We start from the raw sequence: 57,671 nt of genomic DNA on the forward strand, positions 1-57,671 counted from the left end.
TATTGATCGTCATCATGTTGGAATAAAATATTGTACATCCGGAGCAGTCACCCGACAGATCGAAGTGGTTAATGCTCAGGAACAGTGCAAGTTGCAAAATGAGCAAATAGTGCAAACTGTTTTTCAACGCAATATTCGATCTGAAATTAACCATGCAAAAATCCATACTATGGTAACTGAATTGTACGGAAACAATGGTGTATTGACCTATAAGCTACAAAATGCATTTAGCATACCGCTTGATGAGTTGCGTACTTTTGCGCAACAGTTTACTGATACTGATTTGGATGTTGATTTTGAACTTCTTAACCTTCGTGCTCATGATGTAAGGTTAGAAGCTTTCCTTGATCAGTATTGGCAAGATATGAGTTTTAAGTCTGTTACTATGAAAAATGATACATTGACTGGTCGGCTAAGAAATCGCATGCGAAGCCGCCTTCGCGAAGCGGTAGAGCCTTTACTGCAAAGCTATATTTGTCGTTGTCAATCAGAAGTAAAGCAGGCAGCAACTAATATATCACCAGAAATAGTCAATAAAACATGTGATAAAGTAATGGAACTATTAAATAATGCACTTGATAAGCTTGAAGATCCAACAAGTTTAGAGGAGCGAGCGGGAACAAGCTGTCTTCAGATGCTTATTTGTCAGCTTCGAGATTTTTTTAGTGATGGAACGGAAGAACAAGCAAGTCCTTTTTATGAATCATTATTGCTTACTGGTTTGATTGAACTGGATATGAAATATTTACCTGTATTGCACGAACCTTGGCTTAAAGACTTGCCTCCAATTGAAGGTTATCGAATGTGGGAACGTATACTTTGTCATTGCTCACAAGAGCGAAATAATTGGGAAAGTGCAGCTGAGCGCTATTTACGTTTTTATAATATAGGGATGTACGATCTAGTTGTAAAGCGTCACGCTGATCAATTGCCATTGCATTTGCACAGTAACGATTCGAAGGTTGAAGAAACACGTAAGAAAAAAAATATGCAGTTTACTAAATATAAAGAAGAATTTATGACTGCGGTAGAAAGCGCACAAAATTATGGTCAGATGGCAAGCAAAGATGAATTGTATGCTTATATCCGGCTGTCAGAAGCGGCAGAAAAGCATGCACAGACAACGGAAAATGCTGGTTTCTATAAATTGTTATTAGATGAATGCATGCATCAAATTCATAGAGATGCTAATAGTCGTATGGAGGCAATGCAAAATCGGTTGGAGAAACTTAGGCAAGATATTTTATCAGATCCAGACCGTGACGAAGCTGATAGTGACGATGATGTTTTACGACAGTGGCCAATTATCGGAAAAATTGAACGTATGTTGCAAAAGCGTAATATGACTGTAGCAGAGGATTATGTTCAGTTGGCTACTAATGGGCAAAAAGATACTCCATCAATTGATTACTATGATCGGGACATTCATGCTCTATTTTTGGAAAAATATCAAACGTTGTACAACATGTGTAACATTCATAAACGAGATGATTTATATCGAATTTATGAACAGTCTGTACGCAAATGGTTGTTTCCGAATCAAACCAATCGCAATACAATAAGTGCTGATAAATTTATCCGCTCATGGTACAAAACTCAACAGCAGAAGCTGGAAGATTTTATGGAACAACTTTTATTCGTTAAGATCAATAAAATTGAAAAGCAGCTTGGACGAGATAATAATGAATATTATGTATTTCCAGCAGCTAGAGATGCGAAGCTTGGGCAATACCCTCATCCATTTGAAGCGTTCGGTACTCGAGCGGTGAAAAAGGGATTACGTGTACTTATGATGGCAGGTACGCGAACAGCCAAGAATATTTTGGACGAAATCGCACAAAAGGGCGCCAATGATGGTTCGGCAACCATTGTTATTTTAGATTATGCTTTGGCGCTGGCACAACGACAAGCTTTTGCTAAGGAAATTAAACTTCGTGCAATTCCGGACATAATTGTGGTTATCGATCGTGTTATGGCATTATTTTTGGCAGCCTACAATCAGATTGAACGTGGACATGCCTTTTTGATGACAGCATTGCCTTCTAGCAAAATCCAGCCATATATCCCAGAAGGTGTTATCCCTTCAGAGATGTTTATTGGACGGACAGAAGAACTTGCGAAAATCCAAAATCCAAATGGTCCAGTATTTGTTTACGGTGGGCGGCAATTGGGGAAGACCGCTTTGTTGAGAGAGATAAAGCACAGGGATCATGATCCGGATAATGGGAAGTATGCAATTTTTATCGATCTGAAAAAGAGAAGTGTTGAGCAGACACTTCAAAGAATTAACGAAGAACTTAGTGGGAATATGCTTTTGGATCAGTACTATGAGACATGGGAAGAATTGATCTCAGCCTTGCGAAAGCGACTCGCCAACCAAGAACGACCTATTCGTAAGTTGATGTTACTGCTTGATGAAGCAGATTCTTTTATTTCCGATTGTGAAACTGTTGATTATCGACCTCTTGAAATGCTTAAAGAGTTAAAAGATGCCTATAATGATCAGTTTAAATTCGTGCTAGCTGGACTTCGCGACGTCGTGCGGTTTAATAAGCAACGGTTGAGTGAAAATAGTGTGCTCGCTCATTTGGGGCATATTACAATTAGGCCTTTAAAATATCTTGATGCCCGTGATTTGTTGTTGCGTCCTTTACAGTATCTTGGATTCCGTATTGCTGCAAATGGAGAAGATATAGTTAGTTTGATATTAGCTAAGACGAACTATTATCCAGGACTTATTCATTTTTATTGTCAGAAATTGATTGAAGCGATTGCTGAAAGTTATCGAAACAGTAATTATAATGAGGCACATTGTCCGCCGTATGTTTTGGACGAGAAGCATATCAAGACATTGCTAGGACAATCGGAATTTTTGGCTGAAATTGATGAAAAATTCCAGATTACTTTGCAATTGGACAGCGACAATTTATACGATATTTTGGCTAATGTACTAGCGGTTCATTATTATGAAAATGGAATCGGAAAAGGTGCTGCTGTTATTGAATTTATGAATATTTGTAAAGAATTTAGTATTGAGAAAATCAATCAGATGTCTATTCAAAACGTAACGGCTTTGCTTGATGAAATGGAGGAATTAAACATTTTTAGCAAAGAGACTCCTGATACTGACCAGTATGTATTTAATCGATTCAGTTTCTTCCAAATGCTCGGTAATGAAGAACAAGTGTGGAATCATTTGTTTGAATATGGTGAAGTGGGAGCGGATTGACTATGGACATTGCCTCTCTATGGTGGCATTATATTTCCGGTGCTGCTCGCTACTTGCATAATACGATCGCTGCTCATACGAGTCATCGTGTTTTGCTTGTAGAGGAGCCACCCTACACGGAATCTTACTTCCAAATGTATGAGGAAGCATTGATGCAATCCGATAGTAGCTTATTGGTCGAAAAAAGTTTTGCAAATGATTGGATCACACAACATGAGATGAGCGCTGCCGTCATAGAACGATACGCACCGCATGTAGATTATCATCCAATGGATAGTTCAGAAGCTATGTTCATTGCCAAGAATAAGCTTTTGACAGGTAGAGTGCTTATTATACGCCAAATCGAAAAGAAAAAAGATTGGTTGGATTTTGCGGTTGAATACGCCAGACATTCTCCATTGTCTGGCGGCTTGATCATTTTGACATATCGAGGAGACGTTCCATTGAACTCTACTCGTAAAGGCATAGCTATATTCAAGTGGAAAGAATACATTTCCACTTACGATATGCAATTATTTGCTTCAAATTGTGTAGCTAATCAATCCACATTATCTGATGCAGAACGCCATTATATTACGCAAATTGCTTCGCGTCTTACAGGAGATGATCCAGAATTTTGCGAAGCACTCGCAACACGTGAGTTATTTGTTTATCCTCATGCTTTATGCCAGCGTTTGTCCGCCAGCAATGAAACTGCACAGAAATGGGTTGAAGCACCTGATCTTCTCGACTCTATTATTTGGGAGGCTCAAATCCAAGTTGTTTTTCCAATTATTGAAAGAATGAGAAAAAAATATATTGATATTTATTATAATAATTTGATTGCCATTCTTCCACAGATAGACGAATTTAGCAAAAAAATAAACGAACCAAAAGATATGGAATTACGTCATATGCATTATTATTTTTTTAAAACACAAGGTTTTCGAAATAAGGAAGATCAACAAACATTTGATCTATTATATAGGGCTCGAAATAGATTGGCACATTTAGATCGGCTCAGCTACGAAGATGTTTTGAGCATTTTAAAATTGGGTTCATAATATTTATTGTATATTATTACATTAAATGTAATAATGGCGTTCATTAGTAAGTTTATAAAATGAAGTTATCGTAAATATTCTCTTAGATATGGTAATTAAGTGGTTTTACAAATTTTATGAACGAAAAAGAATAACAATTGTTTGGAATGGGGGTTTAACTAACGTCGCTAGTAAAAGAGAAAGCGATGACGCGATATAGAAAGACATTATAAAAAGTTGGGTTCATGATTAGTTTGATAGGTAAGAGCGTTTTTATTGTAAAAGCTGTTTTTGATATAACGAACCGTACGCAACAAGGAGGGCTAGCATATGGCTGGTGTAATGATGCATGCCTTAGTGCTAGCGTTAGGGCTGATCCTGCCGCTCGGTGTGCAAAATGTGTTTATTTTTCAGCAAGGAATCGTTCAACGCAGGTGGCGAGCGGTATTGCCTGTTGTCATTACGGCTGGATTATGCGATACATTGCTCATTAGCGTTGCAGTTGGTGGGGTGTCGGTGCTTGTGCTGGGGCTGCCCGCTGTAAAGCTGGTGTTGATGGGAGCGGGAGTCGTATTTTTGTTATATATGGGCACTGTGACGTGGAAAAGTGCGACTGTACGAGCGTCTGCTGAAGCGGTAATTGAGCATAAGCAAAATGATGGAGCAGAACATGCAGCCACCGCCCGCATGCCGATGAATGCTAAACGGCAAATTGGCTTTACTTTGTCGGTGTCACTGCTTAATCCACATGCTTTGCTTGATACGATTGGGGTGATCGGTACGAGTTCATTGCGTTATGAAGCGGCAGAGCGATGGGCATTTACTTGTACGTGTATCGTCGTCTCCTGGTTATGGTTCACCATGTTGGCTGCTGCGGGGATGACGATCGGTCGCTTGGACACGACAGGGCGCTGGCTCCGCTGGTTGAATCGCAGCTCTGCGGTGTTGATTTGGGGCATTGCCTTGTATTTATTAGTCGGGTTGTATGGTGAAATTCGGCTTTGGCTGTAAGAGTGGTCGAGAGTAGGAACAGTAGGACATTTTCAACCGCTTATAGTTATACTCGCCATTTTATCGGTCGAAACAATTACGTTTTAAATGAAATGAGCTGTATGTATAGCGTAGTCTGATGTAAACAAACGGTATCAAGCAGTCTATTAAGCAGTTCATTATCGTTTATTTGCTTAGACAATGCTGTACGTCGTGCTCATTTTACGTCAAATGTCACAGATTCGACCGCTGAAATGACACGATAATATTTTATTCATTGTTTTGGATTCGCCAATTTGGAATTCGTCAATGTTGAACTGCAATATAGCTATTGACCAGCGCTTTTAAAATGACGAATAAACTCTACCGCTTGCCGAATATCGTGTTCAGGCTGCTTGCCAACTTCGCGCTCAATCGTTAAATAGCCGGTGTAGCCAATCTGCTGTAATGCGGCAAAATAAGCGGGGAAATCGACCGATCCTTCACCGAGTGCAACTTCGCGAAAGCCGATACTGCCGTCTTCAAAGGCGGCAATTTGCGCATGGCTCAGATCGCCGTACACATCATACGGATTCACTGCGGCTGTACGAATACCGTCTTTGACATGGGTATGCACGATATAGTCGCGCAGTGTGTGCACACCTTGCACTGGATCATCACCGGTGACCATGACCATATTGGCGGGATCAAAATTAACAGCAACCCCTTTGTTATCGAGCGAATCGAGAAAAATTTTTAGCCGTTCCGCCGGTTCGGGCCCAGTCTCGATTGCAAAATAACCGCCCAGGTTGGAGGCAAAAGAGGCGAGTTCATTGCATGCTTTTTGCATAATCGCATATTCAGGATCACTCGGCTGCTCCGGTATGATGCCGATATGAGTCGTCACAATCGGGCTGCCCAGTTCTAGCGCTAGCGTCATAATTTGTTTGGACTGTTCGATTTTGCGAGCATTATCCATTTCTTGGCGAAAACCGTGCCCGCCAAAATCCGCACACAGTGCAGACACTTCCAAACCAAGTTCCTGTATAAACGTTTTCAATGTACGCCGCTGTTCGCGGTTGAGATTGTCGGGCTGCATCATCCCTTCGGTTGCCCAAATTTGCACACCGTCTGCGCCAACGTCGCGCGCTTTGCGCAAATTTCCCCAAATATCGAGCTTGAATGCATCGGCAATCACGCCGATTTTGCCAAGTGTTGTCATGATGTCGCATCCTTTCGGGAGTGTAGTGATGATGGATTGCTAGTAGGCTGACCGTTTTAAATATATCGTTTAAAAAGGTGTAGATTACTGCTACAAATAAGGACATATAGTGGATTCAAAGCCAATATTGAAAGCAGTCAAGGTGCTAGTAGCTTGTATCAAATGAAAATTGCGTTTAAACTTCCCTAAATCGATTCAGCACCAAGCGATTGTTGGATCGACAAACTGTAAATGTATTTAAGACAAGCTACTAGTTTGTGTCGACATGTACAGTACGGATGTGCTCCGCTTTTTTGATGAGCCAAAGCTGCCCGTACATCGACAGGTTTACATGAACACTGGTACGCCAAGCATTGTGATTGGATCGTTACAGCCGCTGCAAACCTTTTGGATCGATGGATATCATCAAGCTAGCGCAGACCGTATTTGAAGCTGCAACGGTATGAGCAAAGATCGTATTGTAATTTAACTATTATAATTTCATTGGCATCATTCGAACTGCCGTGTACATGACCAATTACACCGCATCCCAGATGCGCCGCACATTGTCCAATCCGATCGCTGCTCCGCTTAGGCAATCTTCCATGCCTTCAAACTCCACTGAAATATAACCATCATAGCCGGACGATTTGATCAGGCGTAATATTTCCCATATGTCCAGATCGCCATGACCGATAACCGCGCCGCGCAAATACATACCGCTTGTGCTCGTAAACCAGCCTGTACCCGGATTGCGATGGGCAGGACGGATATAAAAATCCTTAATATGCACCATAGAGGCGAACGGCAGATTTTTGGATACCGCTGCCAGTGGTTGCTCATCTGCGCAGACGAAGTTGCCCACATCGAGTGTCGTTTTGTAATTGGGACGATTCACCGCCTCGATTAGCATCTGTACCCGATCGGCATGCTGAATGAAATAGCCGTGATTTTCCACACTAGTTGTGATGCCATAGCTTGCCGCATAATCGGCAATACGCCGACAAGCGGTCGCTAGTACGTCCAAGTGACGGTTAAAATTCGCAATCGACACATCTGGGCACGAAGCGACATCATGCCGCATCAGCTTTACGCCTAGCTTGGCGGCAATGTCGACTTCGCCCAGTACGCGCTGAATTTCCTGCTCAATCTGTTGCGGATTATGCTGTAGAAAATCGGCTCCGATCGCATAATTGGACAGTTCGATCCCGCGCTGTTTGGCATGCTCCACCAGTTGCTCCAGCAGCTCCGGTTGTTCGGTCAAACTGTAGCTGAGCGGTACGATCTCCACATGCTCGGCGCCATGTTCTACCGCATAGTCGATCACATCCAGCACGGTCATTGCGCCGGAAACAAGCTTGCTGTGCAGGCTATAAGTGCTTAGTCCAAGCTTCACAAAATTACCTCCCGGCGCAATCGTGCCGATTCATAAATGCCGGTTAACATGCGCATCATTTGCACACCGTCTTCAACCGGGCTAATCGGCTGGCTACCTGTACGTACACATTCGATAAAATGACCGATCTCGTTTGCAAATGCGGTCGCAAACTGAAAGTTTGGTTGATCGACCTGTGGTTGGATGTTAAGTACAGTGTTATATTTTTCGGTTGTGATCGATAGCGTCGGATCGATTTCAAAACCGCCTTTGCTGCCGTATAGTTTGATCATGCCTTCATTTTCACGGGCATGCAGGCTAAAGCTAACATCGACGAGTAAGGAGGCACCGTTTTTGAAGCGGATCATGACGTTTGCCATGTCTTCGACGTCATTTTTGGTCGCATCGTAATCGGCTGCTTTGTAATGGGATAAATGTTGGATATGTGCGCGGTTGCCCAGTTCATAATACGTATTGCCGCTGACGGACAACGGGTCCGGTCTGCCCATCAAATACCAGCATAGATCGATCACATGTACACCGATATCGATTAGCGGCCCACCGCCAGAGCGCTCGATATCACTAAACCAGCCGCCTGGATTGCCAAAACGGCGAATATAGGACGCTTTGGCATAATAAATATCGCCAAAATCGCCCTGATCGCTAAAATGTTTGAGTAATTGCGCATTGTTATCATAACGGCGCACAAAGCCGACCATCAGCAACTTGCCTGTTTCGCGCACAGCGGCGGCAATTTGCTCCGCTTCCGCCATCGTGCGGCACAGCGGCTTTTCGACCAGTACATGTTTGCCGGCGCGCAGTGCGGCGATGCTAATCTCGGCATGTGTATTGTTCCATGTACAAATGCTGACCGCATCGATCTCCGGGTCAGCCAGCAACTCGTGATAGTCGCTATAGGCGCGTGCATGTCCATAGCTAGCGGCTACCGTCTGGGCGCGCTCCACATTTTGATCGCATACACCGCGAATCGTTACGCCTTCATGTCTTGCATACGGACCAAGATGAAATTCCGAAATGCTGCCAGTGCCGATTACACCAATGCCAATCGTTTTGTTCATCGTATATCCTCTCCTGTTCTGGTGGGCTGAATATGTAACTGGGTGATTACCCGGATTATATAATCGTTTACCCGCAATAGGCATGAATGGACGTGCGGTTTATTTGTACAATTGTGCTATTTTGGCAGTGATTTTTGACGATGAGAGTGTATCGTATTCGTAAATCCGGTATAGTAAAAGAAAGCTGGCGTTTCTGCTGCACAGTAGTGATTTGGCATAATGTTGGAGGGCACAAGCTATTGGTTAGTATCGCTGTCCACTCGATAGCTTAGTCGGCTAGCACTCTGACCGTTTTAAATATATAGTTTAAAACGGTATAGATTACTGCTACAAATAAGGACATATAGTGGATTCAAAGCCAATATTGAAAGCAGTCAAGCTACTAGTAGGCTGTCTCAAATGAAAATTTTGTTTAAACGTCCCTAAATCGATTCAGTACCAAGCCATTGTTAGATCGACAAACTGTAAATGTATTTGATACAAACTACTAGTTTCAATCAGAATTGGGTTTGAATGTAGTTAAGAGGCAAGCTACTAGGTCAGCTATGTGCACGTACACTGAACTATTCGTGCAGACATGATTGTGGTACAGGATAAATGAAAACGGGACGGATTTTCATCTCGCACCGAAAGGTATGGAATAGGAGGAATAGCGATGAATTGGCCGGTTGATTTGCAGGAAGCGATGAGTATGCCTGACCCTTCGTTTCCGATCAAAGTTAACTTTTGCAGTTCGCGTGAGTATGGGCAGGTGTTGTTTCCGCATCATTGGCATCGGCATATAGAGTTTCTGTATGTGGAGAGTGGGGAGGCGATTATCGAATGCAATGCTAAGCCGATTCATGTGCGCAGCGGCGATCTGATCGTGCTGAACAGCAATGATCTGCATCAAGGCATCAGCCTATCGAATCAGCTCGTCTATTATGCGCTGATCGCTGATTTGCAGTCATTGCAAAGCCCGTTACAGGATGCGGTAGAGAAGCGCTTTATTACGCCGATGACGCAAAATCGATTGTTGTTTTGTAGCCATATTGAAGGCGATGCTGAGCTGCAACACTGTATGGAAAATATTATCACTGAGTTTCGAGATCGCCGGATCGGACATGAATTGGCGGTGAAATCGCTAATGTATCGGCTGCTCGCTTTGCTTGTGCGCGGTTATGTGGCAGATTTGTCGGATTGGCGGCATACGGAAAATCGGATGCGTAATGTGGAGCGATTTACGCCGATTTTGCAATATATTGAGCAGCATTATGCCGAGGAGATGACGATCGAACAACTTGCCGAGTTGGCAGGATTGAGCCGGTTTCATTTTAGTCGTCTGTTTCGGGAGCTGACCGGACGCACGGTAACGGAATATGTAAATCAGGTACGTATTAATCGCGCGGAATATTTGCTGTTAAATACAAGTATGACCGTGTCGGAAGTGGCGATGGCAGCAGGGTATAACGATATTTCGTATTTTAGCCGTACTTTTAAAAAGTATCGGAATATTGCTCCTTCGGAGGCGAGGGTGGAGCGTAGCTGAGTTGGCGCTAAGATCGATTTGTCCATATTCATCATACATACAATACGTCTACCAGCGACTTAATAGCGGGTAATGTTGCTGCTTAATAGCAGGATGAGTTAGGAATTGGTTACGTATAGCAAGCAGGCGAAATGATAATAAGAAGCGAATGAGCGCCTTGTATGTATTTGTATAGCATTTGTATAATTGTGCTCTGAGCAGGTCGCTAGCTAGAGTTGAAATGCGGCGTTAGCCGACGATAAGCGCAGCTACGGCAGTGTTTTACAGAGCGCTAGCATACCGGTGTTAAAAATGACGATAAACAGGCATATAGTTGAATAGCTGAAAGGAATGGAACGATATGTTAAATGGATTAATCTGGGTCGGATTGGCAGCGCTGGCGGGAGCTGTGCTGTTGAGCAGTTCGTGGCTAGGTGGCGGTTATGTGAGTGAGGCAGATGAAGCGGTTGCGCAAGAGCGGCTTACCCGCAAAAAACAGCGTATGCGCTGGGCGATGCGTTGTCTAATGCTGTCGCTCGTTATGTTTGCATTTGCCTTGATTGTGTATAATTTGCGATAGAAGCAGAAGCAGAAGCAGAAGCAGAAGCAGAAGCAGAAGCAGAAGCAGAAGCAGAAGCAGAAGCAGAAGCAGAAGCAGAAGCAGAAGCAGAAGCAGAAGCAGAAGCAGAAGCAGAAGCAGAAGCAGAAGTTGCCCAATATGGCTCAGATTAGACTGCATTAGCCCATATATATTGTAGTTGACAGTGCTTGGAAAGCCAGTATATGATGTCATGTTTACTGATTCCCGTTTCTGTCCGTATCGTAGCATGCTGTAAGCACGGCTGCGTAAGTTCGCCCATAGAGTAAAAAGCTCGGCAATCAATTAATACTAACAGAAGGAGGAACAAGGCGATGGCTTTTCAAGTAATTGAAGGTGTAAAAGTGTGGGGGGAGCCGGACGCTGGTGCCGTCAGTCAGGCGATCACTTGTTCACAGCATGGCAATGTGGTGCAGGCGCTGTTGATGGCAGATCATCACAAAGGGTACAGCCAACCGATCGGTGGTGTGGTCGCTTACAGCGGGCAAATTTCGCCATCCGGTGTCGGTTATGATATCGGTTGTGGCAATAAGGCGGTACGTACGAATTTGCTCGCGTCAGATGTAATGCCGCATATTGCCGATATGATGGATCAGATTGCGAGTACGATCGCATTTGGTGTAGGACGTGGCAATCGGTATAGGGTCGATCATGAGCTGTTTGATGACCCGGACTGGAACGTATACAAGCAGGTAGCCGGGGAAAAAGGGCATAATGAGCTGAAGCAGCTTGCCCGCCAACAGCTTGGTACGGTGGGCAGTGGCAACCATTATGTCGATCTGTTTGTCGAGCCTACTACAGATCGGCTCTGGATTGGAAATCATTTTGGCAGTCGTGGTTTTGGACATAAGACGGCGAGCGGCTTTCTGAATTTGGCAGCAGGTCGTGAATTTGGTGGCAAAGCACCAGGCGAGCATATGGATCAGCCGCCGGTGCTGCTGAATTTGGACGATGAGCTAGGCGAACTGTACTACCGCGCGATGAAGCTGGCAGGGCGTTACGCTTATGCCGGACGGGATACGGTCATTGACGAAGTGCTGAAAATGATCGGTGGCGAGGCGGATTTGGCGGTGCATAATCATCATAATTTTGCCTGGAAGGAGCAGCATAACGGGCAGGAGACGATCGTTGTACGCAAAGGGGCAACACCGTCTGCACCTGGACAGCTTGGCTTTATCGGCGGCAGTATGGCGGATATTTCGGTCATTGTACGCGGTAAAGACAGTGCGGAAAATACTGAATCCTTTTACAGCACTGTACATGGAGCCGGGCGGGTGATGAGCCGTACCCAAGCAGCAGGCAAAATGAACTGGAAAACGCGTACCCGTGCTGGCGGACAAATTACGCGCGAACAGATGCGGCAGGCAATCGCTGAATTTGGCGTTGAGCTGCGCGGTGCGGATACGGATGAAAGCCCATTTGTGTATCGCCATCTGCAAACGGTGCTGGATGCGCATCATGACACATTGGATGTGCTGCATGTGCTGCGTCCGATCGGCGTCTGCATGGCAGGGGCGGATGAGTTTGATCCGTATAAAGATTGAGTGGGCAGATAGCTCGCATGCGATAAATACAGTTTACCGCTTTCCTAACAGATCACAATGAATCAAATTGGAACGGCATACATTTGCGTCCAGATCGTTGGCAAATGCCTTAACGAAAAGACGAATAAAGCAAAAGACCGCGCGGATATCCGGCGGTCTTTTGGTGCTACCGGTATCGTCGATAGCGGATAGCTGATCCGTATATCCATCCATCTCCCCCTCTGTATAGCCACAATATAGCATGCGTTTCGTCCGCTAAACATACCAAAAAACTATCGCTCCACTATGATCGATAATCAATATGGCAAATACAGCAACATGATTGAATATGAAAACAAATGCAATAAAAGGAATAATAGGGATTTTTGTGCGTTTTGTTATGATATCGATATTATCTATTAGACGTTATTGGATAATTTCGCTAATCTAATCTATACATTCATTAATTTAATAAACCCGATAGGAATTATAAGTTTTAGAGAAAGGGAATGTGTATGTTCAATTATGTGATAAAACGATTGCTGATCGCCTGTTGCACATTGCTCGTCATTTTGTTTATGTTGTTCGCCATGATGGAATGGATGCCAGGTACACCGTTTAATGACGATAAATTAACTGCCCAGCAGTTGGCACAATTGAATAGTGCCTACGGATTGGATCAACCGGTACCGCTTAAATTTGCGCATTATGTTGCGCATGTGCTGCAAGGCGATCTTGGTGTATCGTATGTCATTCAGAAAAATATGCCGATCGTCAGCCTCATTCAAGAACGATTGCTGATCTCCGTTCAAATTGGATTGCAGGCGATTGTGCTCGGTGTGATCGTCGGCTTTGGACTAGGGATGCTCTCGGCGCTGCGCCATTCGACGATGTGGGATACGATTTGTTCGCTTATCTCCATGTTAGGCGCGAGTATTCCATCGTATGTGTTTGCACTTGGCATGATGTACTTTTTTGCCTTTAAATTAGGCTGGTTCCCGGTATTGTTCTCGCAGCGGATGCAGGATGCGTCCACGATTTTGCCGAGTATCGCCTTGGCGCTACTGCCGATCGCCAAAGTAGCACGATTTACGCGTAACGAAATGATCGAAGCGCTGCAATCGGATTATGTCCAGCTTGCACAAGCGAAAGGGATCAATAGCTTTGGCATTATCGTATTCCATGTGCTGCGCAATACACTTATTCCATTATTGACTGTAATCGCGCCGATGGTAGTGGGCATGATGATGGGCAGTATGGTCATTGAAAATATTTTCGCCATACCAGGCATCGGTAATCTGTTTATTACTTCTATTCAAGTCAATGACTATAATGTTGCGATTTCGATTGCCTTAATCTACAGTGTGCTGTTTATCGGGATGATGCTGCTGGTCGATGTGTTATATGGCTGGATTGATCCACGTATCCGGCTGGTGGGAGGAGAAAAAGGATGAAAAAAGGCATTGAAATGTACGCCCATTATGCTGAGCTGGAAAATAGCAAAGCGCGCTTTTCCGATCATGCCGTCAACGATGATTCCACTGTACATACGGATCAAAAAGCGCTGGCAGCGAGCATAGGTGAAGCGGAACAGGCAGCGGGACAGATTGCTGCTGCCGACCCGTTTGCGCTGGCGCATCGTCCAGTTGCAGTCGATACGGTCAACGAACAAGACGATCACATTCGTTATGAAAGCATCCGCCGTGTCGTGCACAGCACAAGCGGACTGCTCGGCACAATCATCTTAACGCTAATCGTTCTGTTTGCGCTGCTCGGCCCGCTTGTGAGCGATTATGCACCGAATACGGTAAATATGAATATGCAAAATTTGCCGCCACGCTTGCCGATGGTAGAGCGACTCGGCTTTTGGAACGGGGAAACGCGCGGTGAGCATGTTTATGTGGAACGGGGGGTACAGCAGGTATATCACTATTTTGGCACCGATACGTTAGGACGGGATTTGTGGACACGAGTAGCTACCGGCACGCGCATTTCGCTGTTTGTCGCTATGGTGGCGGTTTGTATCGATATTGTGATCGGCATTACATATGGGATGATCTCCGGTTATTTTGGTGGGCGAGTCGATCTGATTATGCAGCGAATGATCGAAGTGATCGCTAGTATTCCGAGTCTGGTCGTAATTACGCTATTTATGATTATTTTGAAGCCAGGGTTAATGACGATCATTATCGCATTGATGATCACCAACTGGATCGGCATGAGCCGGATTGTACGTGCACAAGTGCTGCGGTTGAAACGACAGGATTATGTGCTGGCGGCACGCACGCTGGGCGCTTCGGATATCGGCATTTTGCTGCGTGAGATTTTGCCAAATCTATACGGTACGATCATCATGATGGCGATGATGTCGATTCCGGAAGCGATCTTTATCGAATCGTTTCTGTCTTTTATCGGGTTAGGCATTCCTGAACCGACCGCTTCGCTTGGTACGCTGATTAGTACCGGTTTTAAATCGATGATGATTCATCCGTATATGGTGGCGATTCCGGTCGTTGTGTTTGCATCGTTGATGATCAGTTTTAATCTGCTGTCTGACAGTTTGCGTGATGCGCTGGATTCCAAATTGAAACTATAAAGCAATGGAGGCGAGCAGCATGATGATTACAGATTCGGATCGACTATCGATTCGGCAACCAGACATCATCGTAGCAGACGATGTACCGCCCCTGTTATCGGTCAGCGGGTTAAAGCATTCCTTTCGTTCAGGCGGACATCATGTGCAGGCGATTAATGGTATTCATCTGCATATTCATCAAGGCGAAACATACAGTCTGGTCGGTGAATCCGGCAGTGGAAAGTCAACGATCGGGCGTTGTTTGATGCGCATTTACGATCCGGACGAAGGGGACATTATACTGGACGGTAACGAGATTAGCGGCAAACTGACCCGTGAACGCAAGCGATATATTGCCAGTCGGATGCAGATGATTTTCCAGGACCCGCTTGCCAGCTTGAATCCGAAAAAAAGGGTGCTGGACATTATCGCACAAGGTTTGGATATTCACCGTACGTATCGTTCGGCGGCGGAGCGGCAGCAGCGCGTATATGAAATGATGGAGCAGGTCGGTCTGGCACGCAGTGCTGCCGATCGCTATCCACATCAGTTTTCCGGTGGTCAGCGGCAACGGATCGGTATTGCGCGTGCGCTCATTATGAACCCGAAGCTGCTCATTGCAGATGAAGCGATTAGCGCACTGGATGTGTCGATTCAAGCGCAGATCGTCAATCTGTTACAACAATTGCAACAGGAGCTACATACGGCATATTTGTTTATCGCTCATGATTTGGCGATGGTCAAACATGTATCCAATCGGATCGGTGTGCTGCATCACGGTTATCTAGTTGAAACGGGAACGGTCGATGATATTTTCGAGCATGCCGTACATCCGTATACACGCTCCCTGCTATCCGCTATTCCATTGCCCGATCCGGTGCTGGGAAAAAATCGGCACAGTTTTCACTATGAAGCACCGGCGCAACGGTATGCGGATGCCGTGGAGCATCATCTGGGCGGACAGCATACCGTGCTGGCAACACCGGCTCAGTTAAAACAGTGGCTGGCTACGATGACTGTAACAGCAGCAGCAAACGAGCGGAATCGATATGGTGGAGACAGCGTTACATAAGGAGGGGACAGCAATGGATCAGCAGATGTCTGTTCAACCGCAACTAGCGTTAGTGGTCGATCAGCTTGCGGTCAGTTTCCACACTTCACGCGGTTTGTTACGCGCGGTGCGTGGGGTGAGTTTTGAGCTACATCGCGGTAGTACGCTGGCGATTGTCGGTGAATCCGGCAGTGGCAAGTCGGCAACGGTCAGAACGATTATGGGACTGATCGATGCGCAGCAGCAAATCGACAGTGGGCATATTTATTTTCACGATCACGAGGGCGATGCTGGACAAGCGCTTGATTTACTTACATTAAGCAAGAAACAACGCATTTCCGACATTAATGGGCAAAAGATTGCGATGATTTTTCAGGACCCGATGAGTGCGCTCAATCCGACGATGAGCATCGGACGCCAAATTGTGGAGGCGATTCGCCAACATCAGCGCTTAGGGCGCAAACAAAGCCGTGAACAGGCGATCGTTTTGCTGGAAGAAGTGGGCATTCGGGAAGCACGTCATTGTTATAAGCAGTATCCGCATCAGCTGTCCGGCGGCATGCGGCAACGGGTCGTCATTGCGATTGCACTTGCCTGCAAGCCGCAAATTCTAATTTGCGATGAACCGACGACTGCGCTTGATGTGACGATGCAAGCACGCATTTTGGAATTGATCACCGCTATTCAGCGTAAGCACAAATTGTCTATTCTTTATATTACGCATGATTTTGGCGTGGTGGCACGGGTGGCGGATCACGTGGCGGTAATGTATGCCGGACAACTGGTGGAAAAGGGGACAGTGGAAGATATATTTTATCGCCCATTGCATCCGTATACATGTGCGCTGTTATCGTGCGTACCGGATGCCAGCGTATCGTCACAACAATTGTATTCGATACCTGGCATACCGCCTGATTTGGTGCAGCCGATTCAGGGCGATGCGTTTGCTCCGCGCAATGAATATGCGTTACAGATCGATTTTGCGCAGCAACCGCCGGAATATCGGATTAGCGCTACGCATACGGTATGTTCATGGCTATTGCACGAGCAAGCACCGACGCTCGCTATGAACCCAATCCTAAGCGAACGGTTACGACAAATTGAAGCGCGTACTGCTGACCAGTTGGCGTAAGTTTGATAAGCACGACTATACTTTACAAGAACGGGAGACGGAATAATGAGCAAACAACGAACCGCATTGCTGTTCATACTAATTTTATTGACAGGTGTGCTAAGCGCTTGTGGCAGCGGCTCGCCACGTTCGGATGCTGCAACTTCCGCTGACGTTGGTAATCAGGATTTAATTATCGCCAATACCGCCGACGTATCCACACTCGATTCCAGTCTAGCCACATCGGCAGAAGATTTAGCAATTATCGATAAGCTGGGTGAAGGATTATACCGTCCGAGTGAGACAGGCGTGGAATTGGCTGCTGCTAGCGCTGTAAAAGTTAGCGCTGATCAGAAGACGTACACATTTACGATTCGCGATGAAAAGTGGTCAGATGGTTCACCGGTAACGGCACATGATTTTGAATATGCGTGGAAACGACTGGCGAATCCGGCAACAAAGGCGGAATATTCCTACATGTTGTTCGTAGCAGGGGTCAAAAATGCCGAAAATGTACTTTATCACGGTGCAGCTCTAGATACGCTCGGCGTGAAAGCAACGGATGATAAAACGCTAGTTGTGCAGTTGGATCGGGTAGTGCCGTATTTTGACTCTTTGATCGCCGGTACTTATTTTGCGCCGATTAACGAGCAGTTTGCTGTTGCGCAAGGGGATCAATATGGTCTGTCCAAACAAAATGTGCTGTCTAATGGCCCTTTTGTAATCTCCAACTGGACGGTCGGCGGCGACTCAGTCGTATTAACCAAAAACAGTCATTATTGGGATCAAGAGCATATTAATGTGCATTCATTGACCTACAAAACGGTCAAAGATTCCCAATCTGGCATACTTGCCTATCAATCGCAGCAACTGGATTATGTGGAGATTAACGGTGATGAAGGGGCAGCGTATAAAGATGCTCAAGATTATCATACCCGTTCGGCACGTATGCTGTATTATTTTCAGCCTAATTTAAAAGTGAAAGCATTGAACAATGTAAATTTGCGACTGGCGCTCGCACTTGCGTATGATAAAAATGCGATCGTTAACCGTATTTTGAAAGACGGCTCGGTGCCTGCGAATTTCTTGATCGTTAATTCACTCGCTTCCGGTGTAAAAGGGGAAACGTTCCGTGATGCTGCCAAAGCGACGTATTTGGAGCCGGACAAAGCCAAAGCGGTCGCCTATTTCAACAAAGCGAAAAGCGAGCTAAAACAAGACAAATTCACGTTTGAGCTGCTGTATGATGATAATGATACAACGAAGCAGATCGCTCAATTTTACCAATCTGAAATTCAAACTACATTGCCTGGGATTACGATCAATCTGAAATCCCAACCGAAGAAAAATCGAGTAGCCCTGGCAAGTAAAGGGGATTTCCAAATTATGATTACCCGCTGGGGCGCGGACTATGATGATCCTTCGACTTATTTCGATCTGTTCACCGAGCGTTCCGGCTATAATTACGGACATTGGGTCAATCCGCAATACAATCAGCTTGTCAAAGGCGCGTCCGAACAATGGATCGCTTCGCCGCAAAAACGGCTGGATGCTTACATTAAAGCAGAGCAAGTATTGCTCGATGACGCCGCTATTTTCCCTATTTATCAGGCTGGACGTTCGTATTTGCTGCAGCCGCGCGTCCATGTGGCGTTTAGCCCGGAAGGGTGGGCATTGTGGAGAACGGCAACGATTAGCAATTGACGCATCGGTAAGTGCAAACAAGTAGCAATCGTGATGTTTTGTCGGTACATTGGTTGTAGTCAACCAGGGGCGTTCGGTCGCTTGGTGGATCAAGTGGCGCGATTTGGCGGCATATTGGGTTATGACTAAGCTTCATAAACATATAAAAAGCATCTGTCTATAGGGCGGATGCTTTTATATGTTGTATGCAGAATTATACGTATAAAAGTAATTAAATTCGCAATAAAGTTATTTTTGTATAGCTAAATATTGTTTGGCAAGCTAGAATAAATTAGTAGGTTATTCTATTTTTTGTTGGGAAAGGGTATACAAGATTTAAATATCGTGTGATACTTAAAATCATTAAGTGAAAGAAAGAAATCACGGCGTGTTGAGCAGATTACAACACCATAGACTTGCCTAATCGACTGGACGGGTTTCGTTTATTTTAAATCGCGGAAAGGGATGAACATTTTGATCAAAAAATCGTTTTACATGTTATGGGGAACGCAAACGGTGTCCAATATCGCGGATATTGTCTACCAGCTTAGCTTGATCACACTCGTGTTTACAACGAGCGGCTCGCTGGTGACGACGATCTTTATTCCGCTGCTGCGTTTGTTGTCCAAAACGGTCAGCGGGCTAGTCGCGCCTGTAGTGATGGCGCGTTATCCGCTCACTGCTATTTTGTTCGGTTCACAGCTTGGGCAATTTGTGCTGTTTACCGGGTTGATCGGTTATTTATGGATGACGCCATCGCCATCGTTTCCGCTCATATTTGTGATCGTGTTTGGGATGTCGTTTTTGGATGGCTGGACTGATCCGGCGCGCAATGCGCTCATTCCGCGACTGGCGAACGATAAAGGACTCATTAAAGCAAACGGTCTGATGTCGGTGAGCGATCAGGTGGTGCGCTGCTCTGGCTGGGCGCTCGGTGGTATTATCGTGGCGGTTATCGGTGCGTTGCCGACGATGTGGATCGCTTCGGCGAGTTATTTTGTGGCGATGTTTTTTACCGCTTTTATTCGTGATCCGTATGCACGTGCCGGGCTTGCTGTAGCGACTGAAGCGGAAGCTGCTGTTGACACTACGAATGAGTCAGCTGCCAAATCGTCTTATCGTGCGCAATTGTCCAGCGGCTGGAAGGCATTGCTGTCCAATCGTCGTGTGCGTTTGCTGGCGATTGTCGATAATATCGATACATTGGGTGGGGCGGCATGGATTGGAGCTTTTGTGCTCGCGTTTGTTATTCAGGTGCTGCATCAAGATGTGCGCTGGCTTGGTTTTATGAATGCCGGCTTTTTTATCGGTTCGATTGTTGGCGGTTTGCTGATGGTTACGATCGGTCAAAAATTATGGAAAAACGCGTACGGCTATATGCTGATGAGCTTGATGGTGTATGTGGCGATCGTCATTGTATTTGCGCTGAACGTCCAGCCGCTGCCAGCGCTAATTTTGCTTATGTTGACCGGTTTGCCTGTACAGGTAGCAGGCGTCATTCGTTCGACTTTAATTCAGCAAAATTTAACCCCGGCTGAAGCGCCGAGCGTCATGTCAGCACTAAGTGCGCTAAGCAATCTGACATTTGCGGTAGCGATGCTGTTCCTAAGCTGGTTTGCCGACCGCTTCGGGATGCGGGATATGTATTTGCTGGCAGGACTGTTGACGACGGTAGCGGTAGTGGTAGGGATTGTGTATCGCTCGGTGTTCCGCCAAGAGCTGGCAGTGGAGTATGAAGCGGAGGAGCTGACGGTAGCGAACAAAGCGTAAACGGATGACGATTTGAATGGAAATCGTAAACGCAATCGCTGTATGGAACCGGATCAACCGCATACTTGGAAATGATACGGTATAGTTCGGTTGCCATAACCAATTACAGGCAGGCACGTCTATGCGCATTTGTTTTAAATTTTAGAGTACGATAGGTTTCGTTATTAGTATGTTGTAAAAGAGGTAGATTTGGAGAAGCTTTGCTAAAGTAGAGCTGTATGTTTGGCAAAAATCTGCGCTTATTTTAGTTTATGTAAAACGACAGATCGCTCTATGATTCATCTGACTATCTGAAAATCGACTTTATAAAAAAGCCTTCCAGCACGCATCGGAAACGGTTTTCCCGCACAGACGATCAAGGTTGTGCGCTTACAGACAATTGTATTGCCTGTATCAGGGAAAGACGATTCAGTAGCTGGAAGGCTGTTTACGTTTACTGGCATTGAGCATGTACGTTAACTCGTATGCAGGGAAATACTGCTCTTTGCTGCGCAAAGATCGTAAAGGCAATAAAGACAAAGCTTGCCCTCTGCGCAGCATGTACACTCGCTTAATGCACGGTATTTTTATACGCCTGAATACGCCATAAATCCGCCATCAACCGGTACGGTAATGCCGGTTACAAATCCCGACGTATCCGCATCACATAGCCATAACAATGTGCCGAGCAGGTCGTTTGGCACACCGAAACGGCGCATGGGGGTGTGGGCGATAATTTTTTGTGAACGTTCGGTCAATGAGCCGTCTTCATGTTTGAGCAGCCGTCGATTTTGCTCGGTTAGGAAAAAGCCCGGTGCGATCGCATTCACGCGAATGCCGGTCTCGGCAAAATGCACAGCCAGCCACTGCGTGAAATTGTTAATCGCCGCTTTGGCTGCCGAGTAGGCGGGCACTTTGGTCATCGGATTATACGCGCTCATCGACGAGATGTTAATCACATTGACGCCAGGACGACCGATCATATGGCGGGTGAACACCTGTGTCGGAATGAGCGTGCCGATCATATTCAGATCAAGCACCTGACGAAAGCCATCGATCCCGATATCGTAAAACGTTTGCATATGCTCTACATTCAAATCTTGCTCACTAAATGTCTCGCCTGTCGTATTGGCATCCGGGCGATTGCCGCCTGCGCCATTAATCAAAATGTCGCACCGCCCAAGCTGCTCGGTGACCGCTGTCTCGGCAACGATCACGCTGTCTTCTTTTGTCACATCACAGGCGAAAGCGATCGCTTCGCCACCTTGTGCCCGAATATCCGCGACGACGGCTTCGCCTTTTTCCAGCGTCCGGTTCAAAATGGCAACCCGGCAGCCTTGCCGCGCCAGCTCTAGCGCCATCGCACGACATAACACACCAGCACCGCCGGTAATGACGACGACTTTGCCGCGCAATGAATCATGCAGCGGCAGTGGCGTAGCCTCCGTCTCGGCAGGCGGTTGTTCGCCTTCCACATGACGGATCACCTCACGCAGCGTCTGGTCAACGAGCTTGTTGCCGGTCGTTGGCTCTGCTGGGGAAGAAGGAGGGGCGGCATCGGAAGCTGTCGTTTGCGCTTGTGCAGTCGTTTGCTTCTGTTCGCTCATCGCGTTTCCTCCTCACCTGCACGCTGTGCGGATGGCAGCGGCTTCGTGTTAGCGAGTGCATGAGCGTCCCATAACCCCCATAAATACATAATGCCGAGCGCGCGGTCGTACAGCCCGTAACCCGGACGGCATTGCTCATCCCACAGATGACGTCCATGATCCGGACGACAGTAGCCAGTAAAGCCTTGTTCGTAATACGCTTCCACAATGCCGGCGATATCGACGCTGCCATCTTCTGTGCGGTGCGATGTTTCCTGAAAGTCGCCGTTTGGCTCTACTTTGACATTACGAATATGTGTAAATGGAATCCGATCCGCAAACTCATGAATCATGCCGACAATATCGTTGTCCGGGTTAGCGCCAAGCGAGCCGCTGCATAGCGTAATACCATGCGCCGGGCTATCCGACAAACTAAGGAAACGACGAATATTGTCCTGACTGCGAATAATACGTGGCAAGCCAAAAATCGACCACGGCGGATCATCCGGGTGAATCGCCATTTGAATGCCATGCGCTTCAGCGACCGGGATAATCTCAGCGAGGAAATAGTGCACATTACGCCATAAATCTTCCTCGGTAAAGCCTTGATATGCTTCAAACAGCTCGGTCAAATGCGCCAATCGCTCCGGCTCCCAGCCCGGCATCGTTAACGCCGAATTGGACTGAATTTGCATCACCAGTTCGAACGGGTCGATATTGTCGATCCGGCTATTTTCATAAAATAACGAGTTGGAACCGTCAGGCAGTGGATGATGCAAATCGGTGCGCAGCCAATCAAAGATCGGCATAAAATTATAGCAGATCACCTTGACTCCAGCTTCACCTAGATGTTCAATCGTCTGCTTGTAGTTGGCGATATAACGGTCGCGCGACGGCAGACCGAGCTTAATGTCTTCGTGAATGTTGACGCTTTCGACCACTTCGATATGTAATCCGTGACGCTGGGCGAGCGTTTGCAGCTCCCGTATGCGTTCGCGCGGCCATACTTCACCTGCCGGAATATCATGTAATGCCCATACGATGCCTTCCACACCTGGAATCTGCCGAATCTGATCCAGAGTGACCGTATCATTTTGCTCACCAAACCAGCGAAATACCATACGCATAAAGCGATCATCCTCCATGTTGGAATCGGTAATGGTGCCTAGATTGCCATGACAATAAACCGTTATCCGAAACAAAAAAACCGGGCAATTATGCCATGTCTGCCCGGCTGCATGCGATATAAGATGTAACCGTTAGCCAATATCGGACAGCCGCTCAGACGATAGTGCATATGACGTTTTCGGTTGCGCTGCTCCTGCTCCCAAAACCGGTCTGCCGTATAGGCTGCTCACCTTCATTACACACCTGTTTCAAGCGGCTGACTCATATGCAACTGTGTTTTGCGGTAATGACTTGGGGAAATGCCTGACCAACGTTTAAATTGACGGCTGAAATGTGCAATATCCCGGTAGCCGAGCGTCGTCGCAATATCCTGAATCGACATATGCGGGTCAGCAAGCAATAGCTTGGATTTGTGCAAAACGAGATTGGATAAATAGCTGCGCGGTGAAATCGCAAATACCTGATGAAAAATCCGGTTGCAATGCGATGGGCTAATGCCTAGCTCAGCGGCGATATCATCGATGCCATAATGCGATTCCGGGCGATCTTCTTCGGTCAAATTGCGACTGACGATCGCTTGCAGTCTGGCGGCAATCTGGTGCGCCAGCTCCATATGCGCATATGTCGACGGAGACGCTTGCGCCGCTTCGTTCAGCAAAATTTCCCACAACACGCTAAACAGCTCAAACGATGCTGCCTGCAAACGAATACGGCGGGTAATCATATGTTGTCCGCCATGTTCTGCCGCCTGCACGAGCTTCATAATGCACGGTTCGATCTGCCGGGCAGCAAGGCTATTTTTACGGAAAATCAATTGATTCGTCCGCTCTAGCAAGGACAGAAATACGCGATCATTCATTTCAAAATGAATGCACACATAGACCAGTGTTTGCTCGCTAATGCTGCGACTCATGTGATTGACCCCTGGAGGCAAAATGACAAGATCGCCAGCTTGTTGCACATAGCTGTAATCACCGATCTTCATTTGCTGTGTCCCCTGAAGCACATAATTGATCTCATACTGATGATGCGCATGGCTCGGACATTCCCAGTCGCGGCTTACCTCGCGCATATGAATCCCTAACAGATTGACCGATGTCTGTACATCCGGGCATACGGTTTCCGATACACTGAGACCCCATTCCGGAGAAATAAAGGAAGTGGACATAGATAACCTCCAATCTCACATTTATAGTTGCGTGAAATTCGACTGCAACATACTGGATCAGTCCAAACAGCGTGACGAAGATGAATGAAGATGGATAAGGGTAATTTTGCTGGCACCATTAACTTCAGCATACATGGATACGAGCAAAAATGAAAGGGTTTTCACAGAGGTGGAAAAAAATAAAAAAATAACGCTAAAAAAGTTTGGGATTTTTCCGATTAATAGTAGTAAGGATTAACATATACTTATAATCCAATTATATAGAAGCTATTTTTTGAAATGATTAGAGAGGGAGGCTGCGATGAAAGAGTGGACGAATGAGCACATAATAAAAACGAACTTTCCGCATTTACAAAGCTTGCTGGAAGGGAGAAGAACGAAGCAAGCAGACATGATTTCTATACAACATGTCCAGATCGAGCAATCTAGCAATTTGTATGTCCATTATGGCAACCTGGAAGCCACCATACATAATGAAGTACCGCTGCAAGAAGCATCTGAGCTATTTATGCAATTGAATAATGCATCGATCGATCATATGATCTTTTTCGGCATTGGATTGGGGCATCATATTTTGCAATTTCAGCGGCAATTTCCGCATATCCCCTTTTCGGTGTATGAGCCGAATGTAGTTGTTTTTGAGCATTTTGTGGAGCTGGCTGTACTGGATGAATGGCATATGGATCATTGGCGCAATTTGTTTGTAGGCGGTACGGAGCAGGAATTGTCCGCACAGTTGAAAGGATTTGTTGATCGTACACCAGGTACGGTTTCCAGTTGTGCGTTACCGGCGTATACGTATTTGTTTGAGCAAGAGTATCAACTATTTAACGCTATCCTTTCCAATACGCTAAAAGGTAAGCAGGGCAATTTGCAAATTAGTAATAAATTCAGCGTGTACTGGCTTAGCAATAGCCTGCGTAATTTTCAGCATGTATTAAATACGCCGAATATTTTGCAAAAACAGCCGCATTTCCACAATCAACCTGTTATTATCGTGTCAGCAGGACCTTCGTTGAACGAAGAAATTGAGCAGCTAAAATTGATTAAGCAGGAACGGTCGGCATATATTTTGGCTGTAGGCTCTGCGTTATCAACAATGATTCATCACGGTGTATATCCGGATGCGATATGCAGTTATGATCCTAATCCAGGCAACGGCGTTGTCGTTAAGCAGGTGATGGAGCAACAAATCAAACATATTCCACTTATTTTTGGTTCATCGGTAGGTGGGATTGATTTGGAGAATTATCCGGGACCAAAGTGGCATATGATCACGAGTCAGGACACGATCGCATCGTACTTTTTGCCAGCCTCGCAAACCGGATTACCTGTCGTTCATGACGCATCTTCAATTGCGATTGTTACGTTGCAGCTGCTTTGTATGATGGGAGCAGGCTCGATCATTCTAGTCGGTCAAAACTTTGCTTATAAAGGTGCGCTGCGGTATGCGAGTGGAATCGATCATATCGATCCGGTTCGTTATTTTGAAGGAGCGCCGGTTGTGCAGACGCTTGGTGTGCATGGAGAGATGGTAGAGAGCAATCCCGCTTTTCTTAATATGAAAAAAGAAATGGAAGTTTACATTCGTTTGTTCGGCAAAGCCCGGATTTTTAACACTACACAGGGCGGCGCTCATATTGAAGGAACTATATTCAAAGCATTACAAGATATACGAGCCAATGATCTACAACCGAATACGATTGATGCTGAGTGGCTGTTGCAAACTGAAACGAATGTGTCTATGACTATTTTGCCGGAGCGAATGCAAGAGCTGCAAGTCGAGCGTCAAAAGCTAAATAAGTCGGTTGAGGAATTACAGCATATTTTTAAGGATATGCACTGGTATGCGAGCCATGAGCAGCAGGAGCCGTTACAGCAATTGTTTGTTATTTTTGATCGTGCATTTGATCGCTGGCTCGGTAACCTGTATTCCAAGTTATTACTCATTCCCGCCAGTCGAGCACAATATGAACTTTTATATAGCCAGGTTGAAAATGTGTTAAAAGAGCGTAATCCGGTGCGCAAAGCTGGATTGATCATGCATTATTATGCACATTTTCTAAACCATGCGGGACAGGTCGAGCAACAAATACAACCGATATATAACGAGATGATAACAACGCTACATAGCTAAACCATAATGAGCCAAAATATAAAATATAAAGGGGTAAAACAATGGCTAAGAGGAAGAAAGTACGGTTGGCAAAATGGGAAAAGGCGACCAAAGCGATCAGCGTTAGCTTGACGATTATGCAGCTAGGTAATATGTCGATTCCAACGGTGATGAACTATGCACATGCGGCAGAAGTATTGATGGATGAACAGCAAAATGAGGAACGCCGCGATTTGAATACCGTTAGCGATAGTGTATATGCGATGGCAGTTCAGGATACGACTGCACCTACAGCTACATTTGAAAAATTCCAAGTGATGGATACCCGTCTCCCAAGCATCGTGGATCATGCCCCATCGATGTGGGGCGCGTCGACCCGTCCAACTCTAGCACTAAGCTTCAACAAAAAGATGAAGCTAGGGGAGCAGGGAGAAGTGCGGATTTATCAGTTTGGAAATTGGGAGCCGGAGGAACGCCTAGTCATTCATAACGGACAATTGTCGGGAGCGAGTTATGTGTGGAGCAGCGGGCTGCTGACCGGAGCGATGAGCGGTGCATCAACGATTCAGATGATGCCGACGTCTACATTGGATGAAAATAAGGGCTATTATGTGACCGTCACGTCCGGCGCCTTTGTAGATAGTGAAGGTAGAGGTGTGGATGATTTCATCTATCCATCGAAGTGGAACTTCCGCACACAAGACCGGACTGCGCCAACGATGAGGTTTGCTTACAACGAGTATAGCGGAGGCGTGCTGAGATTTAATGAAGCGGTGGAATTGAAAACCGGCACGTTGGAAGTCTGGGATGAGACGACCGGAGCGAAGGTGACGACTCATATTGAGTCCGTGAGTGGACGGATGGTAACGAACAATGGAGAATTACGTTTTCTCAGTGGGCAAACGAATTGGGATGAGCAGCGAGGCAGTCGGGTGTACCAGTTGGTAATACCGAATTTGCAAGCGGATCATACGTATTCGGTGCATATTTCGTCGGGGATGTTCGCGGATATATCGGGCAATCTGTATGGAGGAACGTCGGGCAAAGAGTGGAGTTTCCAAGTGGTGGATACCCGCCTCCCAAGGATTGTAGATCGAGCGCCAATGATATGGAGTGCGCCGACCCCGACCCGCTCAACTTTAGCGCTGAGCTTTAACAAGAAGGTAACGCTGGGACAACAAGGGGAAGTACAGATTTACCGTTTTGGAGAGTGGAGACCTCAAAAACGCTTGATTATTCATGATGGACAACTGTCGGGGGCGAGCTATGCGTGGACGAGTGGGCTGCTGAGCGGGCCGATGAGCGGTGCATCAACGATTCAGATGATGCCGTATGCTACATTGGATGAAAATAGGGGCTATTATGTGCTCGTGACGTCCGGAGCGTTTGTGGACAGTGCAGGTAGAAGTGTAGAAGCATCTATGAATCCATCCAATTGGATGTTTCATACGCAAGACCACACTGCGCCAACGATGAGGTTTGATTACAACAATGACAGCAAAGCTGTGCTGAGGTTCAATGAAACGGTGGAATTGAAGACCGGCACATTGGAAGTCTGGGATGAGACGACTGGAGCGAAGGTAACGACCCATATCGAAGCAGTGAGTGGACGGATAGTAACGAGCAATGGGGAATTGTATAGTCTAAGTGGAAAATGGGATTGGGACGACCGAGGAAATCGTCTATACCAATTAGTGATGCCGAATTTGCAAGCGAATCATACGTACTCGGTGCATATTTCGTCGGGGATGTTCGCGGATATATCGGGCAATCTGTATGGGGGAACGTCAGGCAAAGAGTGGAGTTTCCGAGTGATGGATACCCGCCTCCCAAGCATCGTGGATCATGCCCCAGTAAATTGGGGAGCGGTCCTACAGCCAACTCTAGCGTTAAGCTTTAACAAAAAGATGAAGCTAGGGGAGCAGGGAGAAGTGCGGATTTATCGTTTTGGATACGGGGAGCCGCAAGAGCGCTTGATCATTCATGAAGGACAATTGTCGGGGGCGAGCTATGCGTGGACAAGTGGGCTGCTGACCGGAGCGATGAGCGGTGCATCAACGATTCAGATGATGCCGTATCATGCATTGGATCAAGATACGAGCTATTATGTGACCGTCACGTCCGGCGCCTTTGTAGATAGTGCAGGTAGAGGCGTGAACGAGTTTATGGAGCCGTATCGTTGGATGTTCCGTACGCAAGATATTACTGCTCCCACGATGACGTTTGATTACAGCAATTACAGTGGAGGCGTGCTAAGCTTCAACGAACCGGTGGAATTAAAGACCGGCACGTTGGAAGTCTGGGACGAGACGACCGGAGCGAAGGTAACGACCCATATCGAAGCAGTGAGTGGGCGAATCGTAACAAGCAATGGGGAATTGCATAGTGTGAATAGACCGTGGGAGTTGAATGAGCGAGGACGGTATCTGTATCAATTAACGATGCCGAATTTGCAGGCAGATCATACGTATTCGGTGCATATTTCGTCGGGGATGTTCGCGGATATATCGGGCAATCTGTATGGAGGAACGTCGGGCAAGGACTGGAGCTTCCATATTACCGATACAGGAAAAGTGAGTCGATACTGGGTGTCAGCTGAACCAAGCCGAACGTCGATTCGACCGACATTACAGTTTAAGTTTGATAAAAAGATGAAGCTAAGTCAGCAGGGAGAAATTCAAATTTATGAACGTGGGCAGTTTGTTCCGACTCAGCGACTCGTTATTCATGATGGTCAGTTATCGGGAGCCAGTTATACATGGTTAAACCCAGAAGCAGTGGCAGCGATGAGTGGTATGGCATCAGTAGTGGAAGTAGTGCCACAACAAGCATTGAAGTATGATACGGCATATTATGTTACATTTACCTCGGGAGCGTTTGTGGATAATGTAGGACGAGGAACGGCAGGCTTGCAAGTTTCTGATCCATATAACTGGCTGTTCTACACGACATTTGATATGTTCGCGCCAACGATGACGTTTGATTACAGTAATTACAGTGGCGGCTTTTTACGATTCAGCGAAAAGGTAGGTTTAAATAAAGGTACATTAGAAGTATGGGATGAAACGAATCATTCGAAGGTGACGACTCATATCGAAGCTTCCAGTGGACAGATTGTGGCAGGCAATGCACAATTACGCGAAATTGGCCCGCTGGAGAGCGGAGCGCTATGGAGTAATCTGTATCAATTATCGATTCCGAATTTGGAAGCAGGGCATACGTATTCGGTGCACATTTCTTCCGGGATGTTTGTAGACGAAGCGGGAAATCGGTATGAAGGAACAGCAGAAGCAGGCTGGAGCTTCCACACAGCACAATCGTCAACAACCGAAACGAAGACGAATAACGACAAAAAGACGTCATCATCGACTATTGTGTCCGGTGGCGGTGGCAGTACGACAGTGCCTGCTGTGACGCCAACACCAACAACGACAAGCAATTCGAACCTACCATCCACTTCAGAGCCGGAAACGACATCAGGCAAGAACTCATCGTCTTCAACGGCTGTTACCGATAAAACACAGCCGCCTGTAAACGATGCAGCCGTAATCGTTGCGCCGCAGCTTGCACCATCGGGTACGGTAAGCTTGCCAGCGCCAGCGGTTCCAACTGACAATATGTTTGTCCACTATTATGATGAAAAATGGGGCAAATGGATCGCTGTGCCTACGTCCAATGATGGTGTGACTGTAAAAGCGAACGTTCCGGCTGGTGCGTGGGCTTCTGTGATCAATAGCGACCGGGTCGTGCAGCCGAGCGATGTGGTAAAAAGCTGGGCGGTTGCGCCGGTCATGAAATTGATGAGCTTGGGCATTGTACAAGGGGATACACAAGGCAATTACAATCCGAAGCAGGCGATCAATCGTTTTGAAATGGCGGTTATTTTGGCAAAAGCATTGCGTTTGAATGTGGAGGCACCGCCGTCAGAAACAGTGTCAACGTCTTCTACCAATGCTCCGGATTGGGCACAGCCTTACGTGCAGGCGATATTGAACCAGGGCATTATGAGCGGTAACACTAGCGGCTTTAACGGCAATGATGGTGTAACAAGGGAGCAACTAGCTACGATGATCGGACGGATGCTGCCCGATTCCGCTACTGCGGATGCATCTGCCACAGATGCCAAGTTCAAAGATACCGCCAAAATGTCAGACTGGGCAGTTAAAGGTATCAACAAAGTGCAATCGCTCGGTTTGATGAAAGGTTATGCTGATCAAAGTTTCCGTCCTAAACAAGCCGTTACACGCGAGGAAATGGCTGCGGTAATTGCTAAAGTTGTAGATATGCTGTAATTCGATCGTAATCAATCGATCGTAAAAAAAGCGTCAACACCGTGTAAATCAAGGTGTTGACGCTTTTTTGTTATGTTATTCGTTTATGCAATTGAATGGATACGGTGCACTCAATCCGCCCAACCATCTTCCAACACAATCGGCATCATTTCCAGCTCATACTGAAACCGCTTTTCCTGCAATCGATACGCTTCCGCTAATTCCGGCCCACAGGAGTTGGAACCTACACCGCTCATTTTGTAATCCAGATGCAAATACGTCTCTGCACGGGGTTGCAATTGATGCGTATGCGTCGCTGCCGTCAGATCGGCTGCTGTATAGTGTGCTGCATTAAAAGAAAAACGTTGCGGCGCGCTTACGTACAGACCGATGCCGAGCGGATTCGTTATCGTCAGCCAGCTTGTGTCGGCACGCGAACCATTTTCCTGTGGCACGATATAGTTGTAAAATAGTTCATCGACCGTACAACGATAGCGACCAAAGCGTGTGCTATGATGTTTATCGATATAGCTTTCATGCGGCCCACGTCCCCAATAAGTGATATGATCCATGCCCGCCTTCAGCGGTAACAGCAGTCCGAAGCGTGGTAGGAATGGAGCCGTTTCCAGCACCTGTGCGTTTAGCTTCAGCCCGATTCGTCCGTTGCGCTGAACCGTCCATTCCGCTTCGCCGCGCACGAGCGGATAGTGGGAGATTGCACCGAGTGAGAAAGAAGTAACGATACAGATCGTATCATCGTCCCGTTCGATCCAGGTGGAACCGTACGTTTTGGTGTGCAGTCGATCCATACCGATATCACGCCATTTTTCCTCAATATTCATATCATTGCTGATCGGTGCGCGCCAGACAGCGAAGGAAGATGGAGCATGCAGCAGCAATGTATGTTGACGTTCCAGTTGCTGCCATGCCCCTTCGGTCAGATCGTATTCATACCGGAAGCGATCGCCACTAATGTGCAGCACGCCATGTTGCTCTGTTGCAACTAGCGATTCCGAATGGGCAAATGGCGCAGACGGTATAGCTGTCGCCACATTTTCGGTAACACTAGCTACGGTCATCCCGTTCAGCGAAAATTGGAAAAAGGCAATTTCATAGCCAGCCTCCGCCCAAGCTGTGTTGCCGCGTTGTCGCAGCCGGAACGTGACATAGCTGTTTGGTCCAAGCGTTGTAGTCGGTGTGTTCGAGCTTATCGATAGGTTTGAGCTTGTCGAGGCAGTCCGTATTAACGATCCAAGCGACGGCAATGTCCATTCCAGCAGTGCAGAGTCATGTGCAGCAATCGTCGGTAGCTCCATCTGCCCTTGTGCCAACAATACGCCTTCATCTTCGGCAATCCAGTCTAACGTCAAATGATCGAGATGGATAAAATCATACCGATTGTGCACACGCAGCAATAACGTGTTGCCCATGTGCTTAGCAGTTGGAAGGGGGAGTGTATTGCTCATTGGAGCGGTTTCCAGTTGCTCCGCTTCTATGAAGGTGCGAGCCGGTTGGTCGTCTGCTTGCTCATCTGCACTACATTCTGCTCCACGCTCCGCCGCAATCGATACTGTCTCCATCCATACCGGCGCGATAATCTGCTTTAATTCCAGCAAACCCGGATGCGGCTTACGATCCGGTGATACTAATCCGTCGATACAAAAGGAACCGTCATGGGGCGTATCGCCAAAGTCGCCGCCATAGGCGTAATAGCTGCGCCCTTGTGCATCTTGTTGCTGAATGCCATGATCTGCCCATTCCCACACACAGCCGCCCATCAACAATGGCTGTGCATAGATCGCATCCCAGTACGCTTTCAGATCGCCAGGACCATTGCCCATCGCATGACTGTATTCGCATAGAAATAACGGTTTGCGGCTGTCCGCGTCGGTTGCATAAGCGGTAATGTCGGCGGGCGACGAGTACATCCGACTTTCTACATCAAGCACCGATACGTCGGTATGACCTTTATAAATAGGTGCTGCACCTTCGTAATGTACCGGACGCGACGAATCACGCTCCCGTGTCCAGCGTGCCATCGCGATATGATTGCGATCATAACCGGACTCGTTGCCCATCGACCACATAATGACCGAGCTAAAGTTTTTGTCGCGCTCTACGAGCCGTACGGCACGGTCGACAAAGGCGTGTTCCCACTCCGCATTCGCGGATAATTGATGAAATGAACCGGGAGCAAAGTCCTCCGGAATCCCGATCCCATGACATTCCAAATCGGCTTCATCGATCACATAAAAGCCATACCGATCGCATAGTTCCAAAAAGCGTGGATCATTCGGATAATGAGCAGTACGTACAGTGTTTATATTGTGACGTTTCATGAGCAGTAAGTCATCGATCATATGCTCGATCGGTACCGTATGTCCGAGTACGGGATGCGTATCATGCCGATTGACGCCTTTAAGTTTGAGCGGCTGTCGGTTAATCGTAAATACGCCGTGCTCATTGATCGCCACCTCACGCAAACCGATCGCAAAATGCAGCACTTCACCGGCTGCCTCGATGTACAAACTGTACAGCAGCGGCGTTTCCGCATTCCATAACACCGGATGATGCCAGTTTAGCTCAATTACTATCAACGCTCCCGCCGCAGTGGAAACGCCTGCTTGCCCACTTGCTACTATCGTGCCATCCGGTGCCATTACCGTCGCAACAATCGGCAGCGCTGAACCGGTGCGCTCGCCGGGAGCAGGTGCAGCCAGATGAGCGGAGGCAGAGGCGGCATTAGCGTTAATTGGGGGGAACGCGTCAGTTCCGGCGCCAGTCGCATTGGCGTGTTCGTCCGCTACACTTACAGCTTCGATCGTCTGCTGCTCCAGCTCAATCCGCAGCGCCGCAGCGCTATATTCGCCCTGCTCATCATATGTCAGCGTTTGCCGTACAAACACATCGCGCACATGATTCGTAGACCGACTGAGCAAATATACATCGCGGAAAATGCCGTTATACCGCCACATATCTTGATCTTCCAAATACGAGCCATCACACCATTTCAGCACGAGCACAGCCATCTTATTCGTACCAGGTTTCAAATAAGGAGTAAGTCGAAATTCCGCAGGCACACGGCTGCCCTGGCTATAACCGACAAAGATACCGTTCACCCACACATACGCACAGGACAGCACCCCTTCAAATACAATATACGTTTCCCTAGCTTGCCAATTGTCCGGCACTGCAAATTCACGTACATAAGCGCCTGCCGGATTGCGGGTCGGAATATGCGGTGGATCACATGGAAAAGGATAACTTAGATTCGTATAATGCTGCTGATCGTAACCGTTTCGCTGCCAGCAGGAAGGAACGGTTAACTGATCCCACTTTTCCGTCGCAGCAGCTTGCCAAAATTCCGGCTCTACTTGACGAACCGAATCATAATAACGAAATTGCCATGCACCATTTAATGAACGGTAAAAAGGGGACAGGCTGCGTTTGCCGATCCGTGCTGCTTGTCGATCCGCATACGGAACATAATAGGCGCGCGCACGTTCACGCTGCATATGCAGCACATCAAGCTGTTGATGATAATTGGGAATGAAAAGGGTCATAAGTCGTTCTATTCCTCCTTGGTACATCGTTCAACGAAGCGAATGACAAATTCGGCAAATAAGCTGTTTGACCAGGCAAACCAAGGTCGTGTATACTGCGCCGGATCATCTTTATGAAAGCCTTCATGCATACATCCGGTACCATCATGTGTCGTAGATAACCAGGTTAACAATTGCTGCATTTCCGCCGGATCGGTGGACGTTAAGCCTTGCATCGAAAGCGCGATATGCCATATATACGATGCAGGCGTATGCGGACTACCGATACCGCTTGCCGCTGTACCTGCAAAATAATACGGATTGTCCTCACTCAAAATAAAGCGGCGTGTGTTCACATAGACCGGATCATCCGCACCGCGATAGCCAACATATGGAATCGACAGCAGGCTCGGTACGTTAGCATCATCCATCAGATGATGATTACCTTGACCATCGGTTTCGTATGCGTATATTTTACCGTATTTGGGATGGATTACGGTACCGTAATGCTCGATCCCGAATTCGATTTCTTCACGCAGCTTGTTGGCACGCTGGAGCAGACGTTCATCGTTATATATGTCACGCGCAATTTCCGCCATATAACCGAGCACAACGACCGCAAACATATTCGACGGAATCAAATAGCCGAATGTGCACGCATCATCACTCGGACGAAAACCTGACCATGTCATGCCTGTATATGAGGTGGGCATACCGCGTCCATCATTGCGTAGCGTGTCGGAAGGTGGACAATGTTCACGCATAAAACGATACGGTGAGCGCTCATCATGCCGTTGCTCGCATATCCACAGATCGATAATGCGCTGCATCGTATTGTAAAAGCCGCTATCAAACAAATCCGTCCGCCCGGTTTGCTGCCAAAACAAATAGCTGAGCTGGATCGGATAACAGAGCGAATCGATCTCATATTTGCGCTCCCAAATCCACGGTGTCAGCTCGGTCAGATCGTCGTCATAACGGGCATCATTTGGCTCATGATTAAACGCGTTCGCATACGGATCGAGCTGGATACAAAAAAGCTGTCTGCGAATTAGACCAGCGATTCGTTCGCCAAGCTCGGCATCGTCGGCAGCGAGCGGCAAATAATGCCGCACCTGTGCCGCCGAGTCACGCAACCACATCGCTGGAATGTCGCCGGTAATGACAAACGAACTTCCGTCCTCCATTACCCGGATCGTCGTTTCATACGTGCTAGCATAACAGCCGCGAAACATCGACTGTACATGGGGAAACGCTGCCAGCTTATGTTCGATTTGTTTAACATAGCGCTCCATCGTCGGTGTGAGCGTAAGCGGGGTGTTCAGTAATGTCATCGCATTAGCCCTCCTTTACCGTAATCAAGAAGGTGCGCAGCTCATACGGTGTAATTGTCAGTTCGATGTTGCCATACTCGGTTTCACCGATCGGTTGTTCCATCAGATTGCATTCTTGCCACGATTCGATCGCCAGATCGCTTGCGATCGTCAAATGCGTTCTCATGCCGCCATATTCGTGAATACGTAGTACGATCCGGTTGGAGTCTTCGGCTTTTTTGATCGCATCCGCCAGCACATGATCCGCCGAGAAACGGAACAAGGAGAAGGAAGCTAGTGTCGCTGCATGTGTGCTCGGATCGGCGGTCGCTTTGTCAACACGATCCGCGATATGGAAAGGATGCTCCAGTTTAAAAGCCGAATTTGCCGTCGTTTCAGCAGTATGATCTGGCATTTGTACATAGGCATTAGCAACTGTTTCTGCGGTTGCCTGGTTTGCTGCCCGCATGGCATGATCGGTTGTAGCGCTTGCTGCATTAACACCGGAATTTTGCCCATCAGCAGCTGGATTGACTACAGTAACACCGTACCCGTCCAGACTGGAATCGGTTACCATTTGCGTACTGGCAGCAAGCGCTGTATGAGCAAGTGTGCCTGCTGGAATTGTCGTGCACGGCGCATTTAGCTGCCATGCTTCTTGTACCGTACCGCCGTCAAGCCAGTCTCCGCTATGCGGATACAGTGAATACGTAAACTGATGCTGTCCATAATCCGCCATCGGATCAGGATGAATTGCCGATTTGAGTAGGGACAGGCGCAGCGTATGATCTTTAATATCATAGCCGTATTTGCAATCATTCAGCAGACTAACACCATAGCTGCGTTCAGACAAATCTGCCCACTGATGTCCAACACTTTCAAAACGTGCCCAATCCCAGCTCGTATTCCAGTGCGTCGGACGCTTTACATTGCCAAATTGAATATCATACGTCGCTTCGGTTGCGCGAATTTGCACCGGGAAAGCAACTTTCAGCAGTTTCTGACGTTCCTTCCAGTCCACATCAGTTACAAAATCGATGCGGCGGCTGGCGGTATATACGATCAATTGCTGCACGATCTGTGTCTCATCGTAATTCCATACAAATTCGACCACTGCACGCAGCGAACCGGATTCGGCAAGCCGCACACTGCTCAGCGTCGTAATTTCATCCATGCGATCCTGATAAAAAATATCGATATCCCATGCATCAAAATTCATCGGCTTATCTTCAAACAATTGCAGCACATTACCGCGTTCACCTGCCGCTAGCACCTCGCGCTCGTATTGCAGATCGGTCACACGTGTCAACTGTCCGCTAGCATTCCATTCCAGTTCATAATGCGGTGTGATCAGCTTGCCATCTTCATAACGGAAAAAGGCATCAGCCGCTGCCAAGTCGATTGTCGCATCGGCATCATTTAGCGTCTTGACAGTTTCGGCAGACGTATAACAAATCGTACCGAAACCAAGCGATGGTACAGCATTGGCTTGCACGAGCCAGCCGTCAGTCGTTTGCTGTGCCGACAACCGCTCACCGGCACGATCGCTCCAAACGTAGTCACCTTGTCCGCATTGTGCAAACGGGATATGCAGCAGCGGATGAAGCGACCAAGAGGAACTGTTCAGCACAGTTAATTCGCCAGATGAGGATGGGACAACAGCGGCTGGCGCATTTTGATCAACATGTCTATCAATTAGAGCAGCAACAGGCAGATGATCATCATGGGTAGTCTGTCCATTTTTTGCTGGCTCATTCATTGGCGCTTCTGCCGCTAGTGCGTCCGCGTTTGAGCGAAGGGAGGCGGATAGCGCTGCAATCGGCAATGTCGCCGCAGTTGCCGTTTCCCAAGCATTCCGTCCAATCGCTTCCGCTTCCGCATATTCAAGCGTACTGTCCTCATACACTTCGGCGATCGAGGAACCGGGAATAATATCATGGAACTGGTTACGTAAAATAATTTTCCAGCCATCTTCCAGCCTGCTTGCTGGATAGCCAGCCCAATCGCCGGTCGCCGCGGCGCGTAATATGTGCAGCCATTCGGTTTCGCGATATAGCAATTCCAGGCGGCGATTCAGCAGTTTGTTGTACGCCTGACTCGTATACGTACCGCGATGATATTCCAAATACAGCTCGCCATCCCATGTGTGCACATAGCTGTCGGTTTGCTGGAACGTCTGTTGCAAACGGACAAAATAATCGTCCGCACGTCCGCTTTTTACCGCCGGAATGCCGGGAATACGATCTAATTGACGGCGCAGTTCTAGCATTTCCCGTGTGACCCCACCGCCGCCATCGCCATAACCGTAGGAGATGAGCAAATTTTGATTCGTTTCTTTGTCTTGATAGCTGCTCCATACGCCTTGTACCGTATCTGCTTTCACATGACCGTTGTACGTATAATAAAACGCATTGCCACCTTCCCAGTCGTCCGGTGTCGTAATAAAATGAGTCAGCACTTCAGAGCCGTCCATCCCGCGCCAACGGAACGTATCGCGCGGCATCCGGTTAAACTGATTCCAGCTAATTTTGGTCGTCATAAACGTATCAAAGCCGGACTTGCGCAAAATTTGCGGCAATGCCCAGCTATAACCGAACACATCTGGCAGCCATAAATAACGGCTATTCACCCCAAACTCGGTTTGAAAAAAGCGTGTACCCAGCAGAAATTGACGCACCAGCGATTCGCCGGACGTCAAATTGCAATCCGCTTCTACCCACATACCGCCGCCCGCTTCCCAGCGCCCTTCCGCGATACGCTGTTTAATGCGCTCGTATAGTTCAGGATAGTCCTGTTTAATATAATCGTACAATTGCGGCTGTGTTTGCAGGAAAATATAGTCCGGATCATGCTCCATTAGGCGCAGCACAGTCGAGAAAGAGCGTGCCGCTTTTTCACGTGTATGTTTTAGCCGCCACAGCCAGGCGACATCGATATGGGTATGCCCAACCGTCGTTACGAGTACTGGATGCTCCGTTTTCACTTTATCCAATTCATCATTCAAATACATATCCGCTACTTGTGCTGAAGCATAAAAAGCGTCTGCGCCGGGCAGCGCCCAATCCAGCTTTAGCAGCGCTTGATTGAGCAGCTTGGTCAGCAATGTTTTTTCATAAGCAGATGCAGGCAAAATGGCGATCGTTTGCAAGATCGCCTTCGACGTATAATAGAGCCGATCGACCGCATGATCGAGCCAACCTACACGTGAATCTCGAATCGTATGGCTTGCTGCACGCGGCGCACCGCCACCTTCAAGACCTGACCAGAGCCGGAAATCCAATCTTGCTTCACCGGTATAAGCAGCAGGCAACATCATTTCGATATGATTGCTGTCCACGCCTTGAAACGGATGACCGTTCACATACGCAAGCGCCTCAAAGCCGACATTGTTCCCTTCCTCGGTATGCCCAAAATCAAACAGACCGATAACCGTACGATCCGCCCATTCTGCTGGAATGGAGATACAGGCAGAAAGCCACAAATAGCGGTCTCTGCCTGTCCAGGTATCTCCCTTTTTCATTGTATAAGCCGTGCTAGCATCTGCTTGCTGCGGATAAACGCCGTTGTTGCCGGCTGCATCTTCCCGTGCTTCGTATTCCGCTACCGGGAATGTATCCCGGTAACGTAGCGGTTCGAGTTGGGCGAGCCGCTTGTTTAGCTTTTCCTCTGTAAAAAACATGAAGCTCCTCCTCTGTCGTCAGGCAATAACTTCCCAGTCGTCAACTACTTGTGTGGAATGGCTATGAATAAATGCTGCTACGCCTGCTTGATCGGGAATACCGGTATTGCCGCCATAAGCGGATACGGACAGAGCGCCGCATGCATTGCCATATTGCAAACATTCGCCTGTCGATTTGCCGGTCAATACGCCGTACATATAACCGGCATTAAAGCTGTCACCTGCACCGGTCGTATCGACTGCGGTAACGCTATACGCGGAACGATACGTTTGCTGTCCGCCCTGGATCGATACGGCACCACGCGAGCCCATTTTCACGACCAGATGGTCAGCGTGCTGCGACATTAGCGTAATCGCTTGCCGGATATCGGCGCAGCGGGAGTAATGCAATGCTTCCAGCTCATTTAGGAAAAATACATCGACCGCACGCATAATTTCAAAAATGCCGCTATACCATTCACCGCTATCATCCCAACCTACATCGAATGAGATCGTTGCGCCAAAGCTTTTAATTTTGTGGATCATCGCCACATAGGCATCATGGTTACGGCTTCCCTGGTAACCGGTCATATGCACATGGCGACCGTGCTTCATACTGTTTTCGTGCAAATCTTCCATCCGCACTTCGGCATTGGAGCCCATATACGTAATAAAGGAACGGTCTTGCTCGGGATTGATCGCAATCGAAATTCCCGTATTGTTATGTTTGCTTTGCCGGATATACGTCGTGTCGATATTGAGCCCGCTAAACTCGTCCAAAATAAACTGACCGTAATAATCCTGCCCCAGTACGCCGTTAAAGGCAACTTTTAAGCCGAGCTTGGCGACTGCCATCGAGAACAGCGCTGCGCCGCCACCGATGTGTACGAGCATATTGCTAACGAATACTTCTTGTCCCGGTTCTGGTAATTGGTCGCTTCCAGCCACGATCAGATCGATATTGGCATCACCGATGGAGACGACATCATAGTGTTTGTTATCCAATGAACATCCCCCACTTCAGTTAAAGGCATGGCGTGCTTAATTTCGGACGAAGATCAGCCTTTTACCGAACCGACCATAATGCCCTGTACAAAATATTTTTGAATAAATGGATATACGCTAGCGATCGGTACGATCGAGATAATGACCATCGCCATTTTTAACGATTCACTTGTGACGCTGCTGGATGCGCTCATCATCGCGTTCATCGACAAGTTTTTGCGCATCGCTTCGGCAGCCGTCAACATTTGTTGCAGCACCGTTTGCAATGGACGCAGCTTTTCATTGGTAACATAAAAGGCGCCGGAGAACCAGTCATTCCAGTGCATCACCCCATTAAACAAACAGATGACCGACAATACCGGCAAACTGAGCGGGAAATAAATGCGGAACAAAATTTGGAAATCATGTGCACCGTCGATTTTGGCGGATTCTTCCATACTGCCATCGATCGATTGGAAAAACGTACGGACGAGAATTAAGTTCCAAGCGCTATACAGCGTCGGCACGATATACACCCAGATCGTATTGTTCAGATGGAACATTTTCAGCACCATGAAAAAAGGAATGATACCACCGCTGAACAGCATCGTGAACACGATAAACATACTTGCAATGCCAACGCCTGGCAGATTGCGGTTTTTTAGCGCAAAAGCAGCCATTGCCGTCAATATCATACTAACTGCTGTACCGATAATCGTACGGAACAATGTCACTTCAAGACCGTTGACGACCGCCGGATTTTTGAACACTTCGACATAGTTGGAAACTGTAAAAATGCGCGGTACAAAGCTGATTCCGCCAAGCGAGGCATCTTTGCCATCATTGAGTGACAGCGCCAAAATGTTAACGAGCGGCAGCAAAATGACGAGCGACAATAACGCAAGCAATGCATAATTGACGATTGTAGCGATGCGTTCATTAAGAGGCGTTTTACCTACAGCGTGTTGATCCATTCCTATAACCTCCGCTTCCAGTCCGCCTCCCGGGGCAGCCTCACCCCGGTTACGGAAAGGATAAAAATGTAAATCCAAGCTTGGATCAAAAACATACATCTGTCTACTTAGCGATCCGATCAGAAGAATGCGTCGACATAGAACACGACCGAACTAGGGTCTTTGTCATACTTTTGTTGCAAAAATTGTTCGTATTGGTCGACACCGGCAGCTTTCAGTTGTGCACGGTAATCGTCCAAAATTTTGGTCGCTTCTGTCATATCTTTGGCAAAAAACGCTTGTACGAGCACATCTTTGTACGAATCGAGTACCGGTTTCAGCGAAGCTTCGATATCCGGCACTTCGGACAGGTAGGAAGCGGCTGTATAACCATCCCAATATTTGTACTTCGGATTGCCATAGTTCATCAGTTCAAAATACAGTTTGTAACGATCCGGCTGGGAATTGGCACCACGGATCAATTCGCCAAAGTCTTTGTTGTTGTTCATATCGGTTTTGCCGAGCAATGTGCCCCAGAAGTAAGGGATCGTATTGCGCTCATCTTGCGGGCTATTGTTCAAGATCGACAATACTTTATCGGTGAAAATGTATTGACCTTTTTTGTTGATCGTATAATCTTCGCCTTCAATTCCGTAGTTCCAAAGCGCTTTGCCTTCTTTGCTGGCGAGATAGTCAGCGAATTGTACGATTTGCTCCGGATTTTTGGTCGTGGCTGGAATCGCCCATACTTGGCTACCGGATTTGGCTTTTTCGTAGATCGCATCTTCACCTTTGTAGTTGTACATTTGATCCATTGGCAAATATTTAGTTTTCTCAAACATCGTCAGTGCGTCCGGTGCGATGTTCATATACGGAGAAATCGCATACGAGCCGTTGTTGTACGCTTCTTCCGAACGTACGCCGTCCATATTGAACGCTTCTTTATCAATTAGACCGGCTTTGAGCAGCTTTTGCACAAAATCGATACTTTTCAGTGCATAATCGGTTTCAGCCACATGTTTGACTTTGCCATCCAGTACGTCGAATTGTGTACCGTTACCGAAGTCATAGTTTTTGAACAAACTGCTAACGACTTGACCGCCCCATTTACGTGGGCCGATGACCGTAATCGGTTTGCCGTTATTGTCTTTGAAGTCGCCGGCTTTAATTTTCAGCGCCAGATTGTACAGATCGTCTTGTGTTTTGATCGAGCTTGGGTCGACATTGAGCGCTTTGGCGATGTCGGCGCGAATCCACATGCCGCCGCGATAGTGGATGCGGTCAGCGTCGGTTGTATTTTCCGCTGGAATATTCATGTGGATGAAATATACTTTGCCATCGAAGTCAGGACGGAACATAATGTTCTCGCGTGTATCGCGTGGCAGGAAGTTAGTGTCGAGATAGTTTTTCAACACTTTTGTATTGGCGAGATACGGGCGTAGATCAGTGAACATGCCTTCACGTGCCGCTTTGAGCAGAACCGGCATTTCCGGACGACCGCCATGATCGAGATAAGCTTCAATCACGTCGGGCAGATCACCGGTGGAGAGCGCTACGGTCAGCTCTTGCAGACCATCCGCCGCACCGCTAGATTGCCAGTTCATCGTCATACCGGTTTTTTCTTTGATTTTTTGTGCAACCGGATTGTTGATCTGATCGTCTGGCAATTGTGCACCGTCGCCTTCGAGGAAAATACGCCCGGTCAAATCGCGATTGGCGATAAAGCCGTTTTCACCAGGTTTGCGTCCGTCGGCGGCTACGGTGCTGGTAGCATCATCCGTATCGGAAGAACAAGCGGACAAAATAGTGACCATCATTAACAGCAGTGCAAGCGTAAAGGACAAACGATGTGTAATCTTTTTCAATGAAATCACCCCAAATGAATTATTGAAAGCTGGTGGATGAATCGATTGCCTTCATCCGGGTTGAATATGGCAGTTGTATGTTTTGCAGGCAGTTGTATGCTTGTGTCTACTACCAGAGACTGGATTCATTTTTGCTAAACCGTTTGACAAGTGTGTTGGTGACGACAACGAGGATCAGACCGACTAGACCTTGCAGCAGACCGACAGCCGCACCGTAGCCGTACTGTCCTTGCATCATACCGACACGCAACACATACGTATCAAGAATATCGGAGAAATCAGAGTTGCCTGCCGTACGCAGCAGCCAGTTTTGCTCATACCCTGTCGTCAGCAAGCTACCGATATCGAGGATAAACAAAATTGCAATCGTCGGACGGATCGAAGGTAGTGTAATATGCCAAATTTTGCGCCATTTACTGGCACCGTCCATTTCGGCAGCTTCATACAATGTGGGATCGATACTCGCCATCGAAGCGAGATAAATGATCGAGCCCCAGCCGATATTTTTCCACACATACGTCAGAAACATAATCGTGTAAAAATAATGACCGTCCATCATATAAAATGTACTGCCATCACCGCCCAATGCGGCAACAAACTGGTTGAAAATACCGTCATCCGGTGCCAGCACCTTCGTCGTAAAAGCGGCAACGACAACCCAAGACAGGAAGTAGGGCAAATACGAAATCGTCTGTGTCATCGATTTGAACCATTTGGTACGCAGCTCATTTAGCATCAGTGCGAGCAGGATTGGGAACGGGAAGTAGACGATAATTTTAAGAAAGCCGACGATAAATGTGTTGGCGATCAATTGTGCCGCATCCGGGTAGGAGAAGAACAATTTGAAATAACGCAGACCGACCCACGGCCCGCCAAACATCCCACCGTTAAAACGGAACTCTTTAAATGCCATCACCAGTCCAGCCATCGGCAAATACGAGAAGATGGCGAAGAAAAGCAAACACGGCAGCAACATCGCATACAGGTAGCGGTTAGCAACAATCGTCTTCCATAAACCCGCTGAGGCGGCCTTTTTGGCCTTGGTCGTTTTTTTGGACATCGAATCCATTTCGGCTTGCATAGCACGACTCCTTTCGTTCGTTCAAAGATGCGGGAATTGGATGTTACCCGACTATCGGATAGCTGTATACGTTAGAGCGGAAAGTAACTCCCGTATCGCCGTCCATTAACGCTGAGCAGTATACAACCGCAATTCAAGCGGCTAGCTGCTTCCTATAGCTTCCTGTAGGTGGAGTATAAGTACATACAGGATTAACAATGGTGAGCGTCATTCGCTATTTGCCGCACGGTGTCCGAGAAGACAGCGCTCCAGCTATCTTGTCGGAGCGTGCAGCTTGTAATGAGTAAGCTTAACGCCGCTGTGCAACAGGTCAGGAGCAACAGGCTGAACAAGTTTACGCCGATGGAATGTGCTTAACTGCGCTGGGCAACGAGCCCTTGCAAATAGCGTAAGCTTTGTTCCAAACTGTCCATTGGCGAACCTGGACAGTAATCTTGTTCCACCGCGTAAAATTCAACGCCGTTCGCTTCACCCCATTGCAGGATCGGCATAAAGTCGATCGTGCCACTGCCGACTTCAGCGAAATATTCGCGTCCATCATCGGTCATATCTTTAAAATGCAAAATCGGCATCCGTCCAGCATACTGACTAATGACCGATAACGGATCATAACCGGCCTTTTTTACCCAGTAGGTGTCAATCTCGGCGTAGACGGGTGTCTGTTCATCATAATGGAGCAAATATTGCAGTGCATATTGCTCGCCCATCATCGTTTGAAACTCCCAATCATGATTGTGGAAGCCAACGCGATAGCCGCGCGGAGAGACGATGGCGGATACTTTGCGCAGCTCCTGTCTTACAAATTCATAACCAGCCGCATTTTTGTGCTCATCCGGCAGTGAGTGGCAAATGATATCCGGTGTGCCGAACAGATCGGCTTCACGCAATACATTGTCCAAATCGTTACGCATGCGCTCCAAACCGACATGCATACCGGCGGTTTTCATGCCGAGTTCCTTGACGACACCGGCAATTTCGACCGGATCATTGCCGTGCAGACCGTCGATCTGCACCGCTTGCCAGCCCATTTTGCCGAGCTCGCGTAAAGTGTAAATATAATCTTTTTTCAGTTCATTGCGCACGGTGAATAGCTGTGCAGCAAGTTTATGTTGAATCATGCTCGTACCTCCTGTTCCAAATTGAGCCATTGCAGTTCCTGTTCGGAAATGTCCAGCTCCAGTACGGCAAAAGACTGAGCCAGCTCATCGCTTGTACGCGGGCCGATAATCGCCGCAGTCGGGAACGGGCGGTGAAGCACAAAATAAAGCGCAATTTGAGTAGGGGAAACGCCTTTTTCCGCGGCAAGTTGAACAGCGCGACGGTAACGCTCCCAGTTCGGTTCGCTGTAATATACACGAACCATTTCTTCATTCGAGCGATCTTCCGGTGTAAAGGCGCCGGAGAAAAATCCGCCCGCTTGTGCTGACCATGACAATAGCGGCAGCCCATTTGTTTCATGCCATTTTACAGTCGCTGTATCAGCCGATACACAGCCAGGCCAACGCGCTTCCAATGCGACCGCGAGCGATAAATTCGGGCTGTTAAAGCTAAACCCTTGCAATCCGTTCGCTGCCGCATAATCGTTCGCTTCCTGAATCCGTTGCCAGCTCCAGTTCGAAGCACCTAATGCACGAATGCGTCCTGCTTGCAAATGCTCATTCAGCGTATCGATAATGGGCTCCACTGGAACAGCTTCATTGTCACGATGCAGTGCGTACAGATCGATATAGTCCGTGCCAAGACGTTCCAGACTAATCAACAGATCATGGGTGATCGCTTCCGGTGTAACGCGTGGAGTCGGATCGCCTTTAAGTGGATGGGCGCATTTGCTAAGCAATACAAGCTCGCTACGGTTGCCATTGTCCTTCATCCAGCGACCGATAATTTCCTCGCTGTTGGTGTACTGATACGCCATATCAATCGTCGTTCCGCCTGCTGCTACAAATTCATCCAATGCCCATGTGCCATTCATACGGGACAAGTCCCCTGTACCGATAATTAATGGCGATAATGTGATTCCTGCTACAGATACGTGAGTCAAGCAAACATTCCCCCTTGTTATCTGGTATCGATACCAGACGTAGTTTCATGCGGATTGTTGAGATAAAGTTTCATGTGTTACAGATACAAATCATCATGTATGACAGCGATCAAGCAGATGATGAAGAACAGAAGCTCCAATAATGGAGCGAGTAGCTTGCAGACGATGTAAAGCGATAAAAGATCGTTTTGTCATGTATCTGGAATCGATACCAGATCGATACGATGACCGCGAATGCTACCTGTAAAGTGCAATTACATGTAAAACTAAAATATAATTTCGTGTAAGACTAAAGTGTGGCTTCGTGTATAGTATTGACGTTATAGTGAGCAACATCGACCATAGTTGAGAATCGACCAAACGCTGGCAGGCGAGGCGGAACATAAACTAGGCGTATGCGCGTGAACCCTTGTACGGTGACAATAAGCACGATCTGCTTGCAACGTATAGCTGTGCAGCGGATAGAAGCTCATTGTAGCTACAAATGGAAATTTCATAGATTTGATTACAATGTAAAGTATTCTTACATATTAAAGCTTGAAATAGAATCGAATAATCATATTTAGATAGGGAAAACGATAAGATGTGATAATTACTGTCTTTTATCGTAGGAAAATAGGAAGGATGATTCGACAAAATGTTTTCTTATGAGACATTATATTACGTATATTTTATAAAAAACAAGTACAATTTTTAAAAAAATAATTTGCTGTTAACATTGAGCAAGCAGCTTTAGTAGCCGCCTGCTGGATTGCAGTAATGCCAACTACGTTTGTATGGTAACGATACCATATTTTTATGAAAGCGTAAACATTAAAACAGATCATCAGAACGAAATTTATTTTTGGCGCCTATATATTGCATTGTAATGCGTTTGTGCAGGTGCAAAAGACGGTATAGCTTACCTGATCCGATCGGTATTTATTCAGTGCATATCGACGATTGCCTATATTGGCGAATGAATCTGATTTGTGCTGTGCCGGTTGGCGATTAAATATACGCTTAAATCACTTCGTTTATGCTTTGCCGCAGTTGTGTAGCAGTCGTGTGTTTGGAGGAGTGGCATCTACCGTCGTATACAATAGTTCCCATACTGTTGCAGCCAGCGGCTTTTGTTATTTGGCTGTAGACGAACGCATCGTTTTGCAGCTTTCACGGACGACGAGTTGGTGTTGCAGCATAATATCGGCTTGCGGGCGATTTTTGGCGTGAATAATTAATCGATGTAAATTTTCGAGCGATACTTGTCCCATTTCATAAATCGGCTGCTGCATGGAAGTGATGGAAGGACGCACAATATCGGTAATCGTACTGCCATCAAAGCCCATAATCGATACGTCTTCCGGCACGCGAAATCCTTGATCAAGCACACAGTTGAGCGCACCTACCGCCATATCGTCACTCGCGGCGAATACAACGGTTGGCGGTTCGGGCAATGATAGCAGCTCACCCATAAGCCGGTGTCCGCTCGGCAATTTGTAATCGCCAAATTTAACATACTCGTCCGGAATCGTAATACCGTGCTTGCTTAGCGCATCGCGAAATCCATTGTAACGATTTTGACCGGAAGTTACATCTTCCAAATCGCCACCCAAATACGAAATCGCCGTGTGACCGGACTGGATTAAATATTCGGTCGCATCATAAGCGGCTTGATAGTCATTAATGAGCACCGATACAAAATCAGCATCCGGCGATTGCACGCTGGAAAATAAAATCGGCATCGTCGCATTGCGGATAAAGCTGACGATTTCATCATTCGTTTTTTCGTGCATAATAATAATGCCTTCGACCCGCATCTCCTGAAAAATATGCAAATATTTTAGCTCTTTACCTAGATTTTCAGCGATATTGCAGACGATTAGATTGTAGCCATATTTGCTCGCCGTTTCTTCAATACTGCTTAAAATGGTCGAGTAAAAGTTGGAAGTCAGATCAGGTACGATCACGCCGATCGTATTCGTTTTTTGCTTTTTCAGACTACGTGCAATATAGCTTGGTGAATAGTTTAGTTCTTCAATCGCCTGATTGACACGACTTTGAATGTCTTCGCTTACATATTTCTCACCGTTCAGCACGCGGGACACACTTGTTACCGATACACCCGCTCGGCGGGCAACATCTTTAATTTTAACCGTCATGCCGTTAGCTCCCTTTATAGCAAATGACACAGATGGAAGTGTATTTGCAGTTGTATATGTTATGACTGCTTGGTGATCGCGTATACGCAAAGTACAAACGATTTAAAGTGCAAATGATTTGTAGTATCGCACTTATCATGTGCTCTGTCTACCAACACTAGCTTTTAACAGGATCGTTATGAGACGGTTCTAATCCCGATCATTGCGAGCGTTTTTAAGCGTTTGCTCCGCACTGGCTACGAAGTTTGCGTACATGCTCTAGTATAATATTTTGACAATATCAGCAGGTTTCGTCAATCGGCAAAGCTTGTGATCAAAAAAATTGGAATCATCCCCTATATAAAAAATCGCACCTCCATGAAAACGAGTTGTAAATCATATTAGGGGAATAAGTGTTACTTTTTATTACACGTTTTAAAAAACAACGTGTTTTAAAAGGTGAAAGAGAGAAAAAATACTATCCTAAGAAGCTGAAAAGAAAGATTTTCAGTAAAATAAGTTATGAAATATAACAATAAAGAAAAATAACGCTTGTTTTCATATGAAACTGCTCCTATAATTTGCGCTATAACCGTTTAAACATCAGATGTTTGCTTACGAGTAAGGAAAACTTACATGCACATAGAAAGAGGTGTTGTTCATTTCTGCTTCGATCGGATTAAAAGCGGTTCAGCGGCGCAAGCTGGTTGATGAAGTGCTAGATCAATTGATGATGCTTATTCAATCCGACCAGTATAAGCCAGGAGCAAAACTGCCACCGGAGCCTGAATTGATGCGATTGCTGTCGGTCGGACGTTCCACTGTACGTGAAGCTATCAAAATATTAATGCATGCCGGATTTTTGGAGGTGCGCCAAGGGGATGGCACGTATATCCAAAAATCAACGACAGGTTTGGAAGCGATACATGCTACATTAACACCGCCCAATTTTGAACAGGTGCTGGAAATGAGACGGATGCTGGAATGCGAAGCGGTCGTGCTAGCAGCAAGCCGGCGAACCGAAGCCGATCTGCACAAGCTGCGCACACTGCTTGATCAGCGTAATGAATGTTTGAAAACAGGCCGATACGCCGAATACGTCGCATCGGACATCGCTTTTCATATTGCGGTTGTCGAATCATGTCATAATCATGTGTTTACAGCGATGTATACCGTCATAGTCGAAGGATTGCGGGAACTGCTGAGCCAGCTCATTTTGGAAACAGAGAGCTATGAAGACAATACTATTTATCATGAGGCAATCTACACGGCGATTAAGGCGCAGGACAGCGAGGCGGCAAAGCGGTATACGCTGCAAAATCTCGCTGCTGTGACCGCACGCCGCAATGCTTGCTCCCATTAAAACGAACCTAGTAGCTTGACCAAGTTAAATGTTAATTTTGATTGTGTACTGAAATGCTGATCCATGCGACCTTAAAACAGATTGAATACTCAAATTAATCTCGGTCAAGGTACTAGTGAGCAGTTTCCATAAAAAATTACGTTTGAAACGCACTTAATAGTGCACAGACCAAGCTACTAGTGCACAGACCAAGCTACGAATTCAAAATGCAAATGGCATACCGTACAATGCGGCACAAGGGCGTTTGTTGATCGTGAAACAGCAGATAATACGCTGTTTGCGTCGAGATTGCTAATAGATGGCACCTATATATGGATAGGAGTGGTTCAGTGTGCATGAAACGCAGGGGGAAGAACAAGTGTTGACGGTAGGAATTGAGGAGAAATTGTCTGTCGGTGCGAATTTAACGTATGGATTTCAGCATTTGTTGGCATTAACAGGCATTTTCCTATTTCCGGTGTTGATCGGTCAGGCGCTTAAACTTGATTCCAGTGTGATCGGGTATATGATCCAGGCTTGTTTTTTGACAACAGGTTTGGTGACGGTGCTGCAATCCGGTCGTATGTTGCGCTTGCCTGTCGTACAAGGCCCGACAGCGGCATTTTTTGTGGCGGTATTGTCGGCAGGGGCAAGTGTAGGACTAGGTACGGCATTTGGCTCGATGGCGGTGGCAGGTGTAATCTTTATGCTGCTGGCAATTCCGATTCGTCGCTTCGGTCTAATCGGCTATGTGAACAAATTTATTTCGCCACCGATTGTGTATGGCACATTGCTAATCATTATCGGCGCACAGCTGGCAAGCATTGGACTGAAAAACTGGTTTGGTAGCGCAGGCATCGGCATGAACTTTGTCGCTTCATTAGTAACCGTGCTCTGTGTGCTCGTATTTATGATCGTTGGCGGCAATACGATTTTGCGGCGTGGAGCGTTATTGTGGGGCATTATGATCGGTACGATCTTTTATGCCATCTTTGGTACGACCGATTTCTCGGCGGTTGCTACGGCAAGCTGGTTTAGTCTGCCAAGTTTGTTTCCGTTTGGCTTCGGCGTTTCGATTCCGATCGTTATTTTGATGCTGCTTGCGTTTTTGCAGGCATCGGCGGAAGCGGTGGGCATGTATACATTGCTAACGAAATGGGGCAAACAGAAGCTAAGCAATGAGCGGGTGAACCGTGGGCTGTTTGGTGAATTTCTCGGCTGTACACTAGGCGCTATCTTTGGCGGTCTGGGCACGACATCCTACCCGGAAAATATCGGTATCGTACGTGTATCCGGTATCGGCAGTCGTTATGTGACGATGACCGCAGGCATACTCGCTATTGTGCTCGGTTTAATTCCTAAAGTCGGCATGTTTATCGCTTCCTTACCGAGTCCGGTGTTGTCGGCAGCGTCGACGATTTTATTCGGTATTATCGCCATTAGCGGTGTGCAGATGGTGAGCAAAGTCGTCTGGGATGAGCTGAATTTGGTCGTGGCGGGCGCTTCATTTATTATTTCGCTCGGTACGATGTATTTGCCAACCGAATTGACCGCACAATTACCACTGGCGATTCAAAGTGTAATTACACAGCCGATGCTGGTCGGTGTCGTGATGCTGATCGGGCTGAATACGATTGTGAATATGTGGGTTCGCCCGCTGCTAGAGCGGCGCGCCAAGCGTGAAGCTGGGCTGACTAAAGCGCCGAGTGAGATCGTATAGACAGCGCATGTACGTAACCAAAGTTGGCAGCTCTATGTTCAAAATTGCAATGTCCGATCTGCTAATATGAACAACCGCAAACTTATCATAATGGGCAAATGACCCGAGGAGGATCATCAATATGAAAGCAAAAGTTAAATGGGATTTTCAAACGGAGCGTACAGCTGTCATTGTCGTTGATATGCAAAATGTATTTTGTCAACCGGACGGTGCATTGTATGTGCCGCGCACCGCAGGCATTATCGAGCCGATTCAGCAGCTAACAAGTATAGCGCGCACAGCCGGTATGCCGGTCATTTATTTGCGCCATATCGTACGCGGAGATGGTAGCGATACCGGGCGCATGCTCGATATGTATCCAAACGTAAACGAGATTTTGAAGCGTGGCACACCAGGCGTAGAAATTATCGATGAACTAACCCCCGAACCGGGCGATATTATAGTAGATAAATTATTTTACAGCGGTTTCCATGATACTGATCTGGATACGATTTTGCGCAAGCACGATATTCGTACGATCATCATCTGCGGTACGGTCACGAATGTATGTTGCGAAACGACCGTACGTGATGGCGCTCATCGTGAATACGAAATTGTTTTTTTGAGCGATGCGAATGCGGCGATGGATTACCCTGATCTTGGCTGGGGAGCGGTCTCGGCAGATGATATTCAGCGCATGACATTAACGGTCATCGCTTACGAATTTGGACAGGTATCGACTACGGCGGACATCATCGACGAAATCGCTAACAAAGCAGGGCTACACAGCAGCAAAGTGTAAGACGGCACGGTTGGTTTACCAGAGCTAAAAATATAGGCTTGGCGGCGATTGAGCTGTATCATAGTCGCTGAACAGGACGATTAATTCAATCATACCGGTTAAATAAAGGAACAGTCACGGATACGTCGTGGCTGTTTTTTTGTACAGTTTAGATTAGGTATGTGAGTAAACTCGTATGCTGCAAGCCGCAGTCGTATTTGCCCGACCACCCCAAGTTTGTGTACACGTACGCCTTAGAGGCTAGTACATTGACCGAGAATAATTTAAGTGTTGAAGCTAGAACAAGCTATTATTATCAGGATTCCAGTGCATGGTCAAAATTAACATTTAACTTGGTCAGCGTACTAGGTGTTGTCTTCAAACTGTCCTACGTATTATTTATTGTTCACAAAGGTTAGAAATAAGACCCTGTACAGCTTAGTCTGACGCAATTTACCCGGATCGAACGATCTGTAAAGTCGTTTGAAGACACGCCCTAGTAGCTTGTCTCATATACATTTACGGTTTGTCGATCTAATCATTGCTTGATGATGAATCGGTTAAGGTACGTTCAAACACAATTTCCATTTGAGACAGCCTACTAGTACCTTGTCTTAAGTACATGTACAGTTTGTCGATCTAACCATCGTTTGATGAAATGCCTATTCATCCTCCCCTACCCCTAAGCACACTCCTGACCACAACCGATATACTGAGCATATCACGTATTGCATCAGCAGCATTAAAAAAGCGAAAAAAATCATCCTATTCACTGCCTGTATGCGTATTCGATATGCGACCATATTCCCATTCACGAAATATACACGGTCAGATCGTTTAACTTGTCGTCAAATAGGCTATATTATGGTGAAAGTTGCAAGTTTTAAGAAGCTTTACACATATGGGGAGGATGGAATTGTGAATAAAGGGCTTGTACCTGATATGTCTCTACTTTTGCATATATATCAGCACGCGCCCGGTGGAATTGCTATTTTTTCGCCTGAGGGAGCGTGTCAATACGTGAATCCGGCGTTTTGTCGTTTGTTGGCGTACGAGGAAGAATTGTTGCGCCATCTGCTGGAGGAACATCGATTGGCGGAGCTATGGTTGGAGCGTCGTAGCAGCCAGGAGCTAGAGCACCGGATCGTGCGTGGTGATCATCGCCCGATCTGGTTGACGTTACAGCCGTCTTTTTACCCGGAAGCGCCGACTGAGCCGCTGCAATATATGATTGTATATGCAAGCGAGGTCAAAGAGCATCAGGAAGAAGATTTGCGTACGCTGGTGACACGTAATGCGACTAGTGCGGTGGTGCTTAGCACGCCGGAGGGACGGATTGAATATGTATCACCATCGATTAAACAAATGCTCGGTTATGAGCCCAAGGAGCTTATTCATTCGCATTATAGCGATTTTTGTATCGATCCGCATGGACAGTACAACTCGCTCTGGATGCATCAGGATCGGCGCAGCATTATTCGCCGTGTTCGTCATCAGGACGGACAGGAATGCTGGATCGAAGCATTCACACAAGAGATGTATGATGAGCATGGAAAGTTAAAAAATATACTCAGTGTCATTCAGGATGTGACTAAGCGCAAAGCGCAGGAAGATATTATTTCCCGTGCGCATCGGATGGCAGGTGTAGGCGCCTGGAATTGGGATATGGTCAAAGGTGAAATTCATTTTTCACGCGATGTGTTACGCATTTTTGGGTATGCGATGAAATCGCTGGAACATACACCTGATTCGTATTTAACGACCATTCACCCGGATGATAAAGATTATGTGGCGGAATGTTTAGAGCGTGCTGTTGCACGTGGTGAAGGCGGTGTGAATACGTATCGCATTATTATTCCAGACGGTACGGAGAAAACGGTACAAACGCACTGGGATACGATCTGTGATCCGGACACCGGACAACCGATACAGATGATCGGAATCGTGCAGGATATGACCCGCCAATATAGTGTGAGTGAACAACTGCGGCGCAGTGAATACAATTATCGCCTGATTACGGACAATTCGCTTGATCTGATCTCACGTCACCAGGATGATGCGGAATGTACGATGTTGTTCGTATCACCTGCATGCCAAACATTGCTCGGCTACGAGCAAGACGAGCTGGTCGGTCGCTCATGCTTTGCGATTGCACACCCGGATGATCGGGAGAAATTAGCGCGCTATGTGGAGCATGTACGTTCACGAAAGCATAATCATCATGATACGCTTATTTTCCGGTATCGCCATCGGGACGGACATTATGTATGGCTGGAAACGCTTAGTCGGTATACGTACAATGAATACGAAGGTCGGTATACGTTTACCGCGGTATCGCGTGATATTACCGAGCGCAAATATTTGGAAACCGTGCTGCGTGATAGCGAACATCGTTACCGTTCATTATTTGAAAATAATCCGTCCGGTGTATGTGCGATCGATCTGGAAGGTCATTTCCTGTCGGTGAATAGCAGTTTGGAAGAACTGACTGGTTATTCGCGGCATGAATTGATCGGGATGAAAGTCTATCCTTTCCTAATGGAAGCGGAATTACCGAAAATTCGCCATCATGTTCTCCTTGCTAGACAAGGTGTGCCGCAAATTTATGAGCTGAACATCCGGCGCCGGGATGGTTCGATATTTAGCGCCGATGTGATGAATGTGCCGATTATGTCGGATACCGAGGTGATTGGGCTGTACGGCATTATCACCGAAACGACCGAGCTTAAACGTTATATCGCTTTAATTGAGAAATTGGGCAATGAACGCGCACTCATTCTCGATTCGGTGTCAGAAGGCATTTTCAGTGTCGATGAAGATGGACGCGGCATTTTCATTAATCGTACCGGTGCTGAAATGCTCGGATTGAATATGAAGCAGGCTAGCATCGATGGTAGCGGTGCGGATGAACCATGCTGGCAAAACGGATTTTATAATTTTGATGAGCTGGATGAGCAATCAGCGATTATTCAGGCGATCAGGCAAGGAACACCACATCGTGAAGAAGAAACGGTGTTTTGGAAAAATGATGGTTCCAGCTTTTTGGCGGCATATCGGGTTACACCGGTCTATGAGCAAGGAGAACGGCGTGGTGCGGTGATCGTATTCCGCGATATTACGAATGAAAAAGAAGTGCTGCGTGCCAAAGAATCGGCAGAACGTGCCGATCGTGCCAAATCGGAATTTATGTCCGTGATGAGCCATGAGCTGCGCACACCGATGAACGGCATTATGGGTATGGCAGGGTTGCTTGCCGATACGATACTGGATGAGCAGCAGCGTAGCTATTTGGACATTTTGCTGAACAGTAGTGAGGATTTGCTGAATTTGCTAAATGAGATTTTGGACTTTAGTAAAGCGGAATCCGGTATGCTTGTGTTGGAGCCGCATACGTTTGCGATTGCGGATTTGTTTGATCATATTGCCGAGCTGTTCCTGCTGCGCGCTGCCGAGAAGGGCAATGCGCTCCACGTTACGATTGAGCCGGATGTGCCGGAGCTATTATACGGAGATGAGTTACGCATTCGTCAAATTTTAACGCATCTCGTGGGCAATGCGGTGAAATTTACCGAGCAAGGACAGATTCATATGTCGGTTCGTTCGCTGCTGCGTGAGGAAGGGCAAGCTTCTGGTAGTGCGGAAACATGGCTGGAATTTACGGTCGCTGATACAGGCATCGGCATTGCCGCTGAACAACAGCATTTGCTGTTCCAACCGTTTTCACAATTGCATCCGGTGCTTAATCGCAAATACGGCGGTACCGGTCTCGGCTTGTCCATTTGTAAAAAGCTGGTGGAATTGATGGAAGGCAGTATCGATGTGACGAGTGCGGCGAATGAAGGGGCAAGTTTCCGTTTTGTATTGAGGCTTGGTTCGGCGTTGCCTTCCGGTAATAGTCCGCTAATGATGCGGGTTGAACAGCAAGGCGAGCTAGCGAATCGGTTACCGAGTCTGCCGGGGCAAGATGATTTGCATGGTGGTCATTATCGCTGCTGAGTAGGGGCTGATAGTAAATAATGATGAATGGTGTTAAATGTTTTTATGATATTTGTATATAAAATGGGCGCTTAGCTTAGCGATGTGCCGGCGGCGATGCGATTGCTGTAAAGTGTTGAACGATATGTTGGTCGCATCCGCATTAGGCAGGCAACAACTTATAGCGAACTTGTTTTGCTGGAATTGAAACCTGTTCATTGTAGTATGATAATGACCGAGATGTGCGATGCAATATTAAAGTCAATGACAGCGAACAAGCCTTTCCCAAGACGATGCGGGAAAGGCTTGTTTATGTTGTGTGCTGTTAGTTATACGTGAATCGTGTTCTAATGTATACGTGATCTATACGTTTAGTTTATTTGTTGTTGCCCGTATGCATAGGATACAAACATTATCAACGCACTTGCGCATTAGTTTCCAGGTGGTGGATCAAGCTGCACCATCGACTGTTTGCCACTGACTTGAATACCGGTCGTTGGACTGCCATCGGCTTTCAGATCGCGCAGCAGCTCGTCGAGCAGTTTACGTGCGGCAGCAGACTGTTTATTGTTGCCTGTCTTGACGACGAGCATAACCGAATGACCGGATTGCAGCAAACGACGTGCTTGCTGTTGCTTGGTTTCATAATCATGATCTTCGATGGACGCATTGAGGCGAATTTCCTTCAACTTGGCTGAACGATCGCGGCGCGCTGCTTGTTGCTGCTGTTGCCGGGCAGCACCGGCAGCGATTAGCTGGCATGGCGGCGGGCTGCTGAATAGCGAAGTGCAGACAAGATCGACTTTAAGCTGTTTGGCAAGTTTGAGCGCGTCGACGGTAGGCATTATGCCGAGGTCTTCACCAGCGATGCCGGTAAGCTGGACTTCGGATGCTTTGATTTTTTCGTTTTTGATCATAAACGGCATTCCTCCAAAATGTACGATAGCTTTTCACTCATAGTTAATAGTGAATGATAAATAATGAATAGTGAATATTACTTTTATTGTACCATATGTACGCATCGCTTCAGCCCAACAAGGCAGGCGAGCAGCGACAAGATGACGGTGCGACATAGAGCGCCCACTGCGATTCCACGATAACTAGTCCCTGCGTCCAGACATCCCCGTGGCGGTGCAACATAGAACGTGCATGGCTGCTGTGGATCATATTAACTAATTATTAGGTATTTGTTCATTTTACAAACGATACGTAAACTGGGATAATGAATGCGAAGTTCGATAAAGAGAGGGGATATTATCAATGAAAAGGAAATTATGGATTACACTTCCATTGGTGTTGTTGCTAATTGTGTTATCCGGTTGTCAAGCAGTCGGCAATCTGGATGTCAAAAATGCAATGATTCGTAATCTAGACGT

The 57,671-nt window shown here is 47.0% G+C and carries 37 protein-coding genes (2 of these 37 running past the window's edge); 19 read left to right on the forward strand and 18 right to left on the reverse strand.

The window, feature by feature from the left end:
• The 3 genes from U1I11_RS17675 to U1I11_RS17685 all read left to right on the forward strand — a co-directional run.
• On the forward strand, window positions 1-3,229 hold the 3' portion of the coding sequence (locus tag U1I11_RS17675) for an ATP-binding protein (RefSeq protein ID WP_322907450.1). It extends 2,204 nt beyond the left edge of the window; the window shows 3,229 of its 5,433 coding nt (coding positions 2,205-5,433); its start codon lies beyond the left edge, outside the window; its stop codon occupies window positions 3,227-3,229.
• A gap of 2 nt (window positions 3,230-3,231) precedes the next feature.
• On the forward strand, window positions 3,232-4,272 hold the full coding sequence (locus U1I11_RS17680; protein ID WP_322907451.1) for a hypothetical protein: 1,041 nt from the start codon (window positions 3,232-3,234) through the stop codon (window positions 4,270-4,272).
• A 309-nt stretch (window positions 4,273-4,581) separates the two neighbouring features.
• Window positions 4,582-5,262 carry a LysE/ArgO family amino acid transporter gene (locus tag U1I11_RS17685; RefSeq protein WP_322907452.1) on the forward strand — a complete coding sequence of 227 codons (681 nt, stop codon included), beginning with the start codon at window positions 4,582-4,584 and terminating at the stop codon, window positions 5,260-5,262.
• Window positions 5,263-5,569: 307 nt separating this feature from the next.
• Here U1I11_RS17685 and U1I11_RS17690 read toward each other — a convergent pair whose 3' ends face one another.
• From U1I11_RS17690 to U1I11_RS17700, 3 genes are all read right to left on the reverse strand, one after another.
• Complete coding sequence (locus U1I11_RS17690; RefSeq protein ID WP_322907453.1) at window positions 5,570-6,442, reverse strand: sugar phosphate isomerase/epimerase family protein; 873 nt, start codon at window positions 6,440-6,442, stop codon at window positions 5,570-5,572.
• Between the two features lie 517 nt (window positions 6,443-6,959).
• Window positions 6,960-7,817 carry a sugar phosphate isomerase/epimerase family protein gene (locus U1I11_RS17695; RefSeq protein ID WP_322907454.1) on the reverse strand — a complete coding sequence of 286 codons (858 nt, stop codon included), beginning with the start codon at window positions 7,815-7,817 and terminating at the stop codon, window positions 6,960-6,962.
• A complete protein-coding gene (locus U1I11_RS17700; protein ID WP_322907455.1) occupies window positions 7,814-8,875 on the reverse strand; it encodes a Gfo/Idh/MocA family protein in 1,062 nt (353 codons plus the stop codon). Before U1I11_RS17700 ends, U1I11_RS17695 begins: the two co-directional genes overlap by 4 nt.
• A gap of 655 nt (window positions 8,876-9,530) precedes the next feature.
• Between U1I11_RS17700 and U1I11_RS17705 the strand changes: the two genes are divergently transcribed.
• From U1I11_RS17705 to U1I11_RS17715, 3 genes are all read left to right on the forward strand, one after another.
• A complete protein-coding gene (locus tag U1I11_RS17705; protein ID WP_322907456.1) occupies window positions 9,531-10,403 on the forward strand; it encodes an AraC family transcriptional regulator in 873 nt (290 codons plus the stop codon).
• A 340-nt stretch (window positions 10,404-10,743) separates the two neighbouring features.
• Window positions 10,744-10,962, forward strand: a complete 219-nt coding sequence (locus tag U1I11_RS17710; RefSeq protein WP_322907457.1) for a hypothetical protein — start codon at window positions 10,744-10,746, stop codon at window positions 10,960-10,962.
• Between the two features lie 332 nt (window positions 10,963-11,294).
• Window positions 11,295-12,524: an RtcB family protein gene (locus U1I11_RS17715; protein WP_322907458.1), complete on the forward strand. Its 1,230-nt coding sequence runs from the start codon at window positions 11,295-11,297 to the stop codon at window positions 12,522-12,524.
• A 62-nt stretch (window positions 12,525-12,586) separates the two neighbouring features.
• On the opposite strand, the gene U1I11_RS17720 is transcribed toward U1I11_RS17715, so the two are convergent.
• On the reverse strand, window positions 12,587-12,733 hold the full coding sequence (locus tag U1I11_RS17720; protein ID WP_322907459.1) for a hypothetical protein: 147 nt from the start codon (window positions 12,731-12,733) through the stop codon (window positions 12,587-12,589).
• Window positions 12,734-13,018: 285 nt separating this feature from the next.
• Here U1I11_RS17720 and U1I11_RS17725 point away from each other — a divergent pair, with 285 nt between their 5' ends.
• From U1I11_RS17725 to U1I11_RS17750, 6 genes are all read left to right on the forward strand, one after another.
• Complete coding sequence (locus U1I11_RS17725) at window positions 13,019-13,957, forward strand: ABC transporter permease (protein ID WP_322907460.1); 939 nt, start codon at window positions 13,019-13,021, stop codon at window positions 13,955-13,957.
• Window positions 13,954-15,099 (forward strand): ABC transporter permease, encoded by a 1,146-nt coding sequence (locus U1I11_RS17730; protein WP_322907461.1) that lies wholly within the window; start codon window positions 13,954-13,956, stop codon window positions 15,097-15,099. The genes U1I11_RS17725 and U1I11_RS17730 overlap by 4 nt, the downstream gene beginning before the upstream one ends.
• Window positions 15,100-15,118: 19 nt before the next feature.
• The gene (locus U1I11_RS17735; RefSeq protein WP_322907462.1) at window positions 15,119-16,150 is read left to right on the forward strand and encodes an ATP-binding cassette domain-containing protein; all 1,032 of its coding nucleotides are present in this window, start codon (window positions 15,119-15,121) and stop codon (window positions 16,148-16,150) included.
• A gap of 13 nt (window positions 16,151-16,163) precedes the next feature.
• Window positions 16,164-17,261, forward strand: coding sequence for an ABC transporter ATP-binding protein (locus U1I11_RS17740; RefSeq protein ID WP_322907463.1), 1,098 nt, complete (start codon window positions 16,164-16,166; stop codon window positions 17,259-17,261).
• Window positions 17,262-17,306: 45 nt separating this feature from the next.
• Window positions 17,307-18,944 (forward strand): peptide ABC transporter substrate-binding protein, encoded by a 1,638-nt coding sequence (locus U1I11_RS17745; protein WP_322907464.1) that lies wholly within the window; start codon window positions 17,307-17,309, stop codon window positions 18,942-18,944.
• Between the two features lie 444 nt (window positions 18,945-19,388).
• A complete protein-coding gene (locus tag U1I11_RS17750; RefSeq protein ID WP_322907465.1) occupies window positions 19,389-20,693 on the forward strand; it encodes an MFS transporter in 1,305 nt (434 codons plus the stop codon).
• A gap of 566 nt (window positions 20,694-21,259) precedes the next feature.
• On the opposite strand, the gene U1I11_RS17755 is transcribed toward U1I11_RS17750, so the two are convergent.
• The 3 genes from U1I11_RS17755 to U1I11_RS17765 all read right to left on the reverse strand — a co-directional run bounded on the left by U1I11_RS17755 (window position 21,260) and on the right by U1I11_RS17765 (window position 24,554).
• Window positions 21,260-22,168, reverse strand: coding sequence for an SDR family oxidoreductase (locus tag U1I11_RS17755; RefSeq protein WP_416235635.1), 909 nt, complete (start codon window positions 22,166-22,168; stop codon window positions 21,260-21,262).
• A gap of 107 nt (window positions 22,169-22,275) precedes the next feature.
• Window positions 22,276-23,385 (reverse strand): mannonate dehydratase, encoded by a 1,110-nt coding sequence (gene uxuA / locus U1I11_RS17760; protein WP_322907467.1) that lies wholly within the window; start codon window positions 23,383-23,385, stop codon window positions 22,276-22,278.
• Window positions 23,386-23,621: 236 nt separating this feature from the next.
• Entirely contained in the window at window positions 23,622-24,554 is a 933-nt protein-coding gene (locus U1I11_RS17765; protein WP_322907468.1) for a helix-turn-helix transcriptional regulator, read from the reverse strand.
• Window positions 24,555-24,855: 301 nt separating this feature from the next.
• Here U1I11_RS17765 and U1I11_RS17770 point away from each other — a divergent pair, with 301 nt between their 5' ends.
• Together U1I11_RS17770 and U1I11_RS17775 are read left to right on the forward strand one after the other, a co-directional pair.
• Window positions 24,856-26,691 carry a motility associated factor glycosyltransferase family protein gene (locus tag U1I11_RS17770; protein WP_322907469.1) on the forward strand — a complete coding sequence of 612 codons (1,836 nt, stop codon included), beginning with the start codon at window positions 24,856-24,858 and terminating at the stop codon, window positions 26,689-26,691.
• A gap of 41 nt (window positions 26,692-26,732) precedes the next feature.
• Window positions 26,733-30,962, forward strand: a complete 4,230-nt coding sequence (locus U1I11_RS17775) for an S-layer homology domain-containing protein (protein WP_322907470.1) — start codon at window positions 26,733-26,735, stop codon at window positions 30,960-30,962.
• A gap of 110 nt (window positions 30,963-31,072) precedes the next feature.
• Here the strand turns inward: U1I11_RS17775 and U1I11_RS17780 are convergent, their stop codons facing one another.
• The 10 genes from U1I11_RS17780 to U1I11_RS17825 all read right to left on the reverse strand — a co-directional run bounded on the left by U1I11_RS17780 (window position 31,073) and on the right by U1I11_RS17825 (window position 48,519).
• Window positions 31,073-34,504, reverse strand: coding sequence for a glycoside hydrolase family 2 TIM barrel-domain containing protein (locus U1I11_RS17780; RefSeq protein ID WP_322907471.1), 3,432 nt, complete (start codon window positions 34,502-34,504; stop codon window positions 31,073-31,075).
• Window positions 34,505-34,512: 8 nt separating this feature from the next.
• The gene (locus U1I11_RS17785; RefSeq protein ID WP_322907472.1) at window positions 34,513-35,817 is read right to left on the reverse strand and encodes a glycoside hydrolase family 125 protein; all 1,305 of its coding nucleotides are present in this window, start codon (window positions 35,815-35,817) and stop codon (window positions 34,513-34,515) included.
• A 4-nt stretch (window positions 35,818-35,821) separates the two neighbouring features.
• Complete coding sequence (locus tag U1I11_RS17790; protein ID WP_322907473.1) at window positions 35,822-39,475, reverse strand: alpha-mannosidase; 3,654 nt, start codon at window positions 39,473-39,475, stop codon at window positions 35,822-35,824.
• Window positions 39,476-39,493: 18 nt separating this feature from the next.
• Window positions 39,494-40,459: a carbohydrate kinase family protein gene (locus U1I11_RS17795; protein ID WP_322907474.1), complete on the reverse strand. Its 966-nt coding sequence runs from the start codon at window positions 40,457-40,459 to the stop codon at window positions 39,494-39,496.
• 53 nt (window positions 40,460-40,512) lie between these two features.
• The gene (locus tag U1I11_RS17800; RefSeq protein ID WP_322907475.1) at window positions 40,513-41,412 is read right to left on the reverse strand and encodes a carbohydrate ABC transporter permease; all 900 of its coding nucleotides are present in this window, start codon (window positions 41,410-41,412) and stop codon (window positions 40,513-40,515) included.
• A 119-nt stretch (window positions 41,413-41,531) separates the two neighbouring features.
• Entirely contained in the window at window positions 41,532-43,256 is a 1,725-nt protein-coding gene (locus U1I11_RS17805; RefSeq protein WP_322907476.1) for an extracellular solute-binding protein, read from the reverse strand.
• Between the two features lie 109 nt (window positions 43,257-43,365).
• Window positions 43,366-44,316 (reverse strand): ABC transporter permease, encoded by a 951-nt coding sequence (locus tag U1I11_RS17810; protein ID WP_416235495.1) that lies wholly within the window; start codon window positions 44,314-44,316, stop codon window positions 43,366-43,368.
• Between the two features lie 374 nt (window positions 44,317-44,690).
• Entirely contained in the window at window positions 44,691-45,455 is a 765-nt protein-coding gene (locus U1I11_RS17815; RefSeq protein WP_322907478.1) for a sugar phosphate isomerase/epimerase family protein, read from the reverse strand.
• Window positions 45,452-46,378, reverse strand: coding sequence for an aldo/keto reductase (locus U1I11_RS17820; RefSeq protein ID WP_322907479.1), 927 nt, complete (start codon window positions 46,376-46,378; stop codon window positions 45,452-45,454). Before U1I11_RS17820 ends, U1I11_RS17815 begins: the two co-directional genes overlap by 4 nt.
• A gap of 1,115 nt (window positions 46,379-47,493) precedes the next feature.
• Window positions 47,494-48,519, reverse strand: coding sequence for a LacI family DNA-binding transcriptional regulator (locus U1I11_RS17825; protein WP_322907480.1), 1,026 nt, complete (start codon window positions 48,517-48,519; stop codon window positions 47,494-47,496).
• Between the two features lie 634 nt (window positions 48,520-49,153).
• Here U1I11_RS17825 and U1I11_RS17830 point away from each other — a divergent pair.
• From U1I11_RS17830 to U1I11_RS17845, 4 genes are all read left to right on the forward strand, one after another.
• A complete protein-coding gene (locus tag U1I11_RS17830; protein ID WP_322907481.1) occupies window positions 49,154-49,861 on the forward strand; it encodes a FadR/GntR family transcriptional regulator in 708 nt (235 codons plus the stop codon).
• A 331-nt stretch (window positions 49,862-50,192) separates the two neighbouring features.
• Window positions 50,193-51,560 carry a uracil-xanthine permease family protein gene (locus tag U1I11_RS17835; RefSeq protein WP_322907482.1) on the forward strand — a complete coding sequence of 456 codons (1,368 nt, stop codon included), beginning with the start codon at window positions 50,193-50,195 and terminating at the stop codon, window positions 51,558-51,560.
• Between the two features lie 121 nt (window positions 51,561-51,681).
• Window positions 51,682-52,341, forward strand: a complete 660-nt coding sequence (locus tag U1I11_RS17840; protein ID WP_322907483.1) for a cysteine hydrolase family protein — start codon at window positions 51,682-51,684, stop codon at window positions 52,339-52,341.
• 921 nt (window positions 52,342-53,262) lie between these two features.
• Window positions 53,263-56,316, forward strand: coding sequence for a PAS domain S-box protein (locus U1I11_RS17845; protein ID WP_322907538.1), 3,054 nt, complete (start codon window positions 53,263-53,265; stop codon window positions 56,314-56,316).
• 410 nt (window positions 56,317-56,726) lie between these two features.
• Here U1I11_RS17845 and infC read toward each other — a convergent pair whose 3' ends face one another.
• On the reverse strand, window positions 56,727-57,212 hold the full coding sequence (infC, locus tag U1I11_RS17850) for a translation initiation factor IF-3 (protein WP_322907484.1): 486 nt from the start codon (window positions 57,210-57,212) through the stop codon (window positions 56,727-56,729).
• Between the two features lie 343 nt (window positions 57,213-57,555).
• On the opposite strand from infC, the gene U1I11_RS17855 reads away from it, so the two are divergent.
• On the forward strand, window positions 57,556-57,671 hold the start of the coding sequence (locus tag U1I11_RS17855; RefSeq protein WP_322907485.1) for a copper amine oxidase N-terminal domain-containing protein. 1,369 nt of this gene lie beyond the right edge of the window; only the first 116 of its 1,485 coding nucleotides appear in the window; its start codon is at window positions 57,556-57,558; its stop codon lies off the right edge, out of view.

Source organism: Paenibacillus campi, from assembly GCF_034659835.1.
GTDB lineage: Bacteria > Bacillota > Bacilli > Paenibacillales > Paenibacillaceae > Saccharibacillus > Saccharibacillus campi.

Coding starts and splice junctions, on each gene's coding strand:
- U1I11_RS17680 (WP_322907451.1), top strand. CDS start 3,232: ATGGACATTGCCTCTCTATGGTGGCATTATATTTCCGGTGCTGCTCGC.
- U1I11_RS17685 (WP_322907452.1), top strand. CDS start 4,582: ATGGCTGGTGTAATGATGCATGCCTTAGTGCTAGCGTTAGGGCTGATC.
- U1I11_RS17690 (WP_322907453.1), bottom strand. CDS start 6,442: ATGACAACACTTGGCAAAATCGGCGTGATTGCCGATGCATTCAAGCTC.
- U1I11_RS17700 (WP_322907455.1), bottom strand. CDS start 8,875: ATGAACAAAACGATTGGCATTGGTGTAATCGGCACTGGCAGCATTTCG.
- U1I11_RS17705 (WP_322907456.1), top strand. CDS start 9,531: ATGAATTGGCCGGTTGATTTGCAGGAAGCGATGAGTATGCCTGACCCT.
- U1I11_RS17710 (WP_322907457.1), top strand. CDS start 10,744: ATGTTAAATGGATTAATCTGGGTCGGATTGGCAGCGCTGGCGGGAGCT.
- U1I11_RS17715 (WP_322907458.1), top strand. CDS start 11,295: ATGGCTTTTCAAGTAATTGAAGGTGTAAAAGTGTGGGGGGAGCCGGAC.
- U1I11_RS17720 (WP_322907459.1), bottom strand. CDS start 12,733: ATGGATATACGGATCAGCTATCCGCTATCGACGATACCGGTAGCACCA.
- U1I11_RS17725 (WP_322907460.1), top strand. CDS start 13,019: ATGTTCAATTATGTGATAAAACGATTGCTGATCGCCTGTTGCACATTG.
- U1I11_RS17730 (WP_322907461.1), top strand. CDS start 13,954: ATGAAAAAAGGCATTGAAATGTACGCCCATTATGCTGAGCTGGAAAAT.
- U1I11_RS17735 (WP_322907462.1), top strand. CDS start 15,119: ATGATGATTACAGATTCGGATCGACTATCGATTCGGCAACCAGACATC.
- U1I11_RS17740 (WP_322907463.1), top strand. CDS start 16,164: ATGGATCAGCAGATGTCTGTTCAACCGCAACTAGCGTTAGTGGTCGAT.
- U1I11_RS17745 (WP_322907464.1), top strand. CDS start 17,307: ATGAGCAAACAACGAACCGCATTGCTGTTCATACTAATTTTATTGACA.
- U1I11_RS17750 (WP_322907465.1), top strand. CDS start 19,389: ATGAACATTTTGATCAAAAAATCGTTTTACATGTTATGGGGAACGCAA.
- uxuA (WP_322907467.1), bottom strand. CDS start 23,385: ATGCGTATGGTATTTCGCTGGTTTGGTGAGCAAAATGATACGGTCACT.
- U1I11_RS17765 (WP_322907468.1), bottom strand. CDS start 24,554: ATGTCCACTTCCTTTATTTCTCCGGAATGGGGTCTCAGTGTATCGGAA.
- U1I11_RS17770 (WP_322907469.1), top strand. CDS start 24,856: ATGAAAGAGTGGACGAATGAGCACATAATAAAAACGAACTTTCCGCAT.
- U1I11_RS17775 (WP_322907470.1), top strand. CDS start 26,733: ATGGCTAAGAGGAAGAAAGTACGGTTGGCAAAATGGGAAAAGGCGACC.
- U1I11_RS17780 (WP_322907471.1), bottom strand. CDS start 34,504: ATGACCCTTTTCATTCCCAATTATCATCAACAGCTTGATGTGCTGCAT.
- U1I11_RS17785 (WP_322907472.1), bottom strand. CDS start 35,817: ATGACATTACTGAACACCCCGCTTACGCTCACACCGACGATGGAGCGC.
- U1I11_RS17790 (WP_322907473.1), bottom strand. CDS start 39,475: ATGTTTTTTACAGAGGAAAAGCTAAACAAGCGGCTCGCCCAACTCGAA.
- U1I11_RS17800 (WP_322907475.1), bottom strand. CDS start 41,412: ATGGATCAACACGCTGTAGGTAAAACGCCTCTTAATGAACGCATCGCT.
- U1I11_RS17810 (WP_416235495.1), bottom strand. CDS start 44,316: ATGTCCAAAAAAACGACCAAGGCCAAAAAGGCCGCCTCAGCGGGTTTA.
- U1I11_RS17815 (WP_322907478.1), bottom strand. CDS start 45,455: ATGATTCAACATAAACTTGCTGCACAGCTATTCACCGTGCGCAATGAA.
- U1I11_RS17825 (WP_322907480.1), bottom strand. CDS start 48,519: ATGACGGTTAAAATTAAAGATGTTGCCCGCCGAGCGGGTGTATCGGTA.
- U1I11_RS17840 (WP_322907483.1), top strand. CDS start 51,682: ATGAAAGCAAAAGTTAAATGGGATTTTCAAACGGAGCGTACAGCTGTC.
- U1I11_RS17845 (WP_322907538.1), top strand. CDS start 53,263: ATGTCTCTACTTTTGCATATATATCAGCACGCGCCCGGTGGAATTGCT.
- infC (WP_322907484.1), bottom strand. CDS start 57,212: ATGATCAAAAACGAAAAAATCAAAGCATCCGAAGTCCAGCTTACCGGC.